49 protein-coding genes and 4 pseudogenes (1 of these 53 running past the window's edge) are annotated in these 57431 nt (G+C 72.7%); 28 read left to right on the top strand and 25 right to left on the bottom strand.

Features of this window, described 5'->3' with window-relative positions:
• Positions 1 to 1061, bottom strand: the beginning of a protein-coding gene (locus NBM05_RS06635; RefSeq protein WP_254166034.1) for a glycoside hydrolase family 3 C-terminal domain-containing protein. 1597 nt of this gene lie to the left of the window's left edge; only the first 1061 of its 2658 coding nucleotides appear in the window; the start codon lies at positions 1059 to 1061; its stop codon lies beyond the left edge, outside the window.
• 332 nt (positions 1062 to 1393) lie between these two features.
• On the opposite strand from NBM05_RS06635, the gene NBM05_RS06630 reads away from it, so the two are divergent.
• Together NBM05_RS06630 and NBM05_RS06625 are read left to right on the top strand one after the other, a co-directional pair.
• Positions 1394 to 3388, top strand: a complete 1995-nt coding sequence (locus tag NBM05_RS06630; protein WP_254166032.1) for an OPT family oligopeptide transporter — start codon at positions 1394 to 1396, stop codon at positions 3386 to 3388.
• Positions 3389 to 3630: 242 nt separating this feature from the next.
• Positions 3631 to 4932 carry a uracil-xanthine permease family protein gene (locus NBM05_RS06625; RefSeq protein ID WP_254166067.1) on the top strand — a complete coding sequence of 434 codons (1302 nt, stop codon included), beginning with the start codon at positions 3631 to 3633 and terminating at the stop codon, positions 4930 to 4932.
• 727 nt (positions 4933 to 5659) lie between these two features.
• Here NBM05_RS06625 and NBM05_RS06620 read toward each other — a convergent pair.
• The 4 genes from NBM05_RS06620 to NBM05_RS06605 form a co-directional block, all read right to left on the bottom strand.
• Positions 5660 to 6529 (bottom strand): glycerophosphodiester phosphodiesterase family protein, encoded by an 870-nt coding sequence (locus NBM05_RS06620; RefSeq protein WP_254166030.1) that lies wholly within the window; start codon positions 6527 to 6529, stop codon positions 5660 to 5662.
• Between the two features lie 12 nt (positions 6530 to 6541).
• A complete protein-coding gene (locus NBM05_RS06615) occupies positions 6542 to 7393 on the bottom strand; it encodes an HAD family hydrolase (protein WP_254166028.1) in 852 nt (283 codons plus the stop codon).
• Positions 7390 to 7917: a YbhB/YbcL family Raf kinase inhibitor-like protein gene (locus tag NBM05_RS06610; RefSeq protein WP_254166026.1), complete on the bottom strand. Its 528-nt coding sequence runs from the start codon at positions 7915 to 7917 to the stop codon at positions 7390 to 7392. Before NBM05_RS06610 ends, NBM05_RS06615 begins: the two co-directional genes overlap by 4 nt.
• A gap of 120 nt (positions 7918 to 8037) precedes the next feature.
• The gene (locus NBM05_RS06605) at positions 8038 to 8964 is read right to left on the bottom strand and encodes a carbohydrate kinase family protein (protein WP_254166024.1); all 927 of its coding nucleotides are present in this window, start codon (positions 8962 to 8964) and stop codon (positions 8038 to 8040) included.
• Between the two features lie 148 nt (positions 8965 to 9112).
• Here NBM05_RS06605 and NBM05_RS06600 point away from each other — a divergent pair, with 148 nt between their 5' ends.
• On the top strand, positions 9113 to 10552 hold the full coding sequence (locus NBM05_RS06600; RefSeq protein ID WP_309248129.1) for a glyceraldehyde-3-phosphate dehydrogenase: 1440 nt from the start codon (positions 9113 to 9115) through the stop codon (positions 10550 to 10552).
• Between the two features lie 93 nt (positions 10553 to 10645).
• On the opposite strand, the gene NBM05_RS06595 is transcribed toward NBM05_RS06600, so the two are convergent.
• Positions 10646 to 11959: a M18 family aminopeptidase gene (locus tag NBM05_RS06595; protein WP_254166022.1), complete on the bottom strand. Its 1314-nt coding sequence runs from the start codon at positions 11957 to 11959 to the stop codon at positions 10646 to 10648.
• A gap of 166 nt (positions 11960 to 12125) precedes the next feature.
• The gene (locus NBM05_RS06590; RefSeq protein ID WP_254166020.1) at positions 12126 to 13196 is read right to left on the bottom strand and encodes a CPBP family intramembrane glutamic endopeptidase; all 1071 of its coding nucleotides are present in this window, start codon (positions 13194 to 13196) and stop codon (positions 12126 to 12128) included.
• Positions 13197 to 13846: 650 nt separating this feature from the next.
• Between NBM05_RS06590 and NBM05_RS06585 the strand changes: the two genes are divergently transcribed.
• Positions 13847 to 14638, top strand: coding sequence for a hypothetical protein (locus tag NBM05_RS06585; protein WP_254166018.1), 792 nt, complete (start codon positions 13847 to 13849; stop codon positions 14636 to 14638).
• Positions 14639 to 14803: 165 nt separating this feature from the next.
• On the opposite strand, the gene NBM05_RS06580 is transcribed toward NBM05_RS06585, so the two are convergent.
• From NBM05_RS06580 to NBM05_RS06560, 5 genes are all read right to left on the bottom strand, one after another.
• Positions 14804 to 15028 carry a DUF2283 domain-containing protein gene (locus NBM05_RS06580; protein ID WP_254166016.1) on the bottom strand — a complete coding sequence of 75 codons (225 nt, stop codon included), beginning with the start codon at positions 15026 to 15028 and terminating at the stop codon, positions 14804 to 14806.
• A gap of 52 nt (positions 15029 to 15080) precedes the next feature.
• On the bottom strand, positions 15081 to 16115 hold the full coding sequence (gene rarD / locus NBM05_RS06575; protein WP_254166014.1) for an EamA family transporter RarD: 1035 nt from the start codon (positions 16113 to 16115) through the stop codon (positions 15081 to 15083).
• Entirely contained in the window at positions 16112 to 17542 is a 1431-nt protein-coding gene (locus tag NBM05_RS06570; protein WP_254166012.1) for a TIGR01777 family oxidoreductase, read from the bottom strand. The genes rarD and NBM05_RS06570 overlap by 4 nt, the downstream gene beginning before the upstream one ends.
• A complete protein-coding gene (locus NBM05_RS06565) occupies positions 17539 to 18138 on the bottom strand; it encodes a pyrimidine dimer DNA glycosylase/endonuclease V (RefSeq protein ID WP_254166010.1) in 600 nt (199 codons plus the stop codon). The genes NBM05_RS06570 and NBM05_RS06565 overlap by 4 nt, the downstream gene beginning before the upstream one ends.
• A gap of 229 nt (positions 18139 to 18367) precedes the next feature.
• Positions 18368 to 19843: a sugar porter family MFS transporter gene (locus NBM05_RS06560; RefSeq protein ID WP_254166008.1), complete on the bottom strand. Its 1476-nt coding sequence runs from the start codon at positions 19841 to 19843 to the stop codon at positions 18368 to 18370.
• 188 nt (positions 19844 to 20031) lie between these two features.
• Between NBM05_RS06560 and NBM05_RS06555 the strand changes: the two genes are divergently transcribed.
• The 3 genes from NBM05_RS06555 to NBM05_RS06545 are packed head-to-tail and all read left to right on the top strand — an operon-like array spanning position 20032 to position 22535.
• On the top strand, positions 20032 to 20769 hold the full coding sequence (locus NBM05_RS06555) for a GntR family transcriptional regulator (protein ID WP_254166006.1): 738 nt from the start codon (positions 20032 to 20034) through the stop codon (positions 20767 to 20769).
• 23 nt (positions 20770 to 20792) lie between these two features.
• Positions 20793 to 21680, top strand: a complete 888-nt coding sequence (gene iolB / locus NBM05_RS06550; RefSeq protein ID WP_254166004.1) for a 5-deoxy-glucuronate isomerase — start codon at positions 20793 to 20795, stop codon at positions 21678 to 21680.
• 6 nt (positions 21681 to 21686) lie between these two features.
• Complete coding sequence (locus tag NBM05_RS06545) at positions 21687 to 22535, top strand: sulfite exporter TauE/SafE family protein (protein WP_254166002.1); 849 nt, start codon at positions 21687 to 21689, stop codon at positions 22533 to 22535.
• Positions 22536 to 22559: 24 nt separating this feature from the next.
• Here NBM05_RS06545 and NBM05_RS06540 read toward each other — a convergent pair whose 3' ends face one another.
• Complete coding sequence (locus NBM05_RS06540; protein WP_254166000.1) at positions 22560 to 23588, bottom strand: Gfo/Idh/MocA family protein; 1029 nt, start codon at positions 23586 to 23588, stop codon at positions 22560 to 22562.
• Positions 23589 to 23720: 132 nt separating this feature from the next.
• On the opposite strand from NBM05_RS06540, the gene NBM05_RS06535 reads away from it, so the two are divergent.
• The 3 genes from NBM05_RS06535 to NBM05_RS06525 all read left to right on the top strand — a co-directional run bounded on the left by NBM05_RS06535 (position 23721) and on the right by NBM05_RS06525 (position 27469).
• The gene (locus NBM05_RS06535; RefSeq protein WP_254165998.1) at positions 23721 to 24929 is read left to right on the top strand and encodes a Gfo/Idh/MocA family protein; all 1209 of its coding nucleotides are present in this window, start codon (positions 23721 to 23723) and stop codon (positions 24927 to 24929) included.
• Between the two features lie 105 nt (positions 24930 to 25034).
• Positions 25035 to 26075 carry a Gfo/Idh/MocA family protein gene (locus tag NBM05_RS06530; protein WP_254165996.1) on the top strand — a complete coding sequence of 347 codons (1041 nt, stop codon included), beginning with the start codon at positions 25035 to 25037 and terminating at the stop codon, positions 26073 to 26075.
• Positions 26076 to 26278: 203 nt separating this feature from the next.
• Positions 26279 to 27469, top strand: coding sequence for an NAD(P)/FAD-dependent oxidoreductase (locus NBM05_RS06525; RefSeq protein ID WP_254165995.1), 1191 nt, complete (start codon positions 26279 to 26281; stop codon positions 27467 to 27469).
• Positions 27470 to 27521: 52 nt separating this feature from the next.
• Here NBM05_RS06525 and NBM05_RS06520 read toward each other — a convergent pair whose 3' ends face one another.
• From NBM05_RS06520 to NBM05_RS06475, 10 genes and pseudogenes are all read right to left on the bottom strand, one after another.
• The gene (locus tag NBM05_RS06520) at positions 27522 to 27716 is read right to left on the bottom strand and encodes a hypothetical protein (protein ID WP_254165994.1); all 195 of its coding nucleotides are present in this window, start codon (positions 27714 to 27716) and stop codon (positions 27522 to 27524) included.
• A gap of 219 nt (positions 27717 to 27935) precedes the next feature.
• A complete protein-coding gene (locus NBM05_RS06515) occupies positions 27936 to 28814 on the bottom strand; it encodes a sugar phosphate isomerase/epimerase family protein (protein WP_254165992.1) in 879 nt (292 codons plus the stop codon).
• Between the two features lie 98 nt (positions 28815 to 28912).
• Entirely contained in the window at positions 28913 to 29890 is a 978-nt protein-coding gene (locus NBM05_RS06510) for a Gfo/Idh/MocA family protein (RefSeq protein WP_254165990.1), read from the bottom strand.
• A gap of 112 nt (positions 29891 to 30002) precedes the next feature.
• A complete protein-coding gene (locus NBM05_RS06505) occupies positions 30003 to 30926 on the bottom strand; it encodes a sugar phosphate isomerase/epimerase family protein (protein ID WP_254165989.1) in 924 nt (307 codons plus the stop codon).
• A 446-nt stretch (positions 30927 to 31372) separates the two neighbouring features.
• On the bottom strand, positions 31373 to 32068 hold the full coding sequence (locus NBM05_RS06500) for an Abi family protein (RefSeq protein WP_254165988.1): 696 nt from the start codon (positions 32066 to 32068) through the stop codon (positions 31373 to 31375).
• Positions 32069 to 32255: 187 nt separating this feature from the next.
• Positions 32256 to 33755 carry an alanine/glycine:cation symporter family protein gene (locus NBM05_RS06495; protein ID WP_254165987.1) on the bottom strand — a complete coding sequence of 500 codons (1500 nt, stop codon included), beginning with the start codon at positions 33753 to 33755 and terminating at the stop codon, positions 32256 to 32258.
• Positions 33756 to 33920: 165 nt separating this feature from the next.
• The gene (locus NBM05_RS06490; RefSeq protein ID WP_254165986.1) at positions 33921 to 34640 is read right to left on the bottom strand and encodes a hypothetical protein; all 720 of its coding nucleotides are present in this window, start codon (positions 34638 to 34640) and stop codon (positions 33921 to 33923) included.
• 151 nt (positions 34641 to 34791) lie between these two features.
• Positions 34792 to 36368: pseudogene (locus NBM05_RS15990) on the bottom strand (lysine--tRNA ligase); the annotation flags it as partial.
• A gap of 267 nt (positions 36369 to 36635) precedes the next feature.
• A pseudogene (locus NBM05_RS15985) lies at positions 36636 to 38228 on the bottom strand (phosphatidylglycerol lysyltransferase domain-containing protein); the annotation flags it as partial.
• Positions 38229 to 38279: 51 nt separating this feature from the next.
• A complete protein-coding gene (locus NBM05_RS06475; protein ID WP_254165984.1) occupies positions 38280 to 39452 on the bottom strand; it encodes an alpha/beta hydrolase in 1173 nt (390 codons plus the stop codon).
• A gap of 125 nt (positions 39453 to 39577) precedes the next feature.
• Between NBM05_RS06475 and NBM05_RS06470 the strand changes: the two genes are divergently transcribed.
• The 13 genes and pseudogenes from NBM05_RS06470 to NBM05_RS15640 all read left to right on the top strand — a co-directional run.
• Entirely contained in the window at positions 39578 to 39715 is a 138-nt protein-coding gene (locus tag NBM05_RS06470) for a hypothetical protein (protein ID WP_254165983.1), read from the top strand.
• A 90-nt stretch (positions 39716 to 39805) separates the two neighbouring features.
• Positions 39806 to 42631: a DUF4040 family protein gene (locus NBM05_RS06465; RefSeq protein ID WP_254165981.1), complete on the top strand. Its 2826-nt coding sequence runs from the start codon at positions 39806 to 39808 to the stop codon at positions 42629 to 42631.
• Positions 42628 to 42966, top strand: coding sequence for a cation:proton antiporter subunit C (locus tag NBM05_RS06460; RefSeq protein ID WP_254165979.1), 339 nt, complete (start codon positions 42628 to 42630; stop codon positions 42964 to 42966). Before NBM05_RS06465 ends, NBM05_RS06460 begins: the two co-directional genes overlap by 4 nt.
• Positions 42963 to 45032, top strand: a complete 2070-nt coding sequence (locus NBM05_RS06455) for a proton-conducting transporter transmembrane domain-containing protein (RefSeq protein ID WP_373689303.1) — start codon at positions 42963 to 42965, stop codon at positions 45030 to 45032. The genes NBM05_RS06460 and NBM05_RS06455 overlap by 4 nt, the downstream gene beginning before the upstream one ends.
• A complete protein-coding gene (locus tag NBM05_RS06445; RefSeq protein ID WP_254165976.1) occupies positions 45029 to 45286 on the top strand; it encodes an MrpF/PhaF family protein in 258 nt (85 codons plus the stop codon). The genes NBM05_RS06455 and NBM05_RS06445 overlap by 4 nt, the downstream gene beginning before the upstream one ends.
• Positions 45283 to 45657: a cation:proton antiporter gene (locus NBM05_RS06440; protein ID WP_254165975.1), complete on the top strand. Its 375-nt coding sequence runs from the start codon at positions 45283 to 45285 to the stop codon at positions 45655 to 45657. Before NBM05_RS06445 ends, NBM05_RS06440 begins: the two co-directional genes overlap by 4 nt.
• 93 nt (positions 45658 to 45750) lie before the next feature.
• Positions 45751 to 46281 carry a MarR family winged helix-turn-helix transcriptional regulator gene (locus tag NBM05_RS06435; RefSeq protein ID WP_254165974.1) on the top strand — a complete coding sequence of 177 codons (531 nt, stop codon included), beginning with the start codon at positions 45751 to 45753 and terminating at the stop codon, positions 46279 to 46281.
• Positions 46282 to 46488: 207 nt separating this feature from the next.
• A complete protein-coding gene (locus NBM05_RS06430) occupies positions 46489 to 47568 on the top strand; it encodes an ABC transporter ATP-binding protein (RefSeq protein WP_254165973.1) in 1080 nt (359 codons plus the stop codon).
• Positions 47565 to 48260: an ABC transporter permease gene (locus NBM05_RS06425; protein ID WP_254165972.1), complete on the top strand. Its 696-nt coding sequence runs from the start codon at positions 47565 to 47567 to the stop codon at positions 48258 to 48260. The genes NBM05_RS06430 and NBM05_RS06425 overlap by 4 nt, the downstream gene beginning before the upstream one ends.
• Positions 48257 to 48925, top strand: a complete 669-nt coding sequence (locus NBM05_RS06420; RefSeq protein WP_254165971.1) for an ABC transporter permease — start codon at positions 48257 to 48259, stop codon at positions 48923 to 48925. The genes NBM05_RS06425 and NBM05_RS06420 overlap by 4 nt, the downstream gene beginning before the upstream one ends.
• A 1-nt stretch (position 48926) precedes the next feature.
• Positions 48927 to 49853: an ABC transporter substrate-binding protein gene (locus NBM05_RS06415; protein ID WP_254165970.1), complete on the top strand. Its 927-nt coding sequence runs from the start codon at positions 48927 to 48929 to the stop codon at positions 49851 to 49853.
• Positions 49854 to 49893: 40 nt separating this feature from the next.
• On the top strand, positions 49894 to 50331 hold the full coding sequence (locus NBM05_RS06410) for a DoxX family protein (protein ID WP_254165969.1): 438 nt from the start codon (positions 49894 to 49896) through the stop codon (positions 50329 to 50331).
• A gap of 118 nt (positions 50332 to 50449) precedes the next feature.
• Positions 50450 to 51163, top strand: a pseudogene (locus NBM05_RS15640) (GtrA family protein); the annotation flags it as partial.
• 38 nt (positions 51164 to 51201) lie between these two features.
• Here the strand turns inward: NBM05_RS15640 and NBM05_RS06400 are convergent.
• A pseudogene (locus tag NBM05_RS06400) lies at positions 51202 to 51944 on the bottom strand (cation efflux transmembrane domain-containing protein).
• A gap of 35 nt (positions 51945 to 51979) precedes the next feature.
• Positions 51980 to 52318, bottom strand: a complete 339-nt coding sequence (locus tag NBM05_RS06395) for an ArsR/SmtB family transcription factor (protein ID WP_254165967.1) — start codon at positions 52316 to 52318, stop codon at positions 51980 to 51982.
• 77 nt (positions 52319 to 52395) lie between these two features.
• Between NBM05_RS06395 and NBM05_RS06390 the strand changes: the two genes are divergently transcribed.
• From NBM05_RS06390 to NBM05_RS06370, 5 genes are all read left to right on the top strand, one after another.
• Positions 52396 to 53196 carry a helix-turn-helix transcriptional regulator gene (locus NBM05_RS06390; protein WP_254165965.1) on the top strand — a complete coding sequence of 267 codons (801 nt, stop codon included), beginning with the start codon at positions 52396 to 52398 and terminating at the stop codon, positions 53194 to 53196.
• 253 nt (positions 53197 to 53449) lie between these two features.
• The gene (locus NBM05_RS06385) at positions 53450 to 54478 is read left to right on the top strand and encodes an iron-siderophore ABC transporter substrate-binding protein (protein WP_254165963.1); all 1029 of its coding nucleotides are present in this window, start codon (positions 53450 to 53452) and stop codon (positions 54476 to 54478) included.
• 10 nt (positions 54479 to 54488) lie between these two features.
• Positions 54489 to 55544, top strand: coding sequence for a FecCD family ABC transporter permease (locus NBM05_RS06380; protein WP_254165961.1), 1056 nt, complete (start codon positions 54489 to 54491; stop codon positions 55542 to 55544).
• The gene (locus tag NBM05_RS06375; RefSeq protein ID WP_254165959.1) at positions 55541 to 56605 is read left to right on the top strand and encodes a FecCD family ABC transporter permease; all 1065 of its coding nucleotides are present in this window, start codon (positions 55541 to 55543) and stop codon (positions 56603 to 56605) included. Before NBM05_RS06380 ends, NBM05_RS06375 begins: the two co-directional genes overlap by 4 nt.
• Positions 56602 to 57354, top strand: coding sequence for an ABC transporter ATP-binding protein (locus NBM05_RS06370; protein ID WP_254165957.1), 753 nt, complete (start codon positions 56602 to 56604; stop codon positions 57352 to 57354). Before NBM05_RS06375 ends, NBM05_RS06370 begins: the two co-directional genes overlap by 4 nt.
• Positions 57355 to 57431: the final 77 nt, after the last annotated feature.

Below are 57431 nucleotides of genomic sequence, written 5' to 3'. Positions count from 1 at the left end.
GAGGAGGAGACCGCCGCGCGCCCCAGCTCCTCGGGCCTGATGCCGCCGTACAGCCCGCCGGGGCTGCGGATCTCGAGGCGGTCGGAGTACATCTCCAGCTGCACCTGGATGCCCCGGGCGTAGGGGCTGTAGTCCCGGTGCATCACCGCGTTGGTGATGGCCTCCCGGACCGCGACGTCGGGGTAGTCGAAGACGTCCGTGCGGCCGCGGCCGGTGATGACGGCCGCGCGGTGGGAGTTGCGGCGCACGGCGTCGACCGCCGCGGTGATCATGGCGGGGATGCCGCCGTTGAAGGACTGGTTGTCGGTGAACGCCATGCCCTCCGGCCCCAGCACCCCCAGCGAGGTCCCCGGGACCGCGACGAAGGTGATGGTCAGCTGCGGGAAGAACTCCTGCGGGTAGACGCCCAGCGCCAGCAGGCCCGCCAGCGTGGGCTTGGCGTTCTTGTACGGCTCCGCGATGACGTTCAGCCGCTTCAGCGCCACGTGCCGCTCGACCCCCATGAACGCGGAGGGGGTGCGGTACTCGGCGTTCTCCAGCAGGGCGTTGACCGACGTCGCGCTCAGGATCTCCTGGCTGCCGCCCTCGACGGTCTCGCGGTCGTACTCCGGCTGGATGCCGTTCTCCCGCAGCTGGGAGACCTCGTACTCGGAGAGCTTGTGGTCCCCCTCCCCGATCCGGACGTAGGAGCCGCCGTAGGCGCCCTTATGGGAGACGAAGCAGGGCTTCTCGAAGTAGGGCAGCTCCTCGACGTCGGCCCGGACCAGGCGGTGCCCCTCGAACTCCTCGATCGAGAGCTCGACGGCGGGGTGCGGCGTGAGCTTGGAGCGCACGGCGTTGGAGACCGCGTCGTGCACTCGCTGGGCGTTGAAGCCCGGGATGGGCAGGAAGCTCTTGTCCCGGAGGCCGAACAGGATGGTGCCGCCGGAGCCGTTGGCGAAGGCGCTCATGGTCTCCAGCGCCGACTTGGGAAAGCCGTGGAGGGCCGCCTTGACCTCGACCTCCGTCGACTCGGAACCGGAGGCCCGCAGGCGGGCAATGAGCTGCCGGGTGCTTCTCATAGTCATGATGCTAGTCACATAGTCGCCTCATAGTCACGGGGTCGCGAAGCGACTATGAAGAATTTGTGCCCCGGATTGGCGGGCGAGGAGGGCCCTCGCGCCCGCCGGGGATCCCGATGATGGGTGATACCGCGCGTTTCTGGTATTAGAGTTGCCTCGCTAAGTTCTTATGGTCCTCGCCCGCGGGGGCCTCCCGGTCGTTCCCGAACGGCCCGACATCTTCACCGCCCCAGCTCCTGCCGACCGACCGCCCCGCGATCCGGCCAGGACCTGGCCGACCCCGGACCCGCCAGCATCCCCGGAGGGCCCGGGCCCTTGAGAGGGGAATCGCAGTGACCGCTTCAAGCGCGCCCGCCCGGTCGGCGGTGCGGGAACTCACCGTCCGCGGCATCATCATCGGCGGGATCATCACCCTGGTCTTCACCGCCGCCAACGTGTACCTGGGCCTGAAGGTCGGGCTGACCTTCGCGACGTCGATCCCGGCCGCCGTCATCTCGATGGCGATCCTGCGGCGGTTCGCCCACCACTCGATCGTCGAGAACAACATCGTCCAGACCATCGCCTCGGCGGCGGGGACGCTCTCGGCGATCATCTTCGTCCTCCCGGGCCTGGTGCTCATCGGCTGGTGGAGCGGGTTCCCCTACTGGACCACCGCCGCGGTGTGCGTGCTCGGCGGGATCCTGGGCGTGATGTACTCGATCCCGCTGCGTCGGGCGCTGGTCACCGGGTCCGACCTCCCCTACCCCGAGGGCGTGGCCGCGGCCGAGGTCCTGAAGGTGGGCGAGGAGGCCGGGGCCAACGAGGAGAACCGGCGCGGCCTGCGGGTCATCCTCTTCGGCGCACTCTCCGCGGCTGGGTTCTCGCTGCTCAGCTCGCTCAAGCTCGCGGCCAGCTCGGTCTCCTCCGTGTTCCGCGTCGGACAGGGCGGGACCATGGTGGGCGGCAGCCTCTCCCTCGCGCTGATCGGCGTGGGGCACCTGGTGGGCGTGTCGGTCGGCGTCGCCATGATCGCCGGGCTGATCATCTCCTACGGCGTGCTGCTGCCGATCTTCAGCTCGGGCCAGCTGCCCGGGAGCGGGGACATCTCCGAGACGGTCCAGTCGGTCTTCTCCGGGGACGTGCGCTTCGTCGGGGCCGGCGCCATCGCGATCGCCGCGATCTGGACGCTGCTGAAGATCATCGGGCCGATCGTCCGCGGCATCCGGGACTCGCTGGCCTCGACCCGCGCCCGCAGGGTCGGGCAGCAGGTCCCCGTCGTGGAGCGCGACCTGCCGCTGAACACGGTGATCACCGTGATCCTGGTGTCGATGCTCCCCATCGGGGTCCTGCTCTGGCTGTTCGTCCGCGAGACCGCGCTGACCCAGAGCGCGCTCGGCCTGGTCCTGACCAGCCTGCTCTACATCCTGCTCGTGGGGCTCGCGGTGGCCGCGGTGTGCGGCTACATGGCGGGTCTGATCGGCGCCTCCAACAGCCCGATCTCCGGCGTCGGCATCCTCGTGGCCATCATGGTCGCGCTGATCCTGCGCGTGATCTTCGGCGGGCAGGCCGACGACTCGCAGTCCTCGGCCCTGGTGGCCTACGCGCTGTTCACCGCGGCGGTGGTGTTCAGCGTCGCGACGATCTCCAACGACAACCTCCAGGACCTCAAGACCGGTCAGCTGGTGGGGGCGACGCCGTGGAAGCAGCAGGTGGCGCTGGTCATCGGCGTCGTCTTCGGCTCGCTCATCATCCCGCCGGTGCTGCAGCTGATGAACACCGGCTTCGGGTTCGTCGGGGCGCCCAACGCCGGCCCGGAGGCGCTCGCGGCGCCGCAGGCCTCGCTGATCTCCTCGGTGATCGACGGGATCTTCGGCGGGTCGCTGGACTGGGGGCTCATCGGGCTCGGGGCGCTGATCGGCGTCGTCGTCATCGCGATCGACGAGGTGCTGCGCAAGACCACCCGGCGGGCCAGCCTGCCGGCGCTCGGCGTCGGGATGGGCATGTACCTGCCGATCTCGGTCACGCTCATCATCCCCATCGGCGCGTTCATCGGCCTGTTCTACAACCGCTGGGCCGCCGGGCGCCGCAACCCGGAGCGCGCGCAGCGGATGGGCACGCTCCTGGCGACCGGGCTGATCGTGGGCGAGAGCCTGTGGGGCGTGGTCTTCGCCGCGATCGTGGCGGCCACCGGGCAGGACGAGCCGCTCGCCGTGGTGGGCGAGGGCTTCGCGACGGTCGCGCAGTGGATCGGCATCGTCGTGTTCCTCGCCGTCATCGCGGCGCTCTACCGGTGGATCCGCAGGGTCTCCTCCGGCCTGGAACGCCGGGACGCGCCCGCCGAGCGGTGAACCAGGCGGGCGTCGCGGGCGGGCGTCGTCGGTGCGTACAATCGACGAGGCCCGGCAGCGGGCCATCCCGGCGAGCGCCGCCCGGGGACGACGCCGCCCGCGCGTCGGCCCGCTCGGTCCCGCGCACGCCCCCGCCCCACCGAGGAGTGCCCGTGAGCCCCACCGCCCCGCCCCCGTCCGAGAACGGCGCCCCGCCCCGAGACCGGGAGTCGACGGCGCGTCGGCTCGGCCTCGCGTGGCGGCTGCACGGCGACGGGCGCTCCGTCCCGCCCGGCAGCGTCGTCGCCCCCGACGAGCGGCTCTCCTGGGGGCGCACGGTCAGCATCGGCGCCCAGCACGTGGTCGCCATGTTCGGCGCGACCTTCCTGGTCCCCCTCATCACCGGCTTCCCGCCGGCCACCACGCTGTTCTTCTCCGGCCTGGGCACGGCGCTGTTCCTGCTCATCACTGCCGGGCGGGTGCCCTCCTACCTGGGCTCCTCCTTCGCGTTCATCGCGCCCATCGGCGCGGCCACCAACCAGTACGGGCCGGGCGGGGCGCTGGGCGGCGTCGTCATGGCGGGGCTCGCGCTGTTCCTGATCGGCCTGATCGTGCAGTGGGCCGGGACCGGCTGGCTGCAGCGGCTCATGCCGCCGCTGGTCACGGGGAGCATCGTGGCGCTGATCGGCTTCAACCTGGCGCCGTCGGCCAAGGACAACTTCATGGCCGCCCCGGTCACCGCGCTGGTGACCCTCGGCTCGATCGTGCTGGTCTCGGTGCTGTTCCGCGGGCTGCTGGGGCGCCTGTCGATCCTGGTCGGGGTGGTCGTCGGCTACCTGACCGCCGTCGTCCGCGGGGAGATCGACTTCTCGACCATCCGCACGACCTGGGAGAGCGAGGGGCTGTTCGGGCTGCCCCAGTTCCACGCCCCCGAGTTCCACCTGGCCGTGGTGGGCCTGTTCGTCCCGGTGGTGCTGGTGCTGGTGGCCGAGAACATCGGGCACGTGAAGTCGGTGGCGCTCATGACGGGCCGCGACCTGGACCGGTACGCCGGCCGTGCCATCATGGCCGACGGCCTGGCGACCACCGTGGCGGGCTCCGGCGGCGGCTCGGGCACCACGACCTACGCCGAGAACATCGGCGTCATGGCCGCGACCAAGGTGTACTCGACCGCTGCCTACTGGGTCGCGGCGGTGGTGGCCCTGCTGCTGTCGGTGATGCCGGTCTTCGGCGCGGCCGTCGCCACCGTCCCCGCGGGCGTGCTGGGCGGGGCCGCCACGGTCCTGTACGGCATGATCGGCATGCTGGGCATCCGCATCTGGGTGCAGAACCGCGTGGACTTCTCCAACCAGGTCAACCTCACGACGGCGGCCGTCGCCCTGATCGTGGGCATCGCCGACTACACGTGGGACCTGGGCGGCCTGCAGTTCGCCGGCATCGCACTGGGGACCGGCGCCACCCTGGTGGTGTACCACCTGATGGCGTTCATCGCCCGACGACGCGGATCGGTCGGCTCGGACCCGCTGGAACCGGACGCGACGCGGGACCCCTCGCCGCTCGGGTGAGCCCGGTGGGCCCGGGGCGGCCGGGCCGTCGGCTGCGGCCGGGCGACGATTCAGTGCTGCCGAGGTGGGCGGCGAGGGCGCGACGCCGTCGGCGAGCTGAGAACGACGCGGCGTGTGGGCCGCCTACCGTGATGCGGAGGGCGGTTGGCCGGCAGCTCATGAGAGGTGTTCATGAACTGGCGATTTTCGGAGGTTTGGTTCCGATCATCGCCGAGTCCCGGGTGCTCGGCCACAATCGTCGTCTTGACGGGCACCGTCCTTCGCCGCCGCTTTTCGCCGCGGTGCGAGGGCACGCCATGGGCATCTCGGTACTAGCGATTCTCGGAGCTTTCCATCCGATGGTCGTGCGGTCCGGGATATTCACTCTGGGCAGCCGGTTCCCCAATTCCCCGGTTATCCAGTTCTACGCTCCCCCATGTTCCAGCTCTCAGATCACCCGCTTTTCCGGATTCCCGATGATTTGACCGCGTGGTCATCGGAAAGATAGCTCCGAAAATCGCTAGTAGGCGGCAGCACATATAGCGGCCGATCGGTTTCTACCGCTGCATCGCCCTTCTGTACGGTGCGCAGGTCGGCCGGGGTGTCCCGGCCGGAGGCCGGGGCGCGAATCACGGCTTCCGTGGGCCACCGTCCGTGAAACCCGCACCATCCGTGCGGACCGCACCGTCCGAGTGGGCCGATCCGCGGAATCGGGAGTCTAAGCGCGGGGGCCGCCCGCCGAGCCCGCTCAGCGGCCGGGGCGCTCGGCGTCGGCGTCTGTGTCGGCGTCGGGGGCTGGTGGGAACTCCGCGACCGCGAGGTCGCAGCGGTCGGTGATGAGGCCGTCGGCGCCGAGGGCCGCCAGGCGGCGCATCTCCTCCCGGGAGTTCACCGTCCAGAACTCGACGCGGTAGCCGCACGCGTGCGCCGCGGCGACCAGGCGTGGGGTGGCCATGTGCACCGTGATCGGGCCCAGACGGTGCGAGGCGGGGACCTGCAGCGCGTCGAAGGGCGCGATCCAGCGGCGCAGGAGCCGTGCCACGCGGGGCCAGACGACGGCCGCGCCCCTCGCCCCGGTCAGCTGCGTGACGAGCCAGAAGGCGAAGATCCCGCCGTATCCGGGGCTGGCGAGGACGCGGACGCCGTCGGCCTCCAGGGCGCGCTGGACGCGGCGTCGTCGGGACTCGGAGAACGAGGCCAGGCGGATCCGGCCCTCCGCCCCCGCGGCCCGGACGACCCCCGGGATCCGGGCGACCGCGCCCTCGTCCTTGATGTCGATGTTGAAGCGCAGCTCGGGGAACTCGGCGAGCGCGCGGGCCAGGGTGGGGACGTGTTCGCCGCCCGGGAGGCGCACCTCCTCGAGGCGCTCGGCGGTGACGGCCGCGACGTCGTCGGGGACGCCTGTCACGCGCTCCAGGGAGGGGTCGTGGATGAGGACGGGGACGCCGTCGGCGGTGGTGTTGACGTCCGTCTCGATCCAGCGGACGCCCAGCTCGGCGGCGGCGCGGAAGGCCTCCAGGGTGTTCTCCGCGCCCTCGGGGGCGAAGCCGCGGTGGGCCAGGATCTCGGGGCGAGGGCCGTCGCCCGAGGGGCGCTCCTGCCCGTCCCGGTCACTCACTCCGCCCACCGCCTAGGCCCGCTCGGTCGCCGTGGGCGACCCGGTCGGCGCGGCCTGGCCCGACTGCTCGGCGATCAGCCGCTCGATCGTCTGGGCCACGCCGTCCTCCTCGAAGGGCGGGCAGGTCCGGCCCACCGCCTCGATGACCTCGGGCCAGCCGCCGCCCATCGCGTAGCCGTGGGTGGCCCAGCGCAGCATCTCGGTGTCGTTGGGCATGTCGCCGAAGGCCGCCACCTGGTCCGCGGTGATGCCGCGCTCGGCGCACCAGCGGGCCAGCGTGCGGCCCTTGGACAGCCCCGGCTGCCCGATCTCCGCCAGCGGCAGGTTGGCCAGCGCGTGGGTCACCGAGACCGCGTCACCGGCCTCGTCCAGGACCTCCTCGTAGAGCTCGCGCGGCTGCATCGACTCGTCCTTGACGAGGAGCTTGATGACGCCGGTGGAGGGGTCCAGGCGGGATTCGATGGGCCCCACCTCGACGTCGCCGGTCTCGACCAGGTTGGTCCGCCCCCAGTTCTCCTCCTCCAGCACCGCCTCCAGGGTCTCCGCGCAGAACTTGGCGCGGGGCAGGCGACGGCGCAGGCGGCCCATCAGGTCCAGGACCACCTCGCCGTCCACCAGCTCGGACTCGAGCACCTCGTCGCGGGCGAGGTCGTAGACCACGGCGCCGTTGGAGCAGATGGCCACCGAGTCGTACTTCAGCTGGTCCCACAGCGGGTCCAGCCAGCGGTGCGGGCGGCCGGTCACGAAGACGATCTCGATCCCCGCCTCCTGGGCGGCCGCGATCGCCTCCAGCGTGCGCGGACGGAACCGGAAGTCCGGGCCCAGCACGGTCCCGTCCATGTCCGTGGCGATCAGCTTGATCATGCGGAGACCCCGTAGGTGGGCGTCAGGAAGGCCCGGCCCAGCCCGTGGAAGAACAGGTTGAAGTTCACGACGGCGGGGCTCGCGTCCTCGTCGACCTCCAGCTCCTCCACGTCCACCGCGGTGACGCAGAAGATGTAGCGGTGCGCGCCGTGCCCGGGGGGCGGCGCGGCGCCGGTGAACGCGCGGGTGCCGCCGTCGTTGAGGTGCCTCACCGCGCCCCCGATCTCCCCGGAGGCCCACCCGGTGGGCAGCTCGGTGACCGAGGCCGGGACGTTGGACACGCACGTGTGCCAGAAGCCGGACGGCGTCGGGGCGTCCGGGTCGAAGCAGGTCACCACGTAGGACTTGGTGCCCTCGGGCGCCCCGGACCAGGAGAGCTGCGGGGCGAGGTCCTCGCCGCCCTCGATGCCCATGGCGGCCGAGGCGTGCGGCAGGGCGAGGGGCTCGCCGTCGCGGACGTCCTCGGAGGTCAGGGTGAACTCGGGGAGGTCGGGAAGATCTGCGTAGGGGCTGCGGTTCAGCATGGTCGCCTCTCGTTGCGGTCGGCTGGAAGGTGGTGGGTGCTGCTGCGGTGTCCGTGGGAGAGGCCCGACGCCGTCCGGGCCGGACGCCGGGACGGGCCCGCCCCGGCGTCGGCCCCGGGGTCAGGCGGCGAGCTCCTCCCGGGTGGGCGGGTTGGCGCCCGCGCGGGAGACGGTGATGCCCGCGGCCTTGGCAGCGTAGGCGAGGATCTCCGCGACCTCCACCTCGCCGAGGGCGGCCACGCGCTCCGCCGCGCCGGCCCCGGAGATGCCGCGGTCCACCAGCGCGGAGATCAGGGCCGCCATGAGGGAGTCCCCGGCCCCCACGGTGTCGGCCACCTCGACCCGGTGGGCCGGGACGCGCACGCCCTCCGGCCCGGTGCCCCGGCTCACCGCCCAGGGGCCCAGCTCGCCGCGGGTCACGACGACGAGGCTCGCCCCGGCGTCGAGCCACGCCTGCGCCGACTCCTCGATGGTCCGGCCCGGGTACAGCCACAGCAGGTCCTCGTCCGAGGCCTTCACGACGTCGGCGTGCTCGACCACCGACTCCGCCCAGCCCCGGGCCTCCGAGGAGTCCGGGACGATGCTGGGGCGGCAGTTGGGGTCGTAGGAGATCAGGGCGTGCGGGGCTGCCTGGCGCACGGCCTCCAGCACCGTGGAGGCGCCCGGCTCGAGCATCGCGCCGATGGAGCCGACGTGCAGCAGCTCGGTGTCGGCGAGGATGTCCGCGAGCCGGTCCGCCGCGGCCTCGAGGTTCCAGTCCAGCTGGAAGTCGTAGGACATGGAGCCGCGGGAGTCCATGGTGGCCTCCGCGACCGAGGTGGGGGCGTCGTCGGGCCCCACCGGCAGCTCGACGCCGGCCTCCCGCAGGTGCGCCTCGAGCGCGGCCCCGTGCTCGTCCCGGCCGTAGCGGCCCACGAAGAGCGTGCGGTGGCCCAGCCGCGAGAGGCCGACCGCCACGTTCATGGGGCTCCCGCCCGGGTGGGCACGGGGGCTGACGCCCTCGCCACGGACGATATCGATGAGGGCCTCGCCAATCACGGTCAACATGCCCCCAGCTTACCGATCTCACCCGCCGTCATACGGTCAGGCCCCGCGCGCGGCATGGATTACCCTGGTAGACGGTCGCACTTCAACGAATGCGCTAGCAGCACGCCCGGGTCAGCGACGCCCCGGAGCGAGGAAGAGTAAAACACCAGTGACTACATCCGTTACCCCCACCGAATGGTCCCGCCGCGAGGAGCTCGCCGAGGCGATGATCCCGCTGATCGGCCGGCTGCACCGCGAGAACCGCGTGGTCGTCAACATCCACGGCCGCAGCCTGCTCAACCAGTCGGTCACCGACCTCATCAAGGCCCACCGCTGGGCCCGCCAGATCGACACGGTCGAGCTGAGCCTCGAGGAGACCTACCCGATCGTCGAGGCGCTGGACGGCCTCGAGCTCGGCCCGGCCTCGGTGGACCTGGCCCGGCTGAACAAGCTCCACAAGACCCAGGGCAACGACGCCGACCTGGACGGCTGGCTGCGCGGCCAGCTCGCCGAGGTCGTGGGGCAGAGGGACGAGAACGGGCACACCGACCAGGACATCGTGCTCTACGGCTTCGGCCGGATCGGGCGCCTGCTCGCGCGGATCCTCATCGAGCGCGGGCTGGGCTCGGGGCTGAACCTGCGCGCCGTCGTCGTGCGGAAAAACGGCGAGGACGACCTGTACAAGCGCGCCTCCCTGCTGCGCCGCGACTCGGTGCACGGCGCCTTCCAGGGCACCATCCAGGCCGACCCGGAGAACGACGTGATCACCGCCAACGGCGTGCCGATCCAGTTCATCTACTCCTCCGACCCCGCGACCGTGGACTACGAGCAGTACGGCATCAGCGACGCGCTGATCATCGACAACACCGGCCGCTGGCGCGACGAGGCCGGGCTGTCCGAGCACCTCAAGGCCAAGGGCGCGGCGAAGGTGCTGCTGACCGCGCCGGGCAAGGGCGACCTCAAGAACATCGTGTGCGGTGTCAACGACGCCGTCCTCTCCCCCGAGGACACGATCGTCTCCGCGGCGTCGTGCACGACCAACGCGATCACCCCGGTGCTCAAGGTCCTCGACGACGAGTACGGCGTCCGCCACGGCCACGTCGAGACGGTCCACTCGTTCACCAACGACCAGAACCTCATCGACAACTTCCACCGGGGCGACCGGCGGGGGCGCTCGGCAGCGCTGAACATGGTGCTGACCGAGACCGGCGCGGCGAAGGCCGTGGCCAAGGCCCTGCCGCAGCTCAAGGGCAAGCTCACCGGCAACGCGATCCGCGTCCCCACCCCGGACGTGTCGATGGCGATCCTGAACCTGCAGCTGGAGAAGGCGCCGGAGTCCAAGGAGTCGCTGAACACCTACCTCCGGGACATGTCCCTGAACTCCTCGCTGCGCAAGCAGATCGACTACACGGACTCCCACGAGGTCGTCTCCACGGACTTCGTGGGCTCGCGCCGCGCGGGCATCGTGGACGGGCTGGCGACGATCGTCTCCGGCAACTCCGTGGTGGTCTACGTCTGGTACGACAACGAGTTCGGGTACTCGTGCCAGGTGATCCGCGTGGTCGAGGAGATGGCCGACGCGCACCCGGCCAGCTTCCCGCGGGGCTAGCCTCCCGCCCCCGGCGCCGCGCGCGCCGCGGTGCCCGACGGGCCCGCACCGGATCGCCTCCGGTGCGGGCCCGTCCGCGTTGGGGACCCGCCCTCAGCGGCGGTAGAACGCCTCGATCGCGCGGCCGAGGGCGGCGGCGTCGTCGACGTGGCACATCTCCCGGGCCGAGTGCATCGAGAGCAGCCCCAGCCCGACGTCGACCGTCCGCACGCCCAGCCGGGTCGCGGTGATCGGGCCGATGGTCGAGCCGCAGGGGACGTTGTTGTGGGACACGAACTCCTGGTACGGCACGCCCGCGTCCTCGCAGGCCATGGCCCACTCGGCGGCGCCCACGGCGTCGGTCGCGTAGCGCTGGTTGGCGTTGATCTTCAGCAGCGGGCCGCCGCCGGGCACGGGGCGGTTCACCGGGTCGTGGTGGCCCGGGTAGTTCGGGTGGACCAGGTGCCCGGCGTCGGAGGAGAGGCACACCGACGCCGCGAGCGCCCGGCGGTGCTCCTCCGCGCCCCCGCGCGCGGCGGTGAGGCGGACCAGGACGTCCTCGAGGAACGGGCCCGCGGCGCCGGAGCGCGTCCCCGATCCGATCTCCTCGTGGTCGAAGGCCGCGAGCACCAGCGTCTGCCCCGAGGCGCCGCCCCCGGCCGCGGCCGCCCGGATCAGCGCCTGCGTTCCGGCGTGGACCGAGGAGAGGTTGTCCAGCCTCCCGGAGGCCAGGAACTGCCCCTCCGCGCCGAAGCGGCGGGGCGGCTGGGTGTCGGCGAGGACGATGTCGTACCCCAGGATCGCGGAAGGGTCCACCGGGCGCCCCGGGGCCTCGGCGTGCCGGGCCAGGTAGGCCAGGACGTCGCCCTCGTCCTCCCCCGTGCTCCAGACGGGCTGGGTGTTGGCCTGCCGGTCGAGGGTCAGGCCCTCGTTGGCGGAGCGGTCCAGGTGGATCGCGAGCTGCGGGATGCGCGCGACCGGGCCGGTGGCCACGAGGCGCTCCCGGGCGGCGTCGCCCTCCCGGACCACGAGCCGGCCCGCGAGGCACAGCTCGCGGTCCAGCCAGGAGTTCAGCAGCGCCCCGCCGTAGACCTCGACGCCGGCCTGGCGCCACCCGAAGCGCCCGGTCGAGGGGCGGGGCTTGAGCTTGAAGGAGGGCGAGTCGGTGTGGGCGCCGAGGATGCGGAATCCCGGCTCCGGGTCCTGCGGGGCGTGCCAGGCGATGAGGGCGCCGTCGCGAACGACGAAGGCGCCACCCGGCTCCGCGCCGAAGGGCTCGGCCTCGTCGAGCCGGCGGAACCCGGCGGCCTCGAGGCGGCGGGCGGCCTCCGCGGCGGCGTGGAAGGAGGACGGCGAGGCCGTGACGAAGGCGCCGAGGTCCTCGGCGTGCTCGACGGGGCTCGGGGCGGGGGCGCTGGGGCTGGTCATGGGCACTTCCTGGGGTCGGTGGGAGGGCGGCGGGGCCGGGCCGCGGCGGGCCGGCACCGGGGACGGGGCGGGATCGGGAGACGGGTCGGGATGACGGTTCAGGCGGCGCCCCGGCCCCGGGGGTCGGCCCCGGCGCCGGGTGGCCGGCGGGTTGCGGTGGGACGGTTCAGCCGGCGGCGACCCGATCCTTCAGGGCCTTCGACCCCGGCGGGAGGAGCACCCGGCGCCGGGTCTGGAGGCCGCGGCGTCGGGCCAGGACCACGATCAGCGCCGCGTAGCCGAGGTTCAGGAGCAGGGCGACGCCGAGGTCGAAGGCGCTGCCGCCCTCGGAGGCGAAGGGGTCGGCCCAGCCGATCGAGCCGAGCAGGAGGCCGATGACGTTGTTGGCCACGTGCAGGCCGATGGCGGCCTCCAGCCCGCCGGTCCGGTAGCACAGGTACCCGGCGGTCAGCGCCATGGCCCCCACGCTGGCCTGCCCCCAGGGGTCGTACCCGTGCCCGATGACGAAGATCGGCACGGGCAGGACGATGGCCCACGCCGGGTGCCGGAGCCACCGCCCGATCGTCTGCATCAGGTACCCGCGGAACGCGTACTCCTCCGCCGCGCACTGCAGGGGCACGAGCACGAGGATCATGGCGAGGATCCACCAGCCCACGGACGGGTCGAAGGCCGTCTCCGGGAGGGGCGCCCCCGCGGCCGCCGGGACGCCGATCAGGACCGCCTGCACGACGCCGTACAGCCCGAACCCGACGATCAGGCACAGGCCCAGCCAGCGCCAGCGGACCCGCCCCGCGACCGAGGAGATGAGCCCGAGCGGCGAGGGCCCCATGATGACCCGCGCGAGGAGCACGCACGGCAGCAGGACCACGATGCTGAAGAAGGTGACGAAGAAGACGAGCGGCTGGGTGAAGATGTCCACCGGGTAGTCCGAGGAGCTGAGCTCCATGGACACCTCGGGGCCGCCGGGCGCGAGGGCGACGACGGCGAGGAGGATCCCGAGGACGATGCTGACGCAGAAGAAGATGGGCCCGGAGATCAGGACCTCCACCAGCGGCTTCCACCAGCGATGCCGCGGATCCGCGTGGTCGAGGCGATGGTAGGCGAGCTCGGCGGGCCGGGCGGACGGGGCCGCGGGGCCCCCGGTCCAGTGCGCGGTCTCGGGGGCGACGGGGTCCTGCCCGCCCTCCGGCGGGGGGACGGGGGCCGAGCCGGCGGCTCGGGCGTGGGGGTCGATCATGCTCCCAGCCTATGCATGCACGGCCGGAACTTTCCTGTGAAGCGCGCGACCCGTTCCACGAGTTGTCCAGCGAGCATTGAGCTTTTCCCAGGTCAGGGCGTAACTTGAGTCTCATCATCACTGGTCGCCGACGGCTTGGACGCCGACGATCCGCCGCATCGTCCCGAGGATCCCGCCATGGCATACACGTTCAACGCACCCCCCAACTGGCCCCAGCCCCCGGAGGGGTGGCGCCCCGGCCCGGGCTGGCAGCCCGACCCGTCCTGGGGCCCGGCACCCGACGGCTGGGTCTTCTGGAAGGACGAGCAGGGACGCCCGGTGGGGTCCGACGGCGCGCCCCTCGGGTCCGACGCCGGCTCCGGCGGGCCCGGAACCGGCCCGGCCTATCCCGGCGCGGGGTCGCCCGGCGCCGGGTCCTCCGCTGCGGGTTCCTCCGCCGCGGCGGCGACCGGCGGGTCAGGCGGCGCGGGTGGGGCGGATCCGGCGGCGGAGGCTGGAACGGGTCCGGCCCCGGGAACGGCTCCGGCGCCGGCCGCGGGCCGGGGGACCCCGGCCCGGGAGGTCCGGGCGGCCCCGGCGGCGGTTACGACTCCCCGCGGAAGAAGGGCTTCTTCGCCACCACCGGCGGCATCCTCACCATCATCGGCGGGGTGCTGCTGATCCTGGTCATCGTCCTGGTCGTGGTGCTCGTGGGCTTCTTCCGCAACGCCGGCAGCCAGGTGGCCGACGACGACCGCGAGGTCGGGCCCTCGGCCGCTGCCTCCTCCAGCCCGCCCGAGAGCTCGGAGGCCTCCCCCTCGGCGTCGTCCGGCTCCGCCTCGAGCGATCCGGACGCCCGGCCCACCGGGACCCGGCCCGAGCAGGGCATCGAGCCGACCACCGTGGATCCCGTCTACTCCTTCAACGGCCGCGGCGACCAGCAGGTCCAGGCGGACCTCGACCCGAGCACGGTCTACTACGTCGAGTACTGGTACGAGGGCGAGTCGAACTTCATCGTCTGGGGCCTCGACGACGAGGGCGAGGAGGGCGGCCTCATGGCCAACGAGATCGGCACGACCGCCGGCTCCCACTGGGTCGACGCCGACGACCTCTACTCCACCGAGGGCTTCAGCGTCGACACCGACGACGAGGGCGTCTGGGAGCTCAAGGTCTACGACTCCCAGGCCCTGGGCATCTCCGACACCGAGGGCGAGGCCCAGCTCAACGGCACCGTGGCCTTCGGCTACACGGGCGCGGCGAAGGAGGCCACGTTCGCCAACGAGAGCGACGACGCCCTGACCCTCACCGCCTACGGCCTGGACGGCACCACGCTGTTCTCGGAGAGCGTCCCCGGCAGCGGGACCGTCAAGGTCGACCTCCCGGCCAGCAGCGAGGACAACCCGGCCCTGGTGCAGGTCGAGAGCATCTACGGGGAATCGAAGTGGACCGTCACCTTCGGGTGACCGGAGACTGCGAGAACGCCTCCCCTTCTGGACAAAAGAAGGGGAGGCGTTTCTGCCAGTGCGGACCCGCCGGGTCCTGGCTGGACGAGAGTTTCGGCGCAGGCGGTAAACTCCGCCGGAGCGGATTTCGACACACCCACCAGCGTGCGTACGCACGGCAGCGGTTCAGTAGCCCTCCGCCCGCTCCAAGACCTCGGGTGCGATGAGGTCGCGCGCACCGAGGATCTCGATTCCTAGGAGCCGCCCTTCCGCGTCGAAGTCGATATTGAGCTCGCCCTTGCCTCCGGGAGTCTGAATGGCGACGAGCGTCTCGGCCACCTCCCCATCCGCGATGATGTCCGGAAGAGCAAGGTACGCCGCTCCCGCAACCGGGTCGTAGTGAAGTTTCATGCCTGCCTTCCGCTGTCGGTCACAGTCAGAATAAGCTCCCTTTCCGCCGGGCTCACCCCCGCGCGGCCCGCTCCCGGGCGCGCCGGACCGCCCGCCGGTTCACGCGGGCGGCCCGGGCGGCGTCGAGCACCAGGAGCAGCACCGCGAGCCACACGATGCCGAAGCCGATCCAGCGGCCCGTGGACATCTGCTCGCCGAACACGAGGTAGCCGATGAGGAACTGCAGGATCGGGGTCATGTACTGGAACATGCCCACCGCGGAGAGCGGCAGGCGCGAGGCCGCGCCCGCGAAGCACAGCAGGGGCGCGGCGGTGACGATCCCGGAGGCGACCAGCAGCAGCGTCGTCGGGGTGTCCGCCGCGCCCAGGGCCAGCCCGCCGCCGACGCCGCCCAGTCCCGCGAGCAGCAGGAAGACCCCCGCCGGGATGGACAGCCAAGCGGTCTCGAAGCTCAGCCCCGTGAGCGCGTCCACGCGCCCGCCGAGGTTCTTCTTGACCAGGCCGTAGACCGCGAAGGACACGGCCAGCACGAGCGAGATCCACGGCAGCGTCCCGTAGTCCACGCTCAGCACGACGACGGCCGCGAGGCTCAGCCCCACCGAGACCCACTGCAGCGGCCGCAGCCGCTCGCGCAGCACCACGACCCCCAGCGCGATCGTAACCAGCGGGTTGAAGAAGTACCCGAGCGAGGCCTCCAGGACGTGCCCCGTGGTGGTCGCGATGATGTAGACCAGCCAGTTGATGGACACGATCAGCCCGGCCAGTCCCAGGGTCAGGTTGATCCGGACGGCGCGGAAGGCCGCGGCCACCCGGCCCCACGAGCGGGTCGCGGTCACCATGATGAGGCACAGGACCATCGAGAAGACGATCCGCCAGCCGAGGATCTCCAGCGGGGGCAGGCTGGTCAGCGCGTTGAAGTACAGGGGCAGGAAGCCCCAGATGCCGTAGGCGCCGAGCGCGAGCAGGACGCCGGAGCGCAGCGTCCGGGCCCTGCTCGCACCGGCGTCCTCCCCCGCGGTGATCACCGGGTGCAGGGCGCCGGTCACGGCGGCGGGTTCGTTCAGGTCTGGATCACTGGGTCGAGTCACTTACCCAGGGTATGCCTGAGGGCGTCCTCCAACCGAGTGAAGCGGAACTCGTACCCGTGGGACTCGAGCACGGCCGGGACCAGCCGGGCGCTGCTCAGGGCGAGCTCGCGGGCGCCCTGCTTGCCGAGCAGGGCCGCGGGGGCGGCGGCGGGCGTCGGGATCACGGCCGGGCGGTGGATCACCTTCCCCAAGGTCTTGGCGAACTCCCTCTGGCGCACGCCCCCGGGAGCGGCCGCGTTGACCGGCCCGGAGACCTCCGGGTTCGCGGCGACCCAGGCGTAGATCTGGACCAGGTCGTCCAGCGAGATCCAGGGCTGCCACATCTCGCCGCCGCCCAGCGGGCCGCCGCCGCCGGCGAAGTACAGGGGCAGCTGCGCGGCCAGCAGCCCGCCGGCGGAGTTCATGACCAGGCCGGTGCGGATCATCGCGACCCGGATGCCCGCCTGCTCGGCCTCCCAGGCCGCGTCCTCCCAGCGGCGGCAGACCTCGGCGAGGAAGTCGTCGCCGGGGCCGGCCTGCTCGTCCACCTCGCCGGCGTCGTGCCCGTAGTAGCCGCTGGCCGAGGCGTTGACCAGGGTCCTCGGCCCGTCGTGCTCGACGGCCTCGCGCATGGCCCGGACGATGGTGCCGGTCGCGTCGAGGCGGGACTGCAGCACCTCCTCCTTGTGCTTGTCGGTGAAGGGCCCGGCGATCCCGGCGCCGGAGAGGTTCACGACGACGTCGACCCCCGCCAGCAGCCGCGCGTCCAGCTCCCCCTGGCTGGGGTCCCACGCGATCGTGTCGGCGCCGATCCGGCCGCTGTAGCCGGTGCGGCGCTTGAGCGTGATCACGCGGTGCCCGCCCGAGCGCAGCAGGGCGCTCAGCTGCGTGCCGACCAGGCCGGAGGCCCCCGAGATGGCGACCGTCATCGGCTCGGCGCGCAGCTCGCGCAGCCGGGCGTGGAAGTCGAGGTCGGCCCGGGTGTTGCGGGTGCGGAAGCCGAAGACGCGCTCCAGCTCTCCCTCGAAGACCCTGGCGCTGAGCCTGATGCGGTTTTGCAGGCCGCCGGGCAGCTCGTAGGTGACCTTGTCCGAGACGGTGGTGCCGCCCCCGGCCGCGTCGGCGAAGGAGTGGTCATGGCGCCAGGAGCGCAGGGGGCCGCGGTCCATGACGTCGGTGAAGCTCTCGCCGGGCGTGTACTCGGTGTGCACCGCGCGCCACCGGGCGCCCGCCCGGATCGGGAGCTTGCCGGGCAGGGCGTCGTCGGCCCAGGGCACGCCCATGAGCAGCTTGGTCACGGAGCCCGGGTTCAGGCCGTCGCTGGGCTCCTGGAGCACCTTGGAGTTCCAGTCGGGGCTCAGGCGCTGGATGGCGCCCGGGGAGGCGTACCAGCCGGTGACCGCCTCGCGGGTGTGGGGGATGTCCGCGGTGTGCCTGAAGACGCTCATAGGTCGTTTCTCACTTTCTCCCACGGCTCGACGTCGCCGGGGACGAGGTTGAACAGCGGATGGAGGCGGGGCAGGCCCGTGCGCAGGAGATCCTCGAAGGCGTCGACCATCTTGGGCGAGCGCATCCGGAGCTTGAACAGCAGCAGCTCCGCCTCGTAGCGGACCTGGCCCTCGGTCACGGGGATCTGGGGGACCGTCTGCGCGGCGAGGAGCGCGGGGGCGGGCCGGGCCGGCGCGGCGGGTCCGGACGGCTCGGGCGGGGCGGCCGGGGCGTGGCGGGCGTCGACGAAGCCGAGGCCGGTCAGCTCGGGGCCGGGGTCGGCGACGTCGGCCTCCGCGGCGATGACGGGACCCGGGATGATCTTCCCGCGGTCGAAGTTGTAGCCGCGGGCCGTGGCCTCCTCGGCGATGGGCCGCAGGAAGGCGGACATCGCCGCCTGGGGGTCCGGCGCGGCCTTGAAGCGCACCAGCTGCGGGTGGTTGCGGTACCCGTGGGTGGCCCCGGCCAGCACCTTCTGGGCCAGCAGCGCCTCGCGCCAACCGGCCACCAGACCCTTGGCGTCGAGGTGGTCGGGGTGCAGGGACCAGAGTCTCACGGGGCGCTCCCTCCTGGGCGGTCGGACCCGGGAGAGGCCCGGGTCACTTCAGCCTACCCGCGCGGGGCGGCCCCGCAGCGGCCCCCGACGCCGCGGGGCGGGGCTTGTTCGCTTGGAGCGGGAAGAGAGGACGCGGGTTGCGGGGACGCCGAGACCCCCGGACCGGCGGTCCGGGGGTCTCGGGGCCGTCCGGGGCGGGCCCGGGCGGCAGGGGGGGGGGAACGAGGCGTCAGGCTCGCGCGGCGTCGGGCTCCTTGAACGCGTCCTCGATCTCCTCGAGCGTCTTGTCCTTGGTCTCGGGGACCTTGACACGCACCCAGATCAGCGCAAGGACCTGCAGCACGACGAAGATGCCGATGGTCGCGCCGAGCCCCAGCGCCGCGGAGAGCATCGGGAAGAGCAGCGCCACGAGGAAGTTCATGGTCCACTGCACCCCGGTGCTGATGCCCATCGCGACGCCGCGCACCTTCAGCGGGTAGATCTCCGACATGAACAGCCAGGTCATCGTGCCGATGCAGCACTGCATGAAGCCCACGAAGACCACGATCGAGCCGAGGATGACCCACTTCTTCAGCGGGTTCTCGTCCGCGACGAACACGGCCGTCGAGGCCAGCAGGCCGAGCGTGAGGATCGTGGCCACCAGCCCCACGGTGAGCATCGTCTTGCGCCGCACGCGCTGGATGATCCCCAGCGCGATCCCCACGCCCACGACGCCGGCCAGCCCGATCAGCAGGTTGACCACGAAGGCGGCGTTGCCGGCGAACCCGGCGTCGGTGAGGATCGAGACGCCGTAGTACTGCACGACGTTGATGCCCGAGATCTGGTTGATGACCGCCATCCCGACGCCGATGTAGAGGATGCGCCGCATCCACCGCACGGAGAACAGCTCGGAGAGCGTCCCCTGGGAGGCCTTCTCGTCCTGGGCCGCGAGGCGCTCGACCTCCTCCCCCTCGCGCTTGCTGTACGCCTGCTCGCGGATCTCCCGGAGGACCTTCAGCATCGCGTCGACCCGGCCCCAGCGCGCCAGCCAGCGCGGGGACTCGGGCACGACCGTCAGCCCCGCCCACAGCAGGATCGCCGGCAGCAGGCACACGGAGAGCATCCACCGCCAGGTGTTGGCGTGCTCGGCGTCCATGACGCCGGTGATCCCGGCGTTGAACGCGAAGGCGAGGAACTGGCCGAAGACGACCATGAACTCGTTCTGCGAGACCACCCGCCCGCGCAGGTGCGACGGCGCGAGCTCGGCGAGGTAGACCGGGATGGTCACCGAGGCCCCGCCCACGGCGAGCCCCAGGACCACGCGGCACAGCGCCAGGACCCACCACTCGGGCGAGAGGACCGAGCCGAGGGAGCCCAGCGTGAACAGGACCGCCACGGTCACCATGACCCGGTGGCGCCCGTAGCGGTCCGAGAGGCGCCCGCCGAACACCGCGCCGAAGATGGCGCCGAACTGCAGCGCCGAGGTGATGAACCCCTCGTACTGCTGGCTCATCTGGAAGTCCTCGGCCATGGACGGCAGCGCGCCGTTGACGACGCCGGTGTCGTAGCCGAACAGCAGCCCGCCGAAGGTCAGGATGGTCGCGACGAAGCGCATCCTGCGGTTCATGGACTTCCCGTGGCCGTCCCCGGACGGCGCACCGCCGCTCGTGGCGGGGGCGGGCTTCTCCGCGACCGGCGTACCGGCCCCTACGGATGGTCGAGACATGCTCGGATCTCTCCTCAGAACTCAAGAAACCCGGCGCCCGCTGCGGGGCAGCGGGCGCCGGGAGGGGAATCCTTCCATTGAAACACTTTCCGAGGCTATGCGAGCGGAGAGATGGGCCACTCTGCTAGGCTGACCCATAATGTCCTTACAATGAGACAAATGGCACCGAGGAGTTCCGGGAGCAGATCATGGCAGCCTCTCTAGACATCATCATCGACCGGTCCTCGCCCGTGCCGCTCTACCACCAGCTGGTGCACGGGATCGAGGCGGCCATCTCGGAGGGCGGCCTGCCCCCGGGGACGATGCTGAACAACGAGCTCGCGCTCGCCAAGGAGCTCCACCTCTCCCGCCCGACCGTGCGCAAGGCCATGGACGAGCTCGTCCGCTCGGGCCTGCTGGTGCGCAAGCGCGGCGTCGGGACCCAGGTCGTGGCCTCCGAGGTGCGCCGCCCCGTCCGTCTGACCTCGCTCTACGACGACCTCACCGAGGACCGGGCCCGCCCCCTGACCGAGGTGCTCGCCTTCTCGGAGGAGTCCGCGAGCCGGGAGGTCGCGGAGAAGCTGAACATCGAGCCGGGCGCCCCCGTCTACTACTTCAAGCGCCTGCGCAGCCGCGGCGAGACCCCCTTGGCGATCATGGAGAACTGGGTCCCCGCCGGGATCACGGAGCTCAGCGCCCAGACCCTCCGGGAGCACGGGCTCTACGCCCTCCTCCGCGAGGCGGGGGTCAACTTCCGCCTGGCCACGCAGAAGATCGGCGCCGCGGTGGCCACCAAGGCGCAGGCCGACCTGCTGCACACCTCGCAGGGCGCGGCCCTGGTGACCATGGCGCGCACCGCGACCGACGACGTCGGGCGCCGCGTCGAGACCGGCCGCCACGTCTACCGCGCCGACTCCTACTCCTTCGAGCTGACGCTCTCCGCCTGACCCGACGACGAAAGGAACCATCCATGACCGACTGGGTCTACCCCGCAGGCACCGCCGCCGACGGCCCCTGGGACATCTCCCTGGGCGGACACGACTCCTCGCTCGCGGTCGAGGGCTGGGAGCACACCGGCCTGCGCACCGCGACGCTGACCGGCGAGCCCTTGCGCCTCGCCGCGGCCGGCGAGGAGCGGATCGTGATCCCCCTGAGCGGTGACGTCACCGCCGTCGTCGACGGCGAGCCCTACGAGCTCGCGGGCCGCGCCTCGGTCTTCCACGGCCCCACGGACGTGCTCTACACCGGCATCGGGCGCGCCCTGGAGCTCTCCGGGGCGGAGGGCGTGCGCGTGGCCATCGCGAGCGCACCCGCGCGCCGGGAGCACCCCGTGCGCCTGATCCGCAAGGACGAGGCCCCGCTGGAGCTGCGCGGCGCGGGCAACTGCTCGCGCGAGGTCCGCAACTTCGGCACGCCCGACACCCTCGAGGCCGACCGCTTCATCGTGTGCGAGGTCCTCACGCCCGCCGGGAACTGGTCCTCCTACCCGCCGCACAAGCACGACGAGGAGAAGGAGGGGGAGACGAGCCTCGAGGAGATCTACTACTTCGAGACCCGGACCACCCCCGACGCCCCCGCCGAGGCCGCGGACGCCATCGGCTACCAGCGCGTCTACGCCTCCGACGAGCGCGAGATCGACGTCAACGCCGAGGTCCGCACGGGCGACGTCGTCCTGGTCCCCTACGGCTGGCACGGCCCGGCCATGGCCCCTCCCGGCTACGACCTGTACTACCTCAACGTCATGGCCGGCCCCGGCCCCGTCCGCAAGTGGCTCATCAGCGATGACCCGCACCACGGCTGGGTGCGCCAGCAGTGGGACGAGAAGGAGATCGACGCCCGCCTGCCCTTCGGCGGCTAGCGCGCCATGCTGACCGACGTCGCGCCGTGGGCGTGGGCGCTGCTCGCGGTGGCCGCGCTGCTGGTGGGGGTCTCCAAGACGGTCCTGCCAGGAGTCAACACCCTTTCCGTCGCCGCCTTCGCCGCGATTCTGCCCGCACGGGAGTCGACGGGCGCGCTGCTGCTCCTGCTGCTGGTGGGGGACGCCTTCGCGATGTGGGCCTACCGGCGGCACGCGCACTGGCCGACGCTACTGCGCCTGATCCCCTCGGTGCTGGCCGGGCTCGCGGTGGGCGCGCTGTTCCTGGCGCTGGCCGACGACGCCTGGGTCCGGCGCGTCATCGGCGTGCTGCTGGTGATGCTGGTGGCCTTCACGCTGTGGCAGCGCCGGCCGCGCCGGGAGCGGGCCGCGGGCGCGACCCCGGGTGCGGGCGGAGCCCCGGGTGCGGGGGGAACAAGACCCGACGTGCGCGGGGCGGGACCCGGTGCGTCCGCGGGGCCGGGCGCCGCCTCGGTGCGCACCGCCTCCCGGCTGAGCTCGGCGGGCTACGGCTCGCTGGGCGGCTTCACCACCATGGTGGCCAACGCCGGCGGCCCGGTGATGTCCATGTACTTCCTCTCCGCGCGATTCCCGGTCCACGCCTTCCTCGGCACGGCGGCGTGGTTCTTCGCGACCATGAACCTGCTCAAGCTGCCGGTCTCGATCGGCCTCGGGCTCGTCAACGCCCACACGCTCGTGCTCGCCGCCGTCCTCGTGCCTGCGGTCGTCGCGGGGGCCTTCGCGGGGCGCTGGCTCGCCGGGCGCATCCGGCAACGGGTCTTCGACCGCGCGATCATCGTGCTCACCCTGCTCGGGTCGGTCTACCTGCTGGTCTGACCGCCGCGCCGGGGAGCCGCCGCCTCACGAAGAGGTCCCGAGGCGCCCCGGGCGCAGGGGGAAGCCGGCGGCCCGGTACACCCCGTCGATCAGCCCCATGACCCGCCGCGAGCGGGCCAGGCCCTCGCCGCACCCGTCCCCGCGTCGCAGCATCCCGCCGATCCCCCGCAGCTGGTGCGCGTAGCTGGACCCACCGCCCGGGCGCTCCGTCCGGTCCCCGGCGCCGCCGGTCACGACGACGGCGTCGTCCTCCCCCGGCAGCACGTAGGAGGGCGCGAGGACCTCGCCCCGCTCCCCCGCGACCCGGAGGCTGAAGTCCCACTCGGGCGCCACCATGCTCGCGCGGATCCCCACGGGGACGCCGCCTAGGCGCAGCTCCGCCTCGACCTCCGCGTCCACCCGGGGATCCGCCGGGGAGCCGACGCCGCGCGCGCCCTGAAGCTCCAGGTCGAGGCCCAGCCGCTCGCCCAGCAGCACCGCTGCGTGCAGCGCGTAGCAGCCGACGTCCATGAGCGCTCCCCCGGCGAGGTCGAAGCTCCAGCGCGGGTCCTCCGGCCCGGGCTCCTGCATGAGCATCCTGATCTCGACCTCGCGGAGCGGCCCCAGCTCCCCGGAGCCGACGATCTCCAGCACGCGGCGCATGACCGGATGCCAGGCGTAGTGGAACGCCTCCCAGAGGCGCGGGCCCGGCTCCCGCACGTATGCGGCGAGCCGGTCGAACTCCTCCAGGTTGGCCGCGACGGGCTTCTCCACCAGGACGTCGCGGCCCGCCTCCAGCGCGCGGGCCGCCCACTCGGCGTGCAGCCCGTTGGGCAGGCCGATGTAGACCAGGTCCACCGCGGGATCCGCGATCAGTGCGGCGTAGTCGGGGTGGGAGCGCTCGTAGCCGTGCTCGCGGGCGAAGGCGGCGGCCCGCCCGGGGTCGCGGGCCGCCACGGAGTAGCGGAGGTCTCCGGTCGCCCGGGTCGCCTCGGTGACGGCCAGCTCGGCGATCCGGGAGGCGCCGAGCAGTCCGATGGCCAGGGGTCGGTCGGGGTGCTGCGTCGTCGTCATGCTCCCATCCTGCCCGCCGGCGCCCGCGCCGCGGCACCTCGCCGGGCCGACACGCCCGCATTGATTGACCTGGGTCACACTCGATGGGGATAATTGTCCTGACATTCCGTCATTTCAGTTCGAGGAGGACCATTGACCGAGACCCCACTGTCCGTCGCCGTCATCGGAGCCGGCATGGCCGGGCGCGCGCACGCCTACGGATACCGCCAGGCGGGTTCGATCTACGATTCGGACTTCCCCCGCATCCGCCTCGCCGCGATCGCCGACGCCAACGTCCCCCTCGGCGAGGACGCGACCCGGCGGTACGGCTTCGAGCGCACCTACTCGGACTGGCGCCAGGTCGCGGAGGACCCGGAGATCGACGCCGTGAGCATCGTCGTCGGCAACGCCCTGCACCTGTCCATCGCCCGCGGGCTGCTCGAGGCCGGCAAGCACGTGCTGTGCGAGAAGCCGCTCGCGGGGACCCTCGAGGACGCCCAGGCCATGGTCGAGCTCGAGCGCGAGTACGCCGGCAGGACCGACGCGCAGGGCCGCCCCCTGATCACCTCGGTGGGCTACACCGTGCGCCGGATGCCCGCCCTGAACGCGATCAGGGCCAAGGTCGAGGGCGGCGAGTTCGGCCCCGTCACCAACTTCATCGGCACCTACCTGTGCGACTACTCGTGCGACGAGCGCGCCCCGATGTCCTGGCGCTACAAGGGCGGCCCCGGCTCGGGCGCGCTGGGCGACCTCGGCTCCCACGTCATCGACACCGGCGAGCTGATCAACGGCCCCATCACCGCGGTGCGCGGCGCCGTCATGGACACCATCACCAAGGAGCGGCCGCTGCCGCTGGGCGCCGTCGTCGGCCACCAGCACGTGGAGGTCTCGGACGAGGTCGAGCCGGTCGAGAACGAGGACTTCCTGACCTTCACCTGCAGCTTCGCCAACGGCGCGGTGGGCACCTACACGATCTCCCGCGTCGCCTTCGGCACGCCCAACTCGCAGACCTACCACCTGGTGGGCCCGCGGGCGCAGGCCTCCTTCGACATCACCAAGCCCGCGGAGTTCATGTACGACGACGCCCAGGCGGCGGCCGACACCCGCGGCCAGCGCCGCGTGCTCATCAACCCCGAGACCCCGCTCTACGCGAACTCGTGCGCGATGGACGCCCCCGGCATCGGCTACAACTACAACGACAACTTCGCGATCCAGGCCCGAGCGTTCCTGGGCCAGGTGGCCGGCGTCGAGACCGGGCTGGACCCCTGCGCCGGCTTCGCCGACGGGCTGCACACGCTGGAGGTCATCCAGGCGATCGCCGCCTCGGCGGAGCAGGGGGGCGCCGAGGTCCGCCTCGGCTGACGCCATCCACAGGACCCCCGCCGCGAGTCGCCGCGTGGGCTAGCGTGGGACCCACGGACACCCCGCCGAGCACCCCTCGGCCCAGCACCCCCTGGAGGGAATCCCATGAAGATCACCGTCGTCGGCGCCGGAGGCATCGGCCGGATGCACGCCGCGAACCTGCTGTCCACGCCCGGGCTGACGCACGTCGAGCTCGTCGGGAGGGATCCCGGCCGGCTCGCGGCCTCGGCCGAGGCGGTCCGCGAGCGGGCGGGGGCCGAGGCCGCCGCCGAGGTGGACCTGAGCACCACCACCGAGCTGGAGGCCGCGCTCGAGGTCACCGACGGCGTCGTGATCACCACCCCGGGGCGCACGCACCCGGGCCTGGTCACCGAGGCCGTGCGGCGCGGACTGCCCGTCTTCGTCGAGAAGCCCCTGGCCATCACCGCGGACGACTACCTCGAGCTGCTGCGCGAGGTCGAGTCCGCCGGCGCCGACGAGCGCGTCATGGTCGGCTTCCACCGCCGCCACGGCGCCGAGTTCCGCACGCTCAAGGGCCTGCTCGGAGCGGAGCGCGCCGGGACCCTGCGCTCGGTCCACTCCGTCAACGCCGACCGCCGGATCGCCGACGCCGCGGGCCTCGCGGACTCGGGCGGTCTGTGGCTGGACCTGATGATGCACGACTTCGACGCCGTCCCCTGGCTGGTCTCCGAGCGGGTGGACCGCGTCTACGCCGTGGGCGGCGCGCTGGAGGACCGGGCGCACGCGGAGCAGGGGCAGATCGACACGGCCCACGCGATGCTGCACTTCACCTCGGGGCTCGTGGCGACGCTGGTCGGCATCCGCGGCAACGCGAGCGGGCAGGACGTGCGCACCGTGGTCCACGGCAGCCGCGCCACGTACTCGGTCGGCGAGACCGCCGGGGTCGCGGTCTCCCGGATCGACCCCGAGGGCGGGATCCACGCCCCGGAGGCGGTCTACGAGGGCTACCAGGACCGCTTCGCCCCGACCTTCGTCCGCGAGATGCAGGAGTTCGTGGACCTGGCCACCGGCCAGGGGCGCAACGCGAGCCCGCCCTCCTCGGGGCTGCACGCCTTCGAGGTCGCGCTGGCCGCCCGGCGCTCGGCGGAGACGGGCCAGGTAGAGCAGGTCGAGCCGCTGCGCTGAGCCCGGCGCCGGCGAAGCGGCCGTGGCGATGCCGGTGAAGCGGGCGTGGTGCCGCCGGTGCCCCACCGCGGCGCCCGCGGCATCGCGGCCCGGGCGCCGCGGCCGGACTATGCACGGGCCCGGATCCATACCAGACTGGGAGACGGGTCGGTCTCGCCGACCGCAGCCGGGCGCCTCCGGCCGGAGCGAAGGAGAGCCCGAGGATGAACACCCATCACGACGTCCTGATCGTCGGCGGCGGCAACGCGGGGATCTCGCTCGCGGCCCACCTGCGCCGCCTGGGCTGCCGCGACGTCGCGGTGGTGGACCCCGCCAAGACCCACACCTATCGCCCGCTGCTCTCCTACGTGGGGGCCGGGCGGGCCGACCTCGCCCACGCCCAGCGTCCCCAGGGCCGCGCCATGCCCTCGCGGTGCCACCGGTACGCCGAGGCCGTCGTCGCGGTGGACCCGGAGCGGCGCGCCGTCGTGACCGACCGGGGGCGCGAGATCTCCGGCAACGACCTCGTCATCTGCCCCGGCTCGAGCCCCGACTGGGACGCGGCCCCCGGGACCGGCGACGCCGTCGTGGGCTCGGCGGCCTCGACCAACTACCTCCCCGAGCTGGCCGCGAAGACGTGGACGCTGATGTCCTCGCTCACGAGCGGCCGCGCGGTGTTCACGGTGGCGACCGAGACGGTGCCGTGCGGCGGCGTCGGCTACAAGCCCCTGTTCATCCTGTGCGACCTCTGGAGACGACGCGGGGTCCTCGGCGACCTGGACGTCACGGTCCTCGTGGAGGACCGGCGCATGTTTGCCCTGGACCGCCCCGACGAGCAGCTGCGCGCGGCGGCCGAGCGCTACGGCGTGCGGGTGGTGACCTCGGCGCGGGTGGGCGGCGTCGACCCCGAAGGGCAGGTGGTCCGGGCGGAGACCCCGGCCGGGGCCGTCCTGTACCCGTTCGACGCGCTGCACCTGACCCCGCGGCACCGGGCGCCGGAGTGGATCGGCGCGGCGGGGCTGAGCGGGCTGCCGGGCGGGTTCGCGGCCGTGGACCCGGAGACCCTCCGGCACCCCGAGCACCCGCGGGTGTGGGCCATGGGCGACGCGGCGGAGCTCGGGGCCCAGCGCTCGGGCGGCGGGCTGCGGAAGCAGGTGCCGATCCTGGCGCGCAACATCGCCGCGCAGCGCCTGGGCCGGGCCTTCGCGCGGTACGACGGCTACTCGGTCGCGCCGATCGCCACCTCGGGGACGAGCCTGCTCCTGGCCGAGTTCGACCGCCAGGGGCGTCCGACGCCGTCCTTCGGCCTCGCCGACCTGCAGCGGTCGCGGCCGTGGACCTACGCCTACGACCTGTTCATGCAGCCGCAGCTGTACTGGCACGGGATCCTGAAGGGGCGGGTCGGCTCCGCCTGAGCGCGCGGCAGCCCGGGCCTCCGGCATGGACGGCCCGGGCTCCCCGGGGGGCCTAGTTCGCGGTGTCGGGCTCGCGGCCCTCGTCGTCGGTCAGGGCGCCCACGCCCTCGTCGGCGGGTTCGGTGCTCTCGGACTGGCGCCGCACCTCGCGCTGCTCCTCCTCGGCGGACATGCCGATCCTCGACTCCGCCTCGCTCGGCTCCCGACCCTCGGCGGGCCGCTGCTCTCGGTTCTCGTTCGAAGCCACGGGGCCTCCCCTCCTCGACGCGCCGCCCGGCATCCGCCCGGGAGGGCGGCGCGGGACGGCGCTGTATGCGTGGTCTCAGCCAAGCACAGGTCCGGCGGGGGCACCAGGGGCCGGGGCCCGCGAGCGCCAGGAGCGAACGGGCACCCGGAGAGGCGGGTCCCCGGGGCGCGAGGAGAAACGGCGCCCCCGGGCCGGTGAGAGGCACCGCCCCCGCGTGGCTCAGCCCTTCCGGGCCGCCTCGACCCGCTCGCGCATGGTCCGCAGCTGGTACCGGGAGACCTCCTCGGCGTTCTCGTTCTCGCCGAAGACGCTGGAGACCATCACCGTGTCGGGCGAGTCCAGGAACCCGATCTCGGCCAGGCCGCCGAAGTACTCGTCCCAGTCGACGTCGCCGTCGCCCACCTTGAGGTGCTGGTGCACGCGCACCGGGTTGCCGGGCGGGTTGGTGATGTAGCGCAGGCCGTTGGAGCGGTGGTGGTCCATCGTGTCGGCCACGTGCGTGACGCGGATGCGGTCGCCCGCGGCCCGCATGATGTCCAGCGGCGCCTCCTGCATGTGGAAGGCGTGGCAGGCGACGTACGCGAACCCGAGGTTCTTCGAGTTCGCCCCGCGGATGACCCGCCAGGCCTCCAGGCCGTTCTCCACGAAGTCGTCCGGGTGCGGGTCGATCGCGACGTTGATGCCCTCGCGCTCGATGATCGGCAGCAGCTCCTCCATCGAGCGGTAGAAGGCGCGCTCCGACTCCTCGGCGAGCTCGGGCCGGCCGGAGAACTCCGTGTTCATCTGCTCGACGCCGAGGTCCACGGCGATCTGGATCGCGCGCTTCCAGGAGCGCACGGCCGCCTCGCGGGCGTCGGGGTCCGGGGAGGACCAGCGCAGCACGGGCAGGATCGAGGCGATCTCGACGCCGGCGTCCTTGCAGGCCTTCCCCAGGTCGGCCACCAGGTCGTCGTCGGCCTTGGGGTGGTTGAAGAACGGGATGAAGTCCGGGTGCGGGGTCATTTGGAAGTAGTCGTACCCGAGGTCCTTGACCAGGCGGGGGAACTCCAGCAGGGAGTGGGTGCGGTGGAAGGGGGTGGGGTCCAGGGCGATCTTCACGGGGTCTCCTCGTCAGGGGATGGTCGGTCGAGGGGTGGGCACGAGGGGCGGGGCGAAGCCGCCGGCGCCGGCCCGCGCGGGGCCGGCGGCGTCGGGCCCTAGCGGTACAGCTCGGGCTTCTCCTGCAGGGTCACGGGGTAGCTCTGGCCGAGGTCGTCCACGGCCTTCAGCCCGGCCTCGCAGCACGCGGCGGCGGCGTAGCCGTCCCACGCGTCCGGTCCCTCCAGCTCGCCCGCGAGGCTCGCGTCGATCCACTCCTGGACCTCGGCGTCGTAGGCGTCCAGGAAGCGCTCCTCGAAGCCGGGGGTCACGACGTCGAGCCCCTCCTGCACGTGGGCGCCCTCGAAGCTCGCGCGGGTCGTCACCGCGTAGCCGTACTGCGAGGTGACGTGGGTGTTGACCGTGATCCGCACGCCGGACTCGGTCTCCATCTGGATCTGGGCCGGGTCCATCAGGCCCTCCTTGGCGTGCTTCGAGCGCTTGCCGCCGGCGACCCGCACCGAGACGATCTCCTCGCCGCTCAGGAAGCGCATGCCGTCGAACTCGTGGACCACGGTGTCGTCGATGAGGTTGCGGCCGGTGTAGGCGTCCGGGACCTCGGGATTGATGTGCTCGCAGTCGAGGGCCAGCAGCTCGCCGTGCTCGCCCGACTCGACCGCGGCGCGCACGGCCCGGTAGCCGGCGTCGAAGCGGCGCATGAAGCCCACCTGGACGAGCCGGCGGCCCGCGGCCACCTCGGCCTGCACGATGCGCCAGGCAGACTCGGAGTCGGGGGTCAGCGGCTTCTCGCACAGGATCGGCAGGCCCTTGGTCAGGGTCGGGAGGAGGACCTGCTCGTGCAGGAATCCGGGGGTCGCGACCAGCACGGCGTCGACCTCGCCCGAGTCGATGGCCTCGGTGAAGTCGGTGTAGACCTTCGCGCCCTCGATGCCGTCGATCGCGGCGCGGGCCTTGGCCTCGTCGATGTCGACGATCGCGGTGATGCGGGCCCGCTCCATGCGGCGGTGGATCCGCTCGATGTGGTCGGAGCCCATGCGGCCGGCTCCGACGACGGCGATGCGCAGTTCCTGGGTCATGGGGGTGGGTTTCCTTTCGAAGGGTGTGCGTCGGGTGGGGGGACGGTGGAGGCCGTCCGGGCGGGGCGGCGTCGGCCCCCGGCCGATCCGGAGGGGGCGGCGTCGGCCCCGGTCAGGCCGGGACGGTCCGGGTCCCGCAGCCGAGCAGGTGCTTGCGGGTGCGGCTGGCGATGGGCAGGGGCACGTCGAAGTCGCTGACCGGGTACATGTCCTGCTCGACGATGCCGAACAGCGGGCGGTTCAGCTTCTCGGCGGCCTCGATGACCAGGCGCAGGTCCGGCAGCCCGTGCGGCGGCTCGATGGTCACGCCCTCGGCCGTGGCCCGGCCGAAGTCCCAGTCGTGCCTGCGGACCTCGGCGAGCACGTCGGGGTCGATCTGCTTGAGGTGCAGGTAGCCGATCCGCTCCGGGTACCGCTCGATCAGCGTGACCGAGTCCGCGCCGCCGAACTCAGCGTGCCCGGTGTCCAGGCACAGCGTCGTGTACTTCGGGTCGGTCGCGGCGAGGAACCGCTCGATCTGCTCCATGGTCTCCACGTGGGTGTCCGCGTGGGAGTGGAACTGCTGGTACAGCCCGAACTCCTCCTGCAGGACCTTCCCCAGCCGGTCGTGGCCGCGGGCCAGGTCCTCCCACTGCCGCTCCTCGAGCGTGCGCGGCTCCATCTCCCGGCCGGTCTTGTCGTCGCGCCACTGGGCGGGGATCACGACGACGTGCTGCCCGTCCATCGCGGCGGTCAGCTCGGCGACCTTCCGGGCCGGCTCCCACGCGAGGTCCCACTGCTCGTGCCCGCGGTGGAACGCGGTGAACACGGTGCCCGCGCTGACCCTGAGGTCGCGCGCCTTCAGCTCCCGCGCGAGGGTCTGCGGGTCGGTCGGCAGGTAGCCGTAGGGCCCCAGCTCGATCCACCGGTACCCGGCCTCCGCGACCTCGTCGAGGAAGCGCTGCCAGGGGGTCTGCTTCTCGTCCTCGGGGAACCACACGCCCCAGGAGTCGGGGGCGGTTCCGATGATGAGCTTGTTCTCGGTGGTCTCTGCCATGTCTGCTGCGCTTTCCTCGTCGAAAGGTCTGGGATGGGCGGCGAACCCCGCCCGCCGCGGCCGCCGCGGAGAACCGCGGGTCCTGCCGCTTCGGCTCGGCGGCCTTCGCGAAGCGCTGCATCTGCTCGCCGGTGGGGTACATCCACGAGGCCACGATCCGGGGGCCCAGCAGCGTGATGGGCAGGACGACGTCGCCGGATGCGGCGATCATGTCCGCGACGTGCTCGCACTGCTCGAAGGCCCACTCGTCCTCCCCGCGCACGTACACGGTGATGGGGTAGCCCTCCTGGGCGAGCCCGGCCGCGGCGTCGAGGAACTCCTCGCGCTCCGCGTCCTCCGCGCCGCCCGCCGGGATGAAGACCTCGACCTCGGTATATGCCACGTGTGGAACCTCCCTGATCCGCTGCGGATCCATTGTGTCACGACGCCGCCCGGGAGGGCAGGGCTCAGGGGCGGCGTGAGAGCACGGAGGGCACGGCCGTCGTCCTGGCGACGTGGTCCCCGGCGGCGGGAGCGAGCTGGGTGAGCGTCCTCATGAGCTCGGCGTGAAGTCGCCCGGGTTCCTGACGCGGCACCGCGCCCCTGTCGAAGATGGGTTCGTGATGGGCGATGCGATTGCGGACGGCGGTGATGTCGCTGATGGTCTTGTCCACGTTGGGGCGGTTCGTGCCGGGCGGAAAGGCGGGGTGCAGGTAGGGGACCCACAGGCTCTTCTCATGAGAGGCGCTCGTCAGGTGGCTCCAGAACCCGAGGCTCAGCTCTGCGATGACTTTGCCCGGCGTCGCTCGGACGCCGCCACATCGATGAATGGCGCGATCAACCGTGCGTCGATTGGGGTAGTTGACGTCGACCCCCCTCTTGAGCCCCATGCGGTCCTTCTTGATCCGCCAGATCGGCGCCACAGCGGGAGACTCCGGGTCGAGGAGCCAATGATCGTTGCCACGCCATCGGTGGGAGACTGCAACGTCGTAGGCATTCCTCAACGCGATCTCGAAATGGCCGATGTCCCGCATCAGCGCCTGGCCGAGCTGGGCATTCCATTCGTAGAGCTCCAGCGCACGCACGGCGTCGCCGCCACAGGCCTCGACGTACCGCTTGAAGCGAGGCGCGCCGAGCCAGTCATCAATCCACGTAACGGACATGCCGACCCTCCCCGAAAAGTCGAAGCCCCGGCGACATGGCCTGAGCCAGCGGTCCACACGGGGCTAACAGAATCCAGCCTACGCAGGCCGAACGGGTTCCTCAACCGGCTGTGGATGGGGGAGAGATGATGACGATGAAGTGCCGCGGCCCGCCTCCCCGGGGAAGCGGGCCGCGGCGTCGTCGGCCCTACCGCCGGGCCTTCTGCTTCTCCTTGCCGGCGAAGTGCTGGACCCAGAACTGCCGGGTCGTGACCTCGTCGTTGCCGTCCCAGACCTCGATGCCGGTGAGCTCCGGCAGGTCCGAGGCGTGGAAGATCGGCTCCTCGCCGGCCTTCCGCTGCCGCTGGTAGTGCTTCATGACCTTGACGGCCACGCCCGCCAGCAGCGCGATGGCGACGAGGTTGATGAAGGCCATGAACGCCATGAACAGATCGGCCGCGGCCCACGCGAGGTCCAGGGCGATGACGGCGCCCGCGAAGACGCAGAGCAGGACCAGCAGGCGGTAGACCTGCAGCACCAGCGTGGACTTGGTGAGGAACTGGATGTTCGACTCGCCGTAGTAGTAGTTGCCGATCAGCGAGGTGAAGGCGAAGAGGAAGATCGCGACCGTCAGGAAGTGCAGCGCCCAGTCGCCCAGCTGCGCCGACAGCGCGTTCTGGGTCAGGGAGGCGCCCTGGGTCTCGTCCCCGAACGTGGGGTTGGACAGCAGCACGATGAAGGCGGTGATCGAGCAGATGATCATGGTGTCGAAGTAGACGCCCAGCGACTGCACCAGGCCCTGCTTGGCCGGGTGCGAGACCGCGGCGGTGGCCCCCGCGTTGGGCGCCGAGCCCATGCCGGCCTCGTTGGAGAACAGCCCGCGCTGCATGCCGGTGATGATGACGCCCATGAGGCCGCCCACCACGAACTCCCGGATGCCGAAGGCCCCCTCGATGATCTGCACGACCATGGCGGGCACCTCGCCGAGGTTCAGCACGACGACGGTCAGGCCGAGCAGGACGTACAGCACGGCCATGACCGGCACGACGACCTGGCTGACGGCCGAGATGGACCGCACGCCGCCGAAGATGACCAGCGCGGCGCAGACCACGAGGAGGAGGCCGATGGCGACCTTCAGCCCGAAGCTCTCCGCGAGGTCGGGGGAGACGAAGGCGGTGGACTGCGAGACGGCGTCGACGATGGAGTTCGACTGCACCGAGTTGAACGCGAAGCCGTAGGTGATGCAGATGATGACCGCGAAGATCACGCCCATCCAGCGGGCCCTGAGGCCCCGCTGCATGTAGTAGGCCGGCCCGCCGACGTAGGCGTCGCGGCCCTGGTGCTTGTACAGCTGCGCGAGCAGCGACTCGACGAAGGCGCTGGCCCCGCCGATCGCGGCCATGAGCCACATCCAGAACACCGAGCCGGGCCCGCCCGCGCTGATCGCGATGGCGACGCCGGCGATGTTGCCGGTGCCCACGCGGGCCGCCGCGGAGATGGTGAACGCGCGGAAGGAGGAGATCTGCTTCCGGCCGTCCGGCCCGCGGCCGCCGGGCTCGCCGACGACGCGGAACATCTCCGGGATCGCCCGGAACTGGATCGCCCCGGTGCGGAGGGTCAGGTAGAGGCCGACCAGGAGGAGGACGACGAACATGCCCTGCCAGACGAAGCCGCCGGCCGAAGAGACCAGCGTGGTCAGAGTATCCATGGTGTGAACTTTCGAGCGAGTGACGAGGAAACGCCTCGCCGGGCGCGGGGTCCTCCGCGGCGGCGGTGCGGTTGTGCGACACCCTACCCGGTGGCGCACGCCACCCGAAACGGGGGCGTGCGAGCATGACGGGCCGGGGGCCGCCCACGACGTCGTCCGCCCGCCTCAGAGCACCCCGGACGGGTCGATCAGGAACCGCCCGAGCAGGAAGTACTTCCCGACGTCGACGAGCATGAGCGCGCACACCGCGGCGATGCCCGCCGGCAGGACGATGTTGACCCACCGCTCGGCCGCGCTCCACCACCGGCCGATCAGCACGGCCACCCGGCGGTGCTGGTTGGCCACCACGGCCCCGCACAGCACGGCCAGCGGCGCCTGCGAGATGAGCGCCCAGAGGACCAGGCCCGTCGCGGCCGCCCAGAGCGGCTGGTTCCCGGAGAGCCCGGCGGCCAGCACGAACGGCGGATCGGAGGTCACGAGTGCGACGAACCCGGCCGCCACCAGCAGCAGCCCCGCGAAGCTGCGGTTCTTCTCCTCCTTCGGCGGCCGGTTCCTGATCCGCCACCGATACCCCGCGTAGACGAGGCCCGCGAGCGCCACGGCCAACTCGATCCACGCCACGACCGCCCCGGCCCGCAGCAGGTGACCCCACGGGATCGCGTCGAGCCGGTCGCCCACGAGCCGCGAGAGCAGCACGCCCCACAGCGCGGTGCCCCCGATCAGGAGGACGCCGAAGACCAGCACGGCGCGCCGGACCCGCCCGGCCGCAAGCGGGTCGGCGGCCGGGCGTGCGGCCATGTACACGGCCGCGATCAGCGGCGGGGCGGGGTCCAGCCCGCCCACCCCGAGCGCGCTCGCGGAGGCGATGAAGGCGCCGGGCTCCATCAGGCGCCCGCGGACTCGGCCCCGGCGAGCGCCCGGCCGCGCCCGAGCCGGCCGTCCCCGCCCCGGCCGCGCCCGCACCGGCACCGGTCGCCCCGGCGGAGTCCGGCCCGGCGAGGGACTTGGCGGCGCTCTTGGTGCGCGTCCCCGTACCCGGGCGGACGAACGGGAAGGCCAGGACGCCGCGGATGGGCGCCCCGGTCAGCATCATGATGAGGCGGTCGACGCCGATCCCGAGCCCGCCCGTGGGCGGCAGCCCGGTCTCCAGGGCGTCGAGGAAGTCCTCGTCGACCTGCATGGCCTCGAGGTCGCCGGCGGCGGCCTTGAGCGACTGCTCGGTCAGCCGGCGGCGCTGCTCGAGCGCGTCGGCCATCTCCGAGTAGGCGGTGCCCATCTCGGTGCCGTTGATGACCAGGTCCCAGCGCTCGGCGAGGCCGGGGACGCTGCGGTGCGGCCCGGCCAGCGGCGAGGTCTCCACGGGGAAGTCCTTGTAGAACGTGGGCCGGGAGGTCTTGGCCTCCACGAGCTCGCCGTAGAGCTCCTCGATGATCGCGCCGGGGCCCATGTCGTCCCGGACGTGGATCTCGTGCTCGTGGGCCAGCTCCAGGAGCACCTCGATGTCGGTGTCCAGAGAGATCGGGCGGCCCACGGCGTCGGACAGGGCCTCGCACACCGAGATCACGGGCCACGGCCCGGAGACGTCGGTCAGCACCGCCTCCTGCTGCGGGTCCTTGGGGTCCGGGCCGAGCCGCAGCGGCAGCGCCTCCCGGCCGAAGACCTCCCGGGCGGCGTCCTTGAGCAGCCGCTCGGTTAGGCGCTTCATGCCCATGTAGTCCTCGTGCGGCTGGTAGGTCTCCAGGACCGTGAACTCGGGGTTGTGGGTCGCGTCGGCGCCCTCGTTGCGGAAGTCCCGGCCCAGCTCGTAGACCGGACCCATGTCGCCCACCACCAGGCGCTTCAGGTACAGCTCCGGGGCGATGCGCAGGGTCAGGTCGACGCCGTAGGCGTTGATGAACGTCTTGAACGGCCGGGCCGTGGCGCCGCCGTGGATGACGTTGAGCATCGGCGTCTCGACCTCGAGGAAGCCCCGGTCGTCCAGGGTGCGGCGGATCGAGCGGATCGTGGCCGAGCGGACGCGCAGCCGCCGCGACTCCTCCGGGTTGACGATCAGGTCCATCGAGCGGCGGCGCAGGCGCGCCTCGGGGTCGGTGAAGGAGTCGAAGGGGATCGGGTGCAGGCACTTGGAGATCAGGTCCCACGACTCGACCAGCAGCGACGGCGTGCCGTTCCGCGAGGCGCCGATGCGGCCGCGCAGCAGCAGGTAGTCGCCCGTGTCGATCCAGCGCACCCGCTCCCGCAGGTCGGGCCCGGCCGCGGAGGCCTCGAGCACCGCCTGGACGACGACGCCGTGCTCCACCAGGTCCACGAAGACCACCCCGCCGTGGCTCCGGACGGCCCGGACGCGCCCGGTCACGACGACGTCGTCCCCGGTGCGGATGGCCCCGTTCCCGGTGCGGGCGGCCTCGTCCACAGTGCGGGCGGCCCCGGTGCCGGCGTCGCCGTCCCCGGCGCGGAGGGCGCCGGGGCACCCGCCTCACCGCCCGGCGTCGGGCCCGCCCCGCCCGCGGCCCGCGCGGCGTCGATCCGGCGGGCCAGCTCGCCCACCGTGATGCCCTCGCCGCTGCCCTTGGGGTACGGCTCGTACCCGGCCTCGCGCATCTGCCGCAGGTGGGCGATGCGGTGGCGGGTCTGGTCGGACCACTGCGGGGTCAGGTCCTCGGCGACCAGGCGGCGCCGCTCGATCTCCCGGACGCGCTCGAGCTCCGCGGCGTCGAGCGTGCCGTCCGCGGAGGGCGTCCGGGCCAGCGCCTGAGGGAGGAAGCCCTCGGCGATGCCGGCCGAGACGGCCACGTTGAGCGTGGAGACCCGCGAGTCGACGCACAGGAAGCGCGGCACCCAGGTGGGCGCGAACTTCTGGTTGAAGGTGTAGAGCCGCTCGAGCTGCAGGAACCGGTCCAGGACGCCGAGCACGGAGGAGTTCAGCCGGGTCAGGGCACTGGCCCCGATCTCCTGGGAGCGGGCGAAGGTCTCCCGGAACATCGCGAAGTTCAGCGAGACCCGCGTGATCCCCAGCCCCTCGGCCTCCTCCATGAGCTGGGAGATCATGAACTCGGTGGTGCCGTTGGGGGAGTCGGGGGCGCGGCGCATCACGTCCAGGGAGATGCCCGTGGAGCCCCAGGGGACGAAGGAGAGCAGACCCACCAGCTCGCCGTCGGCGGTGTGCGCCGTGAGCAGGAGGCAGCGGGCGTCGGCCGGGTCGCCCAGCCGGTTCAGGGCCATCGAGAAGCCGCGCTCGGTGCCGCCGTGGCGCCACGCGTCCGAGCTCTCGATCAGCTCGCGTAGCTCCGCCTCGGAGAGCTCGCCGTGGCGGCGCACCCGGGTGGTCATGCCCGCCCGGGTCAGGCGGGAGACCGTGTGCCGCAGCTCGGTCATCGAGGTGTTGTTGAGCGAGAAGTGGCCCGGGTAGAGGATCGCCTCGTCGCCCATGGGGATCACGGCCATGCCGGCACGGACGTAGGCGCGGGCCCCGGCCTCGCTCGCGCTGATCGCGGCGGGGATCCAGGCGTAGGTCCGGGCCTCCTGCTTCCAGGCCTCGATCGCGGCGTCCCAGGAGGCGGGGTCGCCCACCGGGTCGCCCGAGGCGAGCGAGACGGAGCGGATCACGCGGTAGGACACGGCCGCCCGGCCGTCGGGGGAGAAGACGGTGGACTTGTCGCGCCGGGTCGCGAAGTATGACAGCGAGTCCTGCTGGCCGTGGTCCTGGAGCAGCCCGCGCAGGCGGACCTCCTGCTCGCCCGTCCAGGAGTGGGTCGGCTTGCCCGAGCGGAGGAAGACCAGGATCGCGGCGATCGCGGCCAGCCCGTATATCGTGGCGATGACCTGCACCTGCCAGTGCGCGACGTGCGGCAGCTGCGCCCCGATGCTGGGCGAGGTGATGCCCAGGGCGTGCAGCAGCAGGGACCCGATCTGCGGCGCGGACCCGTCCGGGACCATGAGCCACGCGACGAGGACCGCGACGCCGGCCCCGAGCAGCAGCACGCCCAGCGCCGCCCCGTAGGAGGTGCCGCCCACGCGGGCGGGGAAGGCCCGCCGGGCCCGGATCATCAGGACCAGCAGGACCACGGCCACGCCCGCGCCGATGTAGTCGAAGACCGGTCCGACGACGGGCCGGTCCCGCATGAGCTCCGTGCTGTCGTCGCCGGCGAGGGTCACCAGCGCCAGCGCGAGCGCGAAGAGGATGCCCGCGAACTGGAAGAACATGGCCCCGAGCAGGCCCACGCGCTTGCGCCGCAGCAGCGCCCAGAAGATCGCCGCGGAGACCACGACGCTGATGAGGCTGCGGTCCACGGGCAGGTTCACCACGCCGAAGAGCAGCTCGACGACGGTGTCCCGAGCCCGCGGCGGCTTGGCGATCAGCAGGGCGAGGTTGACGACCACGGCCAGGGCGTAGAGCCACGTGATCAGGCGGGCCGTGCGCTCGCCGCGGGACCGCTCCGTCGCGGGGGTGCGCTGGGAGGCTGCTCTTCTCATGCTGTCTCTTTCGGTCGCTCCCCCCGGGCCCTGCCCGCGGGGATGGTCGGGTCAGGGGGCGAAGTAGGTGCTGGAGGAGCCGAGCCACTCGAGGCCGCGCTCCATGCCGGGGATCCAGACGTCGAGCGTGTGACCGCCCGTGGGGATGTGGTCGGCGGTGAGGGAGGTGGGCGGCTTGACGCTGCCGCTGAAGGCCTGCAGCGAGGGCCAGGACAGGGAGTCCTCCTCGCTCGAGAAGTAGTGCAGACCCACCGCGGGGGCCTCGTCGGCGGCGATCCGGGCCAGGTCGTACCGCGTGTCGTCCGCCGGGTTCCACTGCTGGCCGTCGGAGTAGATGGGGGAGAAGTACCCGGACTGGATCATGGCGGAGGAGAACAGGTCGGGGTGGCGCATCGTGAACATCGCGGCGCACCAGCCGCCCGCGCTGTACCCCTCGGTGGCCCAGGCCCCGGGCGCGTTGATCGCGCGCAGGTTGTTCTCGACCCAGGGCACGAGGTCGCGCGTCACGTAGGTCTCCACGCGCGGGGTGGTCTGCCCGTCCTGGGACTGGGTGCCGTCCACGCACTCGCTGTCGTAGGTCCCGGGGAAGACGTCGGGGATCACCACGATCGCCTCGCTCATCTTCCCCGCCGCGACCGCGTCCTCGATCTTCTGCCCGTAGTCCACGGACTCGGAGTAGGTCTTGGGCGAGCCGGGGTACCCCGTGAACGCGAGGATCACGGGGTAGAAGCGGTCCGACTGCTGGAGGTAGGAGGGCGGGAGCCACAGCGTCGTGCCGTAGCTCTGACCGCTCTGGGCGCCGGGCAGGGTGAAGGAGACGTACTGCCCGCCCTGGGCGTCGCGGTCCAGCTGGGAGCCGAAGTCGCGGTTCGACGCCGGGTCCTTCTGCAGGTCGCTGGCCTGCTGGCTGACATCCGCCGGGCTGACCCCCGCGGCGGGCCGCTGCCCGTAGACCTGCGAGCTGACGTCGCCGGCCGCCGCGGGGTCGGCGAAGACGTCGGCCCACGAGGAGAACCAGTTGTTCTGCTTGTTGAGCACCAGCCCGGTGCTGACCAGCACCAGCGTCGAGACCGCGATGAGGGAGACCGCCTGCGCGAGGTGGGTGCGCAGCCGGGCCCGGCGCATCCGCGGGACGACGACGACCGCGAGCGCGAAGAGCACGACCGTGACCCCGACGACGGAGCCGATGAGGCCCCACGAGGTCAGATCGAAGAAGTCGGCCATGTCTCTCCCGCGTCACCCGATGTGCGTTATGGGCAACACCTTACGGTGCGGTACGCGAAGTTCACACGGATGACGATGCGACGAAGGGATCGATTCCTCCCGGGCCGGTTGGTATGCTGGTCGACATGCTGAGCACCCGACCCGTCTTCCGAGCGCCTTTCTGCCCGGTCGACTGGGCCCTGCCCCAGCCCGGCACCAACGGATACGTCTCCTCCTGGGGAGAGCTGCAGGCGGGGTCCCCGCCGCCCCGCGCCGCGCTGTAGACAGTCATCGATCCGCCGCCGCCCCACGCATCGCGAGGCGAGCATCTCCCGCGGATCGCGCACCCTGATCTGAACAGACCCGGTGGTCCCTTGCTCTTCCTCGCCCTCGCGGTGACGCTGGCCGCGTGCCCGCTCGCCGCGCCCCTCAGCCGCCTCGTCGGCCGGCAGGCCGGCGCCGTCCTGGCGCTGCCCCTCCTCCTCTCCGCCGCGCTGCTCCTGGCCGGGGGGTCCCCGCACGCCGTCGTCGAGCAGTGGCTCCCCTGGATGCCGAGCCTCGGCGTCGGGCTGGGCCTGCGCCTCGACGGCCTCGGCCTCGTCTTCTCCCTCCTCGTGCTCGTGGTCGGCGCGGGGGTCATGCTGTACTCCACCCGGTACCTGGGGCGGGAGCGGACGGCGTCGTTCTACGTGCTGATGACCGCCTTCGCCGCGGCGATGCTGCTGCTGGTGCTCTCGGACGACCTGGTGGTCATGTTCGTGGCCTGGGAGGCGACGACGTTCTGCTCGTTCTTCCTGATCGCCCGGTCGGGGGAGGGGGCCCGCGAGCCGGCGATACGCACGCTGCTGGTCACGGCGGCGGGCGGCCTCAGCCTGCTGGCCGCGGTGGTCGTGATGATCGTGGTCACCGGGACCACCCGGCTGAGCGAGGTCCTGGCGCATCCCGTCTGGGGCTCCGACGCGGCGTTCACGGTGCTGGTGGCGGTCCTGCTCGCCGTCGCCGCGTTCACCAAGTCCGCGCAGTTCCCGTTCCAGTCCTGGCTGCCGGACTCGATGGTCGCGATCACCCCGGTCTCCACCTACCTGCACGCCGCGGCGATGGTCAAGGCGGGCATCTACCTCCTGCTGCGCTTCTCCCCGGCCCTGGCCGACGTCGCCGTCTGGAACGTCCTGCTCGTCTCCTGCGGGCTGACGACGGCGCTGCTCGGCGCGGTCTCGGCCCTCCGGCGCCACGACCTCAAGGAGCTGCTGGCGTACTCGACCATGAGCCAGCTCGGGCTGCTGGTGGCGATGATCGGGGTGGGCACGCCGGCCGCGCTCACGGCCGCGGTGGTGCACACCGTCGCGCACGCGGTGTTCAAGTCGGCGCTGTTCATGCTGGTCGGGGTGGTGGACCACGAGGCGGGCACCCGCGACATGCGCCGGCTGGCAGGGATGCGCCTGCGCATGCCCGCGACCGCCGCCGCGATGGGGCTGGCGGCGGCCTCCATGGCGGGGGTCCCGCTGCTGCTCGGGTTCATCAGCAAGGAGTCGATGTTCGCGGCGCTGATCGAGTCCCCCTGGGGGCCGGGCCTCGCCGCGCTGATGACCGCGGCCGCCGCCCTGACCTCGGTGTTCACGGTCGCCTACTCGGCCCGGTTGGTGCTGGGGGCCTTCTCGGGACGGGGCGACCGCCTCGTGCGGGAGGCCTCGCCCCTGTTCTGGGGCGTCCCCGCCCTCGCCGCGGCGGCCAGCCTGGCGCTGGGGGCCTATCCCGCGCCCCTGGACGCCGGGATCGGCGGGGCGGCGTCGGTCGCGGCGGGTTCCGAGCAGGAGGTCCACCTGGCCCTGTGGCACGGGCTGAATGCCGAGCTGGCCGTCTCCGCCGTGGTGATCGCGCTCGGGGTGGCCCTGGTGCTGGGGCGCCGCCGGGTCGACGTCGTCCTCGCCCCGCTGCGCTCGCCCGTCTCCGGCCTGGGGGTCGTCGACGCGCTCCGGGCGGGCCTGATCCGCGGCGGCGGCGTGGTCGGCGGGTGGAGCGGGAGCACCTCGCCGCGCCGGCACCTGGCCGTCCCGGCCGTGTGCCTCGCGCTCATCGCGCTGGTGGGGCTGCCCGGGCTCGGCGAGCTCCCCCCGGTGGCGGGGGACCGGTCGCGGCCCTGGGACTGGGCCCTCGTCGCCCTGCTCGCGGCCGGCGTGATCGCGGCCGTGCGGGTGCGGACCCGGATCGCGGCCGTGGTCGTGACCGGCGTCGTCGGGTTCTCCATGATGCTGTGGTTCTTCGTGCTGGGGGCGGTCGACGTCGCGGTGACCCAGCTGCTCGTCGAGGTGCTCACCGTCTGCGTCATGGTGCTGCTGCTCAAGCGGCTGCCGGCCCGGTTCGCCCGGCAGACGCTCCGCCGCAGGATCCCCGCGGCCGTGATCGCGCTGGCGGCCGGCCTCGCCACGGCGCTGGGCGTCTGGGCGCTGACCGGACGGCGCGGGCTCTCTCCCGCCGCGGAGTACTACCTGCGGGAGGGCTACGAGGCCACCGGCGGCAGCAACATCGTCAACACCATCCTGGTGGACTTCCGGGCCCTGGACACGCTCGGGGAGCTGACCGTGCTCGGCGTCGCCGGCGTGGCGATCGTGGCCCTGCTGCGCGCCCGTCCGCTCGCCGCCTCCCGCGAGGTCGACCGGGTGACCGGGTCCCCGCTCGAGGACGCCTGGCAGAACGGGGCGTTCCTGCGCACCGCGACCCGGGTGATCGGGCCGATCATCGTCGTGATGTCGGTGGTGCTGCTGTTCCGCGGGCACTACGAGCCGGGCGGCGGGTTCATCGCGGCCCTGGTCGGCGGCGCGGGCTTCGCGCTGCTGTACCTCGCGGCCCCGCGGGACCACCGGGCCAGGATCCGCTGGCCTTACCTGCTGCTGATCGGGCTCGGCGTCGTGCTGGGCACCGGGACCGGACTGCTCGGCTACCTCGAGGGCTCCTTCCTGAAGCCCCTGGGGACGGAGGTCCTCGGCGTCTCGCTGAGCACGCCGCTGCTCTTCGACGTCGGCGTCTACCTCGCCGTGATCGGCGTGATCCTCGCCTCGCTCAACAAGCTCGGCCGAGACGATCCCGACCCCGCGGCGGAGCCTCCGCAGGACCCCGACGCCGGGGACGCCGCGGATGCCCCCGGGCGCCGACCCCACACGCCCCACTACCACCCCACCCACCGGGAGGTGAAGACCCGATGACCGTCGCCATCACCGCCGGGCTCCTGGTCGCCGGAGCCGTCTACCTGTTCATGCAGAAGGAGATGCTGCGGGTGATCCTCGGGTTCATCCTGCTGGGCCACGCGGGGAACATGATCCTCCTCGCCGCGGGGGGCACCTCCCGGCGGGAGGAGCCCTTCGGCGCGCCGGGGGACCTCTCCGCCGTCGCCGACCCCCTGCCCCAGGCCTTCGTGCTGACCGCCATCGTCATCGCCTTCTCGATCACGATCTTCATGCTCGTCCTGGCCGTCACCGGCCGGGAGGGCGACGACGCCACGGACGGCTCCCCGGAGGAGCGGACGGAGGACGCCCGATGATGTCATCCCTTCTGCCCCTCCTGGTGGCCGTGCCCCTGCTGACCGCCGGCGCGCTCGTCGTCCTCGGCGACAGGCCCCGGGCCCAGGCGGCCGTCCTGCTGGGCGTGCTCGCCGCGTCGACCGCGTCGGGCGTCGCGCTCGCCGTGCACTTCCGGGACGGCGGCGCGCTGGCCCACGGCGTCGGGCTCTGGCCGGTCGGCGTCGCCATCCCCTTCGTCGCCGACATGTTCAGCGCGCTGATGCTGATCGTCACGGGCCTGCTGTCCCTGACCTGCACCGGCTTCGCGCTCGCCTCCGGGCTCGCCGCCTCGCGGTACTACGCGCCCCTGCTGCTGGTGCTGACCGCCGGGGTCAACGGCGCCCTGCTCACCGGGGACCTGTTCAACCTCTTCGTGTTCGTCGAGGTCATGCTGCTGCCCTCCTACGGCCTGTTCATCCTGGCCGGGCGGGGGCGTGGCCGGATCGCGCAGGTGGCCGGGGCCCGGCTGTACGTCACGATCAACCTGCTGACCTCCACGATCTTCCTGGGCGGCGTCGGGTTCGTGTACGGCACGGCCGGGACGGTGAACATCGCCGAGCTGGCGGGGCTCGCCCGGGAGGACGGCGCCGTCGCGATCTCCGCGGCCGTGTGCCTCTTCGCGCTCGGGATCAAGGCCGCGGTGGTGCCCGTCCACGGCTGGCTGGCCCGGGCCTACCCCTCGACCTCGCCGGCCATCACCGCGCTGTTCTCGGGACTGCACACGAAGGTCGCGATCTATGCCATCTACCGCATCTACGCCGTGCTCTTCGAGGGGGAGGCGCGGTACCTGTGGGTCGGCGTCGCGGTCTTCTGCGCGACCATGGCGCTCGGGGTCCTCGGGGCCGTCGGCGAGGGGACCAGCCGGTCGATCCTGGCGTTCCACATGGTCAGCCAGATCGGCTACATCCTGCTGGGGGTCGCCCTGTTCACCGAGCTGGGCCTGACCGCGGGGATCTTCTACCTGCTGCACCACATGATCGTGAAGGCATCGCTGTTCCTGTCCACGGGCGCCGTGGAGGTGCGGTACGGGACCGACCGGCTCGGGAGCTTCTCCGGGGTGCTGCGGAGGGAGCCGCTGGTGGCCGCCGCGTTCTTCGTCGCGGCGCTCTCCCTGGCCGGCATCCCGCCGTTCTCAGGGTTCGTGGCGAAACTGAGCCTGATCGCCGCCTCGGTCGAGTCCGGCCAGGTCGCCGCCGTGGTCGTGATGATCCTCGTGAGCCTGGTGACCCTGCTGTCGATGCTCAAGATCTGGTCGGGGATGTTCTGGGGGGCGCCCCGGGGCCGCGACGCCGCGGTGTCGCCCGCCGGGCAGGACGACACCGCGGCCCCCGGCCACGACACCTTGGCCCCCGGCCATGACACCTTGGCCTCCGGCCACGACGACGCCCCGGCCTCCGGGCCGGCGCCGTCCACCGGGGACCCCGGCTCCGCGCACGCGGCCGGGGACGCGGACCCCGGCCCCGCGGTCCCTCGCGACGGCCGGCTCCCCGGGGCCCGGCGCCGCCGCGGCGTCCCGGGACGGGGACGGTCCCCGCGTGGGGGCCGCGCTCGCCGCGCCCGGCATCCTCCTGGCGCTCGTCACGCTGGGCCTGGGCCTGGGCGCCGAGCTGCTGCTGGGAGTCTCCGCCACGGCGGCCGAGGGGCTCCTCGACCCCACGCCCTACATCGAGGCGGTGATCGGCTCATGACCTGGCTCTCCTGGCCCTTCAGGCTCCTGGGATTCGCGGCCTGGTACGCGGGGCAGCTCGTCACCTCCAACGCGAGCGTCATCGCCGACAACCTCACGCCGGGGCAGAACTCGACGCCGGGGATCGCCCGGATGGAGACCCGCTGCCGGTCCGAGCTCGAGGTCACGCTGCTCGCCGCGCTGATCACGCTGACCCCGGGCACGCTGACCATGGGAACCGAGGTCGTCGGCCGGCGGCGGACCCGGGTCCTCTACGTCCACGGCCTGTACTCGCCCGACGCCGACCGGCTGAGGGCGGACCTGGGGGAGATGGAACGACGGATGCTGCGGGCCGTCCGCAGGAAGGGGGTGGCGTCGTGATCGCCATCGATCTGAGCATCGTGGTCATCGGGCTGGTCTGCCTGGTGGCCACCTACCGGATGCTCCGGGGGCCCGACGACGCGCACCGCGCGATCGCCGCGGACCTGCTGATGTTCGGCATCCTCGGGCTCATCGTGCTCTTGGGCGTCCGGACCCGGAGTCCCTTCACCTTCGACATCGTCCTGATCGCCGCGCTCGTGGCGTTCCTCAGCGCCATCTCGTTGGCGCGCGCACTGACCAGGGGGAAGCGATGAGCGAGTTCCTCAGCATCACGGGCCAGGTCGCCATCGTGGCGGGGACGCTGATCTTCGCGGTCGCCGCGCTGGGGATCGTCAGGTTCCCGGACGCCTACACCAGGATCTCCGCGGTGGGGACCGCGGGCGGCCTCGGGATCACCCTGGTCATCGCCGGGGCGGTCCTGCTGCAGCCCACGGTCCCGGACCTCGTCAAGGCGATCCTCGCCATCGCGCTGCAGCTGGCGACGTCGGCGGTGGGCACCATGGCGATCGCCCGCTCCGCGTTCCTGGTCAGGTCCCCCCTGCGCCGCCTGCGCTTCGACGAGCTCAGCGAGCGCGCTCGGGAGGGCGAGGCGGAGGACGACGCCGGGGGCGCGCGCCGCGGGTGAGCCGCCGGTTGGGGGCATAATGTCTAGGACGTGCCGGGTCCCGCTCCGCGGCACGCGCCGCCCCAGCAGACGATCGCCCCAGAGAGGTCCACGTTGACGTCATCGAACCAGACCGGTCGGCCGGAGGAGAGCCCGCGCTGGCTCACCCCGGAGGAGCGCGAGGCGTGGCTGAGCCTGTCCGCGATCATGTTCCAGCTCCCCGGCCAGCTGGAGAACCAGCTGCAGCGGGACTCCGCGCTGGGCTTCGTCGAGTACATGGTCCTGGCCATGCTCTCCGAGGCGCCGGAGCGCCACCTGACCATGTCGGAGCTCTCCGCCCAGACCAACACGCGGTTGGCCCGGCTCTCCCGGGTCGTCAAGCGGCTCGAGGAGGATGGCTACGTCCAGCGGACCACCTCCGAGGTGGACCGCCGGGTCAGCATCTGCCACCTGCTGGACGCGGGGCACGACGCCGTGGTGGCCGCGGCCCCGGGGCACGTCGAGCAGGTGCGCAAGTCGGTCTTCAACCACCTGAACCGGCGGCAGATCTCGCAGCTGGCGGGCATCGGCGAGGCGCTGCTGGGCGGCCGGCCCTCCGCGATCGTCGCCGCGCAGCTGGCCCACGGGTCCACGCCGCGGGAATAGCGGCGCGCGGGCGTCCGCCGGCGATCCGGTCCGGAGGCGGTCCGCCGGCGGAGGCGGCCCGGCGCCGGACGGTCAAGTCCGGAGCGCCCCGTGACAAGGCCGTGACCAGGGATTGTGCCATCGGATGAACAACACGGGGTGCCGCGGCTACGACCGGCCTCCGGTGGCCTAATGTGGTGCAGACAACGGCTACCCCTAAGGAACCCCATGCCCGAGACAGCCTCCAACGCGATCGAATTCGTCGGGGTGACCAAGCGCTACGCCTCCTCCGTCGCCGTCGAGGAGCTCGACCTCGCGATCCCGGCCGGCCTCATCACCGCCTTCGTGGGCCCCTCCGGCTGCGGCAAGACGACCTCGCTGCGCATGATCAACCGCATGGTCGAGCCCACCGAGGGGAGCATCCTCATCCAGGGCGAGGACAACCGCAGCCGCCCCGCCTACGAGCTGCGCCGCTCGATGGGCTACGTCATGCAGCAGGCGGGCCTCATGCCGCACCGCTCGGTGGCCGACAACATCGCCACCGTGCCCAGGCTCCAGGGCGCCTCGCGCGCGGACGGCCGCTCCCGCGCCCTCGAGCTGATGGACACCGTGGGCCTGGACCGCAAGCTCGCCAAGCGCTACCCGGCCCAGCTCTCGGGCGGGCAGGCCCAGCGCGTCGGGGTGGCCCGGGCGCTCGCGGCCGACTCGCCGATTCTGCTCATGGACGAGCCGTTCTCCGCGGTCGACCCCGTGGTCCGCACCGACCTCCAGCAGGAGCTGGTCCGGCTGCACGAGCAGCTCGAGCGCACCATCGTCTTCGTGACCCACGACATCGACGAGGCCGTCGCCCTGGGCCACCGGATCGCGGTCTTCGCCGAGGGCGGCCGCATCGCCCAGTTCGGCACCCCGGAGGAGATCCTGCGGGCGCCCGCCGACGACTTCGTCGCCTCCTTCGTGGGTCGCGACCGCGGCCTGCGCCGCCTGACCTTCGCCTCCGGCCGGGAGCTGCCCCTGCACCCGCTCGCGGACCTCGCGGACCAGGCCGGGCGCCCGTGGGCCCCGTGGGAGCTGCTGGTCAACGACGCCGGCCGCCCCGCCGGCTGGCGCTTCCGGGACCGCGAGGTCACCGGCGGGACGCTCTTCGCCCCCGGCGGCAGCCTCCGCGAGGCCCTCGACGCCGTGCCTCTCGCCCTCCGGGTGGGTGTGGCGGTCGACGCCGAGGGCCGCGCCTCGGGCCTGCTGGCCAGCGACGACGTCCTGGCCGCCGCCGGCCGCGAGCGCCGCAGCAGATACGGGGTCGCGGAGTGAACTGGTTCCTCAACAACCTCTCCACGGTGGGGCACCTGACCTGGCTGCACCTGCTGCAGTCGGTGCTGCCCGTGGTGCTGGGCACCCTGGTGTCCATCCCGATCGCCCGGTTCGCCGCCGGCCGCCGGGCCCGCGGGGCCGGGCGCGCCACGGGCCGGGCCGGGGGCCGACGCCGGGGGAACGGCCGGGTGCGCCGCGGCGTCGTCGTCAACGCCGCCGCGCTGCTGTACACGATCCCCTCGCTCGCGCTGTTCGTGCTGCTCCCGCTCATCCTGGGGACCTCGATCACCTCGCTGGTCAACGTGATCGTGGCGCTCACGCTGTACGTGGTCGCCATGATGGTCCGCGCGTGCGTGGACGCCTTCGAGTCGGTGAGCCCGGCCGTGCTCGACGCCGCCACGTCCATGGGGTACCGGCCGCTGCGCTCGTTCTTCGGCATCGAGCTGCCGCTGTCCGTCCCGGTCATGGCGGCGGGGCTGCGCGTGGCGCTGGTCTCCAACATCTCGATGGTCTCCGTGGGCGCGGTGATCGGCATCCAGTCCCTGGGCACGCTGTTCACGGACGGGCTGCGGCGTGACCTGATGGCCGAGATCGTGGTGGGGATCCTCGCCACGGTGCTGCTGGCCCTCGTGCTCGACCGCGTCATCACGTGGGGCGCGGCGGCCATGACCCGATGGCAGGTGAGGTCGTGAACGTCCTGGAACAGACCTGGCAGTGGTTCGCCGACCCCGCCTCGTGGGAGGGGGCCGGCGGTATCTGGTCCCGCCTGCTCGAGCATCTCGGGTACTCGGGGCTCGTGCTGCTGATCGCGGCCGTCATCGCGCTGCCGCTGGGGATCCTCGTGGGGCACACGCGGGCGGGCGGGAACGTCGTCGTCGGCGTGGCCGGCGCGCTGCGCTCGCTGCCGACGCTGGGCCTGCTGACCCTCTTCGCCCTCTGGATCGGGCTGGGGCTCACCGCGCCCGTCATGGCGCTCGTGCTGCTCGCGATCGCGCCCCTGCTGACCGGCGCCTACGCGGGGATCTCCACGGTGGACCCGGTGGTGGTCGACGCCGCCCGCGCCCAGGGCCTGACCGAGTGGCAGATCCTGACCCGCGTGGAGCTGCCCGTGGCGGTGCCCGTGATCTTCGGCGGCATCCGCAACGCGACGCTGCAGGTGGTGGCCACCGTGACGATCATGGCCTACATCGACCTGGGCGGGCTCGGCCGATTCCTGATCGACGGGCTCGCGGTGCGGGACTACTCCCGCATGGTCGCCGCGATGATCCTCGCCGCGATCCTCGCCTTGCTGCTCGACGCCGTGCTCGCCGCGGCCCAGAAGCTTCTCTCATCACCCGGACTGTCCAAGGAGGACTGACATGTTCACACGAATCACGCGCAGAGGGGTGCTCTCCGCCGCGGCGGTCGCCTCGGCGTCGGCCCTGGTGCTCACCGGCTGCGGGGGCGGCGACGACGCCCTGAGCTCGGGCGGCGACAACCAGAAGGTCGTGGTGGGCTCCGCCGACTTCACCGAGTCGCAGACCATCGCCGCGATCTACGCCGAGGCCCTCAACGACGCGGGCATCGAGGCCGAGACCCAGCCCGCGATCGGCGCCCGCGAGGCCTACGTGGGCGCGGTCCAGGACGGCAGCGTCAGCGTCGTGCCCGACTACTCCGGCAACCTGCTGCAGTACTTCGACGAGGTGACCGCCCCGCTGACCGAGGACGAGGTCATGGAGTTCCTGCCGCCCAACCTGCCCGAGGGCGTCGGGGTCCTCGACCCCTCCTCCGCCGAGAACAAGGACGCCATGGTGGTCACCCGCGCCACGGCCGACGAGTACGGGTTGACCTCCATCGAGGACCTCGCCGCGGTCTGCTCCGAGATGACGCTGGGTGCCCCGCCGGAGTTCCAGGAGCGCTCCTACGGGCTGCCCGGGCTGCAGGCCAACTACGGCTGCGTGCCCGCCAACTTCTCCCCGATCAACGACGCCGGCGGCCCCCTGACCGTCCAGGCGCTGCTGGACAACACCGTCCAGGTGGCCGACATCTTCACGACGACGCCCGCGATCAAGCAGAACGATCTGGTGGTGCTCGAGGACCCGGAGAACAACTTCCTTCCGCAGCACGTGCTGCCGCTGTACCACGAGGACGACCTGTCCCAGGACGCCCGCGACGTGCTGAACAAGGTCTCGGCGACGCTGACCACCGACGACCTGATTGCGCTGAACGAGCGGGTCAGCGGGGACGAGAAGGCCTCCCCGGAGCAGGCGGCCAAGGACTGGGTCGCTGATCACAATCTGTCCTGACCCCTTGCCCCTCAATGGTTGATAGGTAAAGTGTTCGAGCATGAATCAGAGAACGACTGGAGCCTCCGTGTCCCTTGGCCTGCTGATCCTGCGCGTCGTCCTGGGAATCACCTTCCTGGTCCACGGCCTGCAGAAGCACAACGTCTGGACGATCGACGGCACGGCCGCGAACTTCGACCAGATGGGCGTGCCCTCGCCCGAGCTGGCGGCGCAGATCGCCACCTACCTGGAGATCGTCGGCGGCGCGGCCCTCATCCTGGGGCTGCTGTCCCGGCTGGCGGGCCTGCTGCTGGCGCTCGACATGGCCGGAGCGATCTTCTTCGTCCACGGCTCGGCCGGGTTCTACGCCTCGGAGGGCGGCTACGAGTTCGTGCTGCTGCTGGGCGCGGCCGCGCTGGCGCTGTTCTTCACCGGGCCGGGTCGCCTGGCCGTGGGTGGTGCGCTGCAGGACCGGCGTGGGTGGAGCGTGCTCGCCTGATCCGGCCGTGAGCCGTTCCGGGGCCGGTCGGACCTGACCAGTCGGACCTGACCGGTCGGATCGGCCCCGGCCTCGATCCTCCAAAGGCCCGGCGCCCGTGCGGCGTCGGGCCTTCGGCATGCCCGGGTGCCCGGGGTGGACGGGGCCGGACGGGCCGTGGCGGGCAAGGGCGGGGTGGGTGAGGCGCCGCACGGCCGTGCCGCGCATCCGGCATCCACGATCAGGGGGCGGCGTCGCCGCAGGTCGCGAGCCGCTCCACGGAAGCGGGGCCGGCTCTGTGCGAGCCCTTCCGCGCGAGACGCGGAGAACGTCTGCCTATGCTCGAGGGGCCCGCGACGCAGTGGGCGTGGGGGCCGACTCGGCGCAGGGGGAGGCGACGTCGTGCCGGAGGGGGACCATGGACGCTGCGGGAAGGGGGCCGCGCCCCGCATCCGCCCGGGGGATGCGGGCGCGGTTCCTCGTCGTCGGGGGCTCCTGCTACCTGTTGACCGTGGCGGTCAACCTCGGGCTGAAGTGGACGGCCCTGGCGGGGTCCCCGGCGACGGCCATGCTGCTCGCCACGGTCGTCGCGAGCGGCGTCTCCTACGCCGCCAACAAGCTCTGGACCTTCGGGGGCCGGGGCACGCGGCGGCCGTGGGTCGAGGCGGTGCTGTTCGTCCTCGTGGCGCTGGTGGGGGCGGGCCTCAGCAGCGCCCCGGTGTACGTCTCGCGCCACGTCCTGGGCCTCACCGCCCCGACGTACGGGGTGACGGTCCAGGAGGCGGCCGACTTCGTGGCCGGGCCGATCCTCGGCACGGGCCTGGCGATGGTCGTGCGGTGGGTGGCCCTGGACCGGCTGGTCTTCCCGCCGGCCGCCGGTGCGGCGACGGGTCAGCGGCAGCCCCCGGTGGCGTGCCCCGCCGGACGCGACTCCACCGGGCATGAATCTGCCGGGCAGGACTCCGTCGGTCCCGACTCCGCAGCCCCCGGCCCCGCAGGCCCCGACTCCGCCGAGCGTGACTCCGCGCCCGGGGCGCAGCAGGCGTCCCCGCGCCAGGCCCGCAGGCCCTCCCGGGCGGCCACGGCGGCGATCACCAGCGCGGCCAGCGGATCGGCCCAGGACCAGCCGAAGAGGCCGTTGAGCACGAGGCCGGCGAGGAGCACCGCCGAGAGGTAGGTGCAGATCAGGGTCTGCTTCGAGTCCGCGAGGGCGCTGGCCGACCCGAGCTCGCGGGCCGCACGCCGCTCGGCCCAGGAGAGGAACGGCATGACCGCCAGGCTCACCGCGGCCAGCCCGATCCCCGCGGGCGAGTGCTCCGGCTCCGCGAGGCCCAGGAGCGCCCCGGCCGAGCCGCCCCGACCACGGCCGCGAGGCCGAAGAAGGACAGCGCGATGAGCCGCAGCGCGCGGCGCTCGCGCCGCTCGGGGTCCCGGCCCGCGAACTGCCACGCCACGGCCGCGGCGGAGAGCACCTCCACCCCGGAGTCGAGGCCGAAGCCGACCAGGGCCGCCGACGTCGTCGCGCTCCCGGCCGCCAGCGCCACGACCGCCTCGACCACGTTGTAGCCGATGGTGAGCCCCACGAGGAGCCGGATCCGCCGCCGCAGGAGGCCCCGGCGGGCCCGCCGCGGGATGGCGGGCGGACGCGCGAGGGAGGCGCGGTCCCGGCTCACCGGCAGCTGCACCCCTCGCCCGAGCAGCAGGCGGGGTCCACGATGACCGCCATCCCGAGGACGTCCTCGAGGGCGTGCGCGAGGCGGGGGTCGCCGAGCCGGTACTCCACGCCGCGCCCCACCTGCCGCGCGGTCACCAGCCCGCACCCGCGCAGGCAGGCGAGCTGGTTGGACATCGCCTGCTTGGAGGCGCCGAGGCGTTCGCAGAGGTCCGAGGGGCGGGCGGGCCCGCGGCGCAGGGCCAGGAGGATGCGGGCGCGCATCTCGTGGGACAGCGCGTTGCCGAGTCGGGCGAGCGTGGCGACGTGGGCGTCGGGCGTGGTCTGAGCGGTCATGCCGTTAAAGTACAAGATTCCGTGTACTAAATCCAGGATCCTCCCGCGGGCGGGTCGCACCCCGTAGTCTTCCTCCCATGGCCCCGTACCTCATCCAGCCCGACGCGCCCACCACCGAGAGCCGCCGGCTGCCCCTCTACGACGCCGGATCGGTGGAGGTTCCCTTCGGGATCCTCGGCATGTCCGAGGTCATGGACCGGGACACCTTCTGGGAAGAGCACTCCCACCCCACCCACGAGCTGCTGTGGAACGACCGCGGCGCCTCGTGGGCCATGGTCGGGCAGCGGATCTGGACGATCACCCCGCTCACGGGGCTGTGGGTCCCCGCCGGGGTGCGGCACAGCGGGTGGGCGCCGTCGGGGACCTGGCACCGCGCGGCCCAGTTCGACCTCCGGATGCTGCGGCTGTCCGAGGAGCCCGTGGCCGTCGACGTCGCGCCCCTCCTCCGGCTGCTGCTCGACCGGCTCCAGGGCGAGGGGCTGAGCGGGTCCTCGCGCGGCCTGACCGAGCGGATGATCGCGGACGTCATGGCGCCCGCCGAGCACGAGCTGACCCTGCGCATCCCCGACCGGCCCCTGCTCGCCCCGATCGTCGACGCCGTCCGGGCCGACCCCGCCGATGCGACGACGCTGGAGCAGTGGGCGGGGCGGCTCGGCGTCAGCACCCGCACCGTCACCCGCGCGTTCCTCGCCTCGACCGGCCTGGGATTCGGCCGGTGGGTCGCCGCGGCGCGGATGCACCACGCGATCGCCCTGATCGCGCACGACGTCGAGACCGAGGAGGTCGCGGAGCGGGTGGGATTCGGATCCTCCAGCGCCTTCATCACGGCCTTTCGCCGGGTGACCGGCACGACGCCGGGGCGCTTCCGCAGCTCCTGAGGGCCGCGTCACTTCGTGTCCGATGCGAGCAATGCGGTGTCCACGATGCTCGATTGAAAAGACGCGACCCCCCGGATATCCTCGGTTAGGCAAGCCTTAGCGGCAACGATGGATCGCCTCAGGCGAGGCCGTCTGCGCGCCACACCCTCCGCCGGGTCGATCCCCGGGGGGCGGCGCCGCTGCGCGGGCGAGCGCCCCTCTCGGCCGCAGAGAACTCGCCCGCGGCCTCCTCGCACCTTTCCGAAAGGCAGCCATGCCCCAATCCCTCCGCGTCGCCGCGACCGCCGTCGTCGCCGTCCTCGCCCTCGGCCTCTCCGCCTGCTCCGGCGGCTCCTCCGACTCCTCCGCCTCCGGGGACGAGTCGGGCTCGAGCTGGGAGCCGGTGACCATCGAGCACGCCCTGGGCACCACGACCATCGAGGAGAAGCCCGAGCGGGTCGCGACCGTGAACTGGGCCAACCAGGAGGTCCCGCTGGCCCTCGGCGTCGTGCCCGTCGGCATGGCCGCCGCGAACTTCGGCGACGACGACGGCAACGGGATCCTCCCGTGGGTCGAGGACAAGCTCGAGGAGCTCGGCGGCGAGACCCCCGTGCTGTTCGACGAGACCGACGGCGTCGACTTCGAGGCCGTGGCCGACACCGACCCCGACGTCATCCTCGCCGCCTACTCCGGCCTGACGCAGGAGGACTACGACACCCTGAGCGAGATCGCCCCCGTGGTGGCCTACCCCGAGACCGCCTGGGGCACCCCGTGGCGCGAGATGATCCAGGTCAACAGCCGCGCCCTCGGCATGGAGCAGGAGGGCGATGACCTGGTCGCCTCGCTCGAGCAGGAGATCTCCGACGCCGCCGCGGAGCACCCGGGCCTGCGGGAGAAGTCCGCGATGTTCATGACCCACGTGGACACCACCGACCTCAGTGAGGTCAGCTTCTACACCACGCACGACACCCGGGCGATGTTCTTCGAGGACCTCGGCCTGAAGACCCCGGCCAGCATCGCCGACGCCTCGGCGAGCACGGACGAGTTCAGCCTCACCCAGAGCGCCGAGCAGGCCAACGCCTTCGACGACGTCGACATCATCGTCACCTACGGCGACGACTCGCTGGTCCAGACCCTCGAGGGCGACCCGCTGCTCTCGCAGATGCCGGCCGTGGAGAACGAGGCCATCGTGGCCCTGCCGGGCACCACCCCGTTCGGCACCGCCGCGAACCCGACGCCGCTGTCGATCTCCTACGTGCTCGACGACTACCTGGCGGCGCTCGACGGCGCCGCCGCCAAGTGACGCCCGCCCGGTGACGACGCAGGCCCCGCCCCAGGCGCCGACCTCGCCCGCGCCGACCGCCCACCGCCGGCGGTCGGCGCGGGCGCGCGCCGGCTGGCTCGCCGCGCTCGCGCTCCTGCTGGCCCTGCTCATGGCGGCCTCGGTCGCGATCGGCTCCCGGGACGTGGGGCTGGACGACGTCCTGGCGGCCTTCGCCGGCTCCCCGGAGGGCTTCGACCAGGCCGCGGTCGCCAAGCGCATCCCGCGGACCCTGCTGGCCGTGCTCGCGGGGGCCGCGCTCGGCGTCTCCGGCGCGGCGATGCAGGGGGTCACCCGCAACCCGCTGGCCGACCCCGGGATCCTCGGGGTCAACACCGGGGCGACGCTGGCGGTCGTCGTCGGCATCGCCTTCTTCGGGCTGACCTCGGCGACCAGCTTCGTGTGGGTCGCCATCGCGGGGGCGGCCGCCACGGCGCTCGCGGTCTACACGATCGGCTCGCTCGGCCACGGCGGCACCACGCCGCTGAAGCTGGCCCTGGCCGGTGCGGCCACCGGGGCCGCGCTGAGCTCGCTGGTCACGGCCGTGGTGCTGCCCCGCGGGGACATCGCCGGCGGGGTCCGCTCCTGGCAGATCGGCGGCGTCGGGGGCGGGACCTTCGCGAGCATCGAGCAGGTGCTGCCCTTCCTCGTCGCCGGGTTCGCGCTGTGCCTGCTCACGGCGCGCGGCCTGGACTCGCTCGCCCTCGGCGACGAGCTCGCCGCCGGCCTGGGGGAGCGGGTCGCCGCGATGCGGGCCGTGGCCTCCCTCGGCGCGGTGGTCCTGTGCGGCGCCGCGACCGCGGTGACCGGGCCCATCGCCTTCGTCGGGCTGGTGGTGCCCCACGCCTGCCGGCTCATGATCGGCGTGGACCACCGCTGGCTCATCCCGTTCTCGGCGATCGCCGGGGCGGCCCTGCTGACCGCCTCGGACGTGATCGGCCGGGTCGTGGCCCGGCCCGCCGAGCTCGACGTCGGGATCGTCACCGCCCTGGTCGGCGCCCCGTTCTTCATCATGATCGTCCGCCGTCAGAAGGTGCGTGCCCTGTGAGCGTCCTCGCCCCCGCCCGCCCGACCCGGGGCGCGACGACGGCCGCCCGGGTCGCTGAGGCCCGGCGCCGCCGCACGGCCCGCCGCCGCGCCGTCGTCGTCGTGCTCCTGGCGCTGCTGGTCCTGGTCTACGCGGCCTCGCTGATGGTCGGCCACACCTTCTACTCGCCCTCGGAGGTGCTCGCCGTCGTCCTGGGCCAGGATGCGCCCGGGGCCTCCTTCACGGTGGGGCGCCTGCGTCTGCCGCGGGCGAGCCTCGCGGTGCTCGTCGGCTGCTGCTTCGGCCTCGGCGGGGTCACGTTCCAGACCATGCTGCGCAACCCCCTGGCCAGCCCGGACATCATCGGGATCAGCGCGGGGGCGAGCGCGGCGGCCGCCTTCGCGATCGTCACGCTCTCGCTGACCGGGGCCCAGGTCTCGGCCGTGGCGATCGCCGCGGGCCTCGCGGTCGCGGTGGTCATCTACCTGCTGTCCTACCGCGGCGGGGTGGCCGGGACGCGGCTGATCCTCATCGGGATCGGGGTCGCGGCGATGCTGGACAGCCTCACCAGCTACGTCCTGTCCCGCGCCGCGCAGTGGGACCTGCAGGAGGTCATGCGGTGGCTCACGGGCAGCCTGAACGGGGCCTCGTGGCCGCAGGCGCTCCCGGTGCTCGCGGCCCTCGCGGTCCTGGGGCCGCTGCTGCTGCTGACCTCGCGGGACCTGTCCGTGACGCAGCTCGGCGACGACGCGGCGTCGGCCTTGGGCGTGCGGGTCGACCGGACGCGGCTGGTGGTGATCGTCGCGGCGGTGGGGCTCATCTCCTTCGCGACCGCGGCGGCCGGGCCCATCGCGTTCGTCGCCTTCCTCTCCGGGCCGATCGCGGCGCGGCTCGTGGGCCCGGGGGCCTCGCTCCTGGTCCCCTCGGCGCTCGTGGGCGCGCTGCTGGTGCTCTCCGCGGACTTCGTGGGGCAGAACCTCGCCGGGACGCGCTTCCCGGTCGGCGTCGTGACCGGCGTGCTCGGCGCGCCGTACCTGATCTACCTCATCGTCCGCACCAACCGTTCCGGGGGTTCCCTGTGACCACGCACCACGAGCTGATCGTCGAGGGCCTGTCCCTCGGGTACGGCGAGCGTACCGTCGTCGAGGGCCTGGACCTCTCGATCCTGCCCGGGCGGGTCACCGCGATCGTCGGGGCCAACGCGTGCGGGAAGTCGACGCTGCTGCGCTCGATGTCGCGGCTGCTCGCGCCCCGGGCTGGCGGCGTGCTGCTCGACGGCCGGAAGGTCCACGAGATGCCCGCCAAGCAGCTGGCCCGCACGCTGGGCCTGCTGCCGCAGTCGCCGGTGGCCCCGGAGGGGATCACGGTCGCCGAGCTGGTGGGTCGGGGGCGGCACCCGCACCAGCGCCTGCTCTCCCGGTGGAGCCGGGAGGACGACGACGCCGTCGCCGAGGCCCTGGAGGCCACCGCCACCGGGGAGCTCATGGACCGCCCGGTGGACGAGCTCTCGGGCGGCCAGCGCCAGCGGGTCTGGATCGCGATGGCCCTGGCCCAGCGGACCGAGCTGCTCCTGCTCGACGAGCCGACGACGTTCCTCGACGTCAGCCACCAGGTGGAGGTCCTGGACCTGCTCACGGACCTGAACCGCACGCGCGGCACGACCGTGGTCATGGTGCTCCACGACCTCAACCTCGCCGCCCGGTACGCCGACCGGCTGGTGATGCTGGCCGGCGGGCGCCTCCACGCGGCCGGACCGCCCGCCCCGGCGCCGCCCCCCCCGCCCACCGCCGCACCCCCGGAGCCTGACCCGTGTACGAGCTGCTCTCCCTGATATCCAACATCATCCCCGTGACCCTGGCCGGGCTGGTCCTGGGGGCCGGCATGCCGGCGCTCTTCGCGCTCGCCCTG

It is taken from the genome of Rothia santali (assembly GCF_024199905.1).
Taxonomy (GTDB): domain Bacteria; phylum Actinomycetota; class Actinomycetes; order Actinomycetales; family Micrococcaceae; genus Rothia; species Rothia santali.
This window is presented reverse-complemented; position numbering and strand designations above follow the sequence as displayed.

Coding starts and splice junctions, on each gene's coding strand:
- NBM05_RS06505 (WP_254165989.1), bottom strand. CDS start 30,926: ATGGCAGAGACCACCGAGAACAAGCTCATCATCGGAACCGCCCCCGAC.
- NBM05_RS06410 (WP_254165969.1), top strand. CDS start 49,894: ATGAATCAGAGAACGACTGGAGCCTCCGTGTCCCTTGGCCTGCTGATC.
- NBM05_RS06595 (WP_254166022.1), bottom strand. CDS start 11,959: ATGACCAGCCCCAGCGCCCCCGCCCCGAGCCCCGTCGAGCACGCCGAG.
- NBM05_RS06385 (WP_254165963.1), top strand. CDS start 53,450: ATGCCCCAATCCCTCCGCGTCGCCGCGACCGCCGTCGTCGCCGTCCTC.
- NBM05_RS06605 (WP_254166024.1), bottom strand. CDS start 8,964: ATGTTGACCGTGATTGGCGAGGCCCTCATCGATATCGTCCGTGGCGAG.
- iolB (WP_254166004.1), top strand. CDS start 20,793: ATGACCGACTGGGTCTACCCCGCAGGCACCGCCGCCGACGGCCCCTGG.
- NBM05_RS06390 (WP_254165965.1), top strand. CDS start 52,396: ATGGCCCCGTACCTCATCCAGCCCGACGCGCCCACCACCGAGAGCCGC.
- NBM05_RS06560 (WP_254166008.1), bottom strand. CDS start 19,843: ATGTCTCGACCATCCGTAGGGGCCGGTACGCCGGTCGCGGAGAAGCCC.
- NBM05_RS06415 (WP_254165970.1), top strand. CDS start 48,927: ATGTTCACACGAATCACGCGCAGAGGGGTGCTCTCCGCCGCGGCGGTC.
- NBM05_RS06615 (WP_254166028.1), bottom strand. CDS start 7,393: ATGATCAAGCTGATCGCCACGGACATGGACGGGACCGTGCTGGGCCCG.
- NBM05_RS06395 (WP_254165967.1), bottom strand. CDS start 52,318: ATGACCGCTCAGACCACGCCCGACGCCCACGTCGCCACGCTCGCCCGA.
- NBM05_RS06590 (WP_254166020.1), bottom strand. CDS start 13,196: ATGATCGACCCCCACGCCCGAGCCGCCGGCTCGGCCCCCGTCCCCCCG.
- NBM05_RS06455 (WP_373689303.1), top strand. CDS start 42,963: ATGATGTCATCCCTTCTGCCCCTCCTGGTGGCCGTGCCCCTGCTGACC.
- NBM05_RS06525 (WP_254165995.1), top strand. CDS start 26,279: ATGAACACCCATCACGACGTCCTGATCGTCGGCGGCGGCAACGCGGGG.
- NBM05_RS06545 (WP_254166002.1), top strand. CDS start 21,687: ATGCTGACCGACGTCGCGCCGTGGGCGTGGGCGCTGCTCGCGGTGGCC.
- NBM05_RS06460 (WP_254165979.1), top strand. CDS start 42,628: ATGACCGTCGCCATCACCGCCGGGCTCCTGGTCGCCGGAGCCGTCTAC.
- NBM05_RS06440 (WP_254165975.1), top strand. CDS start 45,283: ATGAGCGAGTTCCTCAGCATCACGGGCCAGGTCGCCATCGTGGCGGGG.
- NBM05_RS06500 (WP_254165988.1), bottom strand. CDS start 32,068: ATGTCCGTTACGTGGATTGATGACTGGCTCGGCGCGCCTCGCTTCAAG.
- NBM05_RS06495 (WP_254165987.1), bottom strand. CDS start 33,755: ATGGATACTCTGACCACGCTGGTCTCTTCGGCCGGCGGCTTCGTCTGG.
- NBM05_RS06430 (WP_254165973.1), top strand. CDS start 46,489: ATGCCCGAGACAGCCTCCAACGCGATCGAATTCGTCGGGGTGACCAAG.
- NBM05_RS06475 (WP_254165984.1), bottom strand. CDS start 39,452: ATGGCCGACTTCTTCGATCTGACCTCGTGGGGCCTCATCGGCTCCGTC.
- NBM05_RS06540 (WP_254166000.1), bottom strand. CDS start 23,588: ATGACGACGACGCAGCACCCCGACCGACCCCTGGCCATCGGACTGCTC.
- NBM05_RS06555 (WP_254166006.1), top strand. CDS start 20,032: ATGGCAGCCTCTCTAGACATCATCATCGACCGGTCCTCGCCCGTGCCG.
- NBM05_RS06570 (WP_254166012.1), bottom strand. CDS start 17,542: ATGAGCGTCTTCAGGCACACCGCGGACATCCCCCACACCCGCGAGGCG.
- NBM05_RS06470 (WP_254165983.1), top strand. CDS start 39,578: ATGCTGAGCACCCGACCCGTCTTCCGAGCGCCTTTCTGCCCGGTCGAC.
- NBM05_RS06530 (WP_254165996.1), top strand. CDS start 25,035: ATGAAGATCACCGTCGTCGGCGCCGGAGGCATCGGCCGGATGCACGCC.
- NBM05_RS06510 (WP_254165990.1), bottom strand. CDS start 29,890: ATGACCCAGGAACTGCGCATCGCCGTCGTCGGAGCCGGCCGCATGGGC.
- NBM05_RS06610 (WP_254166026.1), bottom strand. CDS start 7,917: ATGCTGAACCGCAGCCCCTACGCAGATCTTCCCGACCTCCCCGAGTTC.
- NBM05_RS06580 (WP_254166016.1), bottom strand. CDS start 15,028: ATGAAACTTCACTACGACCCGGTTGCGGGAGCGGCGTACCTTGCTCTT.
- NBM05_RS06490 (WP_254165986.1), bottom strand. CDS start 34,640: ATGGAGCCCGGCGCCTTCATCGCCTCCGCGAGCGCGCTCGGGGTGGGC.